The following is a 57,233-nucleotide window of genomic DNA, read 5'->3' on the forward strand; positions in this document are numbered from 1 at the left end:
TACATCGATCATTGTTTCTCCGCCTTTTATTACGGACTCCAGCGTTTGCAAACATAATGCCGTCGTAGGATGAGTGCCTGTACCGAAGGCCATTCCAGGATCGAGTTCAATAATCCTCTCTCCTTCGCCGGCTTCATAAGCCTCCCATGTCGGCTTGATGGTCAACTTTTCCGATATGCGCAGAGGCTTGAAGTATTGCTTCCATGCCGTCGCCCAGTCTTCGTCATCCACTTCCATAATCGAATATTCGACCATGCCTGGATCAATATCGAAGTCGCGCAGCTCCTCGACGCGAGGCTTTACAGCTGCGAGAAGCTCTTCCATATCGGTTCCTTCCGAGAAATAGCCTTTAATGACGGCTTGTCCTTCCGGAATATCGTTCAAGGGCAGCTCATACCATTGTCCTAGCGAGGTGTCGCGAGGTTTATTCAGCGTGCCCGATTCTTCGATCGAAACGCCTCCGGCGCCATGCTCATGGAGGAAATTCGAGATCATTTCCGTTGCTTCCTCCGTTGTTGCGATCGTTAATTCATTCCATTTCATTCGAATTGCCTCCCAAGTCATAAAAACCTACCCTTCATTGTACACCAGACGCAGTCTGTAGCCAAGTTTTTGCATAAGGTATGTCTGCCGTTATTGAGCTTAATACGACACGCGTAGAACAATACTGATTCAACTTATTGCAAAATGGGAATTGCTGCAATAATACAGGAATGAACTTTCGAATTAGCCGCTCAAGCACAAAAAAACGAAAAGCCGCAAGAACTATTCGTTCATGGCTTCTCGTCTCTCTGGTAAAACCCTTGCCTTATATATTCGCACCCATACACCCTGTCAAAGCTGCTAGAATAAAGCTTCTACGCTAGCCTGTCCGCCAATCTGTTCTATTAATCGAACAGCACGCTCTGAGAGGGCTTTATCGACAGTGGCGTTAAGTCTGCCATGCTCAAGCAGCCCACCGACCTCGATCACGCGCAGCGATTGCAGCTTATGCAGCGCTTCCTGCGCAGCGTATTCAGATGGGAAGGCAGCTTGAATTTCAATGGTGCTCATCCTCTAATCCTGCTGCTTTTCTACACGTTTATCAGCTTCCGCAGCCCTCTGCTGAGCTTTGTGGTCGGCCTCGTCGGCAAGCTCCTCGGAGAACTCGACATCCTCTTCCTTGCCGATTGGAAGCTCGGCGAAATTCACTTTGTCGAGATCTTTGTTTTCTTGATCAGTCATTGCAATATCCTCCTTCGATGTTGTCATGCTGCGCATGCTTCACCGGAATAGATTGTCTCAACGACCATCAATTTATACGCAAAAAAGCGCTCCGCAGCTTCTCACGCGAAACGCTTTATGCAAATGGCGGATGGGATCCTTGAGCTCGGATTATTCCCCTCGAAACGCCTTTTTCATGCGATCGAAGATCGACTCATGATGCTCGCCTTGTACGGAGGACACTTCGCCCGTCAATCCGCCGAATTGACGAAGCAGCTCTTTCTGCTCCTCGGACAATTTCGTAGGCGTTACAATCGTAACCTTCACATGCTGATCGCCGGTTCCGTAGCCGCGCAGCTTCGGCACCCCTTTTCCTTTCAAACGGAAATAGGTACCCGTCTGCGTGCCGGCAGGAATTTTCAGCTTTACCTTCTCCGTCAAGGTTGGAATTTCCACCTCGTCGCCAAGCGTCGCTTGAACGAAGGTGAGCGGTACCTCGCAATAGATGTCATCGCCTTCGCGTTCGAAAAATTCATGCGATTTGACGCGGATAACAATATATAAATCGCCGGACGGGCCGCCGCGCGTTCCGCCCTCGCCCTCTCCGGACATGCGGATTTGCGCGCCTTCGTCGACGCCGGCAGGGATATTGATTTTGATTTTACGCTGTTTTTTCACTTTGCCCGCGCCATGACAGGTGCTGCACTTCTCTTTGATCACCTGGCCGGTGCCGCTGCAATTCGTACAGGCTCTGCGATTGACCATTCTGCCGAATGGCGTATTCTGGACAATCTCTTGCTGACCGCTGCCTTTACATACTGAGCAAGTTTCCGGACGCGTTCCGGGCTTTGCGCCCGACCCGTGACAGGTATCGCAGGATTCCGTTCTCGGAATGGTAATTTCCGTCTCTTTGCCGAACACCGCTTCTTTGAATTCGACGGTCATCGTATACTGAAGATCATTGCCGCGCTGCGGCGCATTCGGGTCGCGTCTTCCGCCCCCCCCACCGAAGAACATATCGAAGATATCGCCGAAGCCGCCGAAATCGGCTCCTCCTGCTCCGCCCATGCCCTGGTTCGGATCGACATGTCCGTACCGGTCATAGGTGCTCCTCTTGCCGTCATCGCTTAGAACATCGTAAGCTTCCTTCACTTCTTTAAACTTGCTTTCCGCATCCGCCGCCTTGTTCACATCGGGATGATATTGGCGGGCAAGCTTGCGGTAGGATTTTTTGATATCCTCGGTCGAGGCATCCTTACCCACGCCAAGCACTTCATAGTAATCACGTTTATTGGCCAACCGTTCTCGCCTCCAAGTCCATGAAAGGAGGTCAAGGACAGGAAACGCCCGTCCTTGACCTCTCGATTAATACCTTTATTTTTTGTCGTCGACAACCTCGTAATCCGCGTCTACAACATTATCCTTGCCTTTGGATGACGGCTCTTCTCCGCCTTGCTCCGCTGCGCCTGCGTCTTGAGCAGCCTGCTCATACAGCTTAACGGAAAGCTGCTGCACAATTTCAGTCAACTCGGCAACAGCCGCGTTGATTTGCTCCAAATCATCAGTAGCGATCGCCGCGGTGACCTTCTCTTTGGCCGCGTTCGCTTTCTCAACCTCGGCAGCGTCAACCTTGTCGCCAAGATCCTTGATCGTTTTTTCAGTTTGATACACGAGTTGGTCGGCAGAGTTCTTCGCATCAACCAATTCGCGACGTTTGCGGTCTTCATCGGCATGAAGCTCGGCATCCTTCATCATTTGCTCGACTTCCGCGTCGCTCAGACCGCTCGAGGAAGTGATCGTGATTTTCTGGCTTTTGCCCGTTCCTTTGTCCAGAGCGGATACGTTAACGATACCGTTCGCGTCAATGTCGAAGGTAACCTCGATTTGAGGCACGCCGCGAGGAGCAGGCGGGATGTCGCTGAGCGTGAAGCGTCCAAGCGTTTTGTTGCCATTGGCCATCGAACGCTCGCCTTGCAGGACATGAATTTCAACGCCCGGCTGATTGTCGGCATAGGTCGAGAATACTTGAGATTTGCTAGTCGGAATCGTGGTATTGCGGTCGATCATCTTCGTGAATACGCCGCCTGCAGTTTCGATGCCGAGGGACAACGGCGTAACGTCCAGCAATACAACATCCTTAACGTCTCCTGTCAATACGCCGGCCTGAACCGCTGCGCCAAGCGCGACAACCTCATCCGGGTTAACGCCTTTATGCGGATCCTTGCCGATCAGCTTCTTCACCGCGTCCTGAACGGCAGGAATACGAGTCGAACCGCCGACGAGTACAACCTTGTCGATATCGCTTGCGGACATGCCCGCATCGCTAAGCGCTTGACGTGTAGGTCCAAGCGTGCGCTCGACAAGAGCCGATGAAAGATCATCGAATTTCGCGCGCGTCAACGACATCTCCAAATGCTGTGGAACGCCGTCAACCATCGTGATGAACGGAAGGGAGATCGAAGAGGATGTTACGCCGGAAAGCTCCTTCTTCGCCTTCTCGGCCGCATCCTTCAGACGTTGAACAGCCGCTTTGTCCTTGGACAGGTCAATGCCTTGCTCTTTCTTGAATTCGGATACGAGATAGTCGATAATCACTTGGTCGAAGTCGTCGCCGCCAAGCTTGTTGTCGCCGCTGGTCGCTTTCACTTCGAAGAAGCCGTCGCCCAGCTCGAGAATCGATACGTCGAATGTGCCGCCGCCAAGGTCATAGACCAAAATCGTTTGATCCTCGGATTTCTCGAGACCGTACGCAAGAGCGGCCGCAGTCGGCTCGTTGACGATACGAAGCACTTCAAGACCTGCGATCTTGCCCGCATCCTTCGTTGCTTGACGCTGACTGTCGTTGAAATAAGCCGGAACCGTAATAACGGCTTGCGTGACAGGCTGCCCCAGATAAGCCTCTGCGTCAGATTTCAGCTTCTGCAGAATAATAGCCGAGATTTCTTGAGGCGTAAATTCCTTGTCGTCGATTTTTTCTTTGTAGCTCGTGCCGATATGGCGTTTGATCGAGCTGATTGTGCGGTCTGGATTCGTAATCGCTTGACGCTTTGCCGTTTCGCCGACTACGCGCTCGCCGTCTTTTTTGAAGCCCACTACCGATGGAGTCGTCCGGTTGCCCTCCGGATTAGGAATAACGACGGCTTCCCCGCCTTCCATTACCGCTACGCATGAGTTTGTTGTTCCCAAGTCAATACCAATTACCTTGCTCATCGTTAAATTCCTCCTTAATCGATCATTGATTTATATTAGCCGCTTACTTTCACCATTGCTGGACGCAATACCTTCTCCTTCAGAATATAACCCTTCTGAACTTCCTCTACGATAATGCCTTCCTCATGCTCTTCGGATTCCACTTGCATGATCGCCTGGTGGAACTCGGGGTTGAAAGGCTCGCCGACGACCTCCATCGCTTTCAGCCCTTCTTGCTCGAGCGTTTGAACGACTTGCCGGAAAATCATGTCAACGCCCTTCGCCAGAGAGTCATAATCCTTATTAGCTGCCGACGCCGTAATGGCGCGTTCAAAGTTATCGACAACCGGAAGCAGTTGAGAGATGAGCTTCATGGAAGCGTACTGTCCAAGCTCTTCCTTCTCCTTCACCGTACGGCGGCGGAAATTATCGAAATCGGCCTGCGCTCTTAAGTATCTTTGCTGACTTTCCTCGGCTTGCTTCATCAGGTCGTTGTATTTGGCGTCTTCAGCGGGAATATCTTCCTCCGCCGCATAAGCTTCCGCCTCAGCAGCCTGCGCTTCTTGCTCTTCGTTTGTTTCTTCCACTACTATATCCTCTGTATCATTATGTTGTTCCTTGGTACTCACCGTTTCACCTCCTTCGCTACCTATACCATCTGCTGAGCAGGATGCTCATATCTTTGGATATCAAATCCAGCAGACTCATTACCTTGCCGTAATCCATGCGGGTTGGACCAAGAATGCCGATCGTCCCGAGCGATTCTCCCTCAATCGTGTACGTTGCCGTAATAAGACTGCAATCGTTAATGGCCTTATGATCATTCTCTGTTCCGATGCGCACTCCTATTCCAATAGGCAGCGATGAGAACAGCTTCATAACGGCGGGAGTTTCATCCAGCAAATCCAGAATCGTCTTCACCTTGTCGACATTTTGAAATTCAGGCTGCGTAAGCATATTGGTCGCTCCGCTCATGAATACCCGATGCTCTTCGTCATTCCGAAGCGCCGTGTCGAGCACTTCAAGAAGCTTCTCGTAATGATCCACATGGCGTTCAAGCTCTTGGCCGATCTCGCTGTATAGCTTCGCTCTCAGCCTGACGAGCGGCACCCCGACAAGTCGTGTGTTCAGAATATTGACAACCTTCTGCATGTCATCCATATTCAATTCCGGCGGAATCGAGATTGTTCGATTCTCAACATGTCCGGTATTCGTTACTATGATCGCCACTGCCGTGGTTGGATTAAGCGGCACAAGCCCAAAATGCTTCAAGGAAGTATTCAGTAGCTCGGGCCCCATCACAATGGAGGTGTAGTTCGTCAGATTGGATAGAATCGTCGCCGTCTGCTGAATAACCTGCTCCATCTGATTCATCTTATCCGTCACGAAGGATCTTACCATGCCCAAATCTTGTTCGTTCACTTCATTGAATTTCAACAAATGATCCACATAATATCGATATCCCTTCGTGGACGGCACGCGCCCGGCCGAGGTATGCGGCTGCTCCAGGAAGCCGAGCTCCTCCAGATCAGCCATCTCGTTCCGAATGGTCGCAGGACTGAAGCCGACATCTCCGCGCTTTGAAATACTGCGTGATCCCACCGGTTCAGCAGAACGAATATAATCATCTACTATGGCATGCAAAATCATACGTTGTCGATCCGTCAGCATTCCAATCCCTCCACTACGAAATATTATCGATTACGCTTCTTCGTTAGCACTCGACCGGAATGAGTGCTAATCGTTAATACAAAAATACCAAACCAGCTTGATCATTGTCAAGTCGGTTCGGCATATTTGCTCCTTCATTTTCATAAATAGGCGCTTTACGAACGAATCTCCCTCAGCACGGCAATCTCGTCGCAGGCGAGCTGCTTGGGGCAGTTGACGCAATCCCTCCATACCTTCTCGGGAAAGATTTCCTTATCGACTACCTGAAAGCCGTTTTTCTCGAAGAAGGAATCCGCGTATGTTAAGGCCATCACCTTCGTGATGCCTTGCTCCTTCGCTTTCTCCATCAGACATTCCACCAGCTTGCTTCCGATGCCGAGACCCTTGTAGCCGTCATTCATACCGAGCGATCTGATCTCGACAAGATTATCTCCCAGACGTGTGAGCGAGCCGCAGCCGACTACCTGTCCGTCAAGCTCCGCTACAACAAACGCGTCTATCGTATGGGCAATCGCTTCTCGTGTGCGAGGCAGCATAATACCTTTCTCGGCATAATCTTTAATAAGATCGAATAAGTTGTCCACATCGCTCATTGTCGCTTCCCTGCATATGACTTGCATCGTTTGCATCGCCGCCTTCACCTCCACGAGATCTCGTCAAATTCAATATGAATAAATATACATCAAAACGCATTAATTCTCAATAGGTATTTCATTCTTCATCGGAGTCAAGACGGCTGCGCCCTCCTCGTTCCTACACGTCAATGAAGGCTCCGAACACTTCATTGCCGAGCAAAACGCCTTGATCCGTCAAACGATAGACGCAATCCTCGCCATGCTCTTTGCGTTCAAGCAACCCTTTCTCTATCAGCTCCCGAATGATATTGCCGAAGCTTTCTTCTATTGATTGTCCGTCAAATTGCTCTGCAAAGGAGGAGGTCCTCACGCCTTCGAGCAAGCGCAGCCCGACCATCATGAAATCCTCCATCGCTTCCTCCTCGGAAACCTGATGCTCCTCAAGCCGCGGCAATCTAGTCGCGCTTGCATCGATATAGGGTTGTATGCCCTTCAAATTCACATGCCGCTTGGCCTTCGCATAACCGTGCGCTCCGGCTCCAAGACCATAGTAGGGCTGATTGCGCCAGTAGACCGTGTTATGCTTGCTCTCATAGCCCGGCTTGGCGAAATTACTGATCTCATAATGCTTGTAGCCGCTCTTCTTCAGCTTGTCCATCAACAGAATGAACATATCGAATTCTTCTTCCTCCGTTGGAAGAGGAAGCTGATTGCGTTCGTAGAGCTTATGGAATAACGTGTTCTCCTCCACCTTCAAACTGTAGATGGAGTAATGAGTTAGATCAAGCTCCAGCGCGCGATCCACGCTGTCGGACAGCTGCTGAAGCGACTGTCCCGGCAAGCCGAACATGAGATCGATCGAGAGATTGTCGAAGCCGGCCTTCCTTGCGTTGTCCAGACTACGATACACATCCTCCACATTATGAATGCGCCCGATGCGCTCGAGCAGCCCCGAGTCGAAGGATTGCACGCCGAAGCTGATTCGATTGACGCCGCCTTCGCGCATGGCAGCCAACTTGTCCGCATCTGTCGTTCCCGGATTCGCTTCCATGGTGAATTCGACCTGGGGCAGAATGGGAAAATGCTTGTGAACAGAACGCAGGAATCTCTCCATCTGCGGCGGTGTCAACACCGTCGGCGTCCCTCCTCCCACGAACACCGTTCTAATGCCCCCGGACGGCAATTCAGCAGCCGTTTTCCGCATCTCTTCTTCCAGCGCGTCCAGATAGAGATCGACAGGCTGACCCTTCAATACATAGGAGGTGAAATCGCAATAATGGCATTTGTTCGTACAGAACGGAATATGGATATAGAGCGCCTCGGGCGCTTGCATTCGACTCATGGTCTTCCTTCCTTTCCTTTTCCTCTCCGAAAAACAAAGAAGGAGAGCGCAGCTCTCCCTCAGCATTTTCAGGCATTAATCCTCGTCAATTTTGAGCACCGCCATAAACGCTTCCTGCGGCACCTCGACATTGCCGACCTGCTTCATGCGCTTCTTGCCTTCCTTCTGCTTCTCTAGCAGCTTCCGCTTCCGGCTAATGTCGCCGCCGTAGCATTTCGCAAGCACGTTTTTGCGCATTGCTTTGACCGTCTCGCGGGCGATAACCTTCGTGCCAATCGAGGCCTGCACCGGCACCTCGAACATCTGCCTCGGAATTAGCTCCTTCATCTTTTCGCAGATGAGACGTCCGCGATGATAGGCGCGATCGCGATGCACGATAACCGATAAGGCGTCAACTTGCTCGCCGTTCAGCATAATGTCCATTTTGACCAAATTCGATTTGCGGTACCCCGACAGCTCGTAGTCGAATGACGCATAGCCCTTCGTATTCGATTTCAATTGATCGAAGAAATCGTACACGATTTCGGAGAGCGGCAAATGATACGTAATGGTCACGCGATTCGTGTCCAAATATTCCATATTGACGAATTCACCGCGTTTGTTCTGGCAAAGCTCCATAATCGCTCCCACGAAATCATTAGGCACGATAACGGCCGCCTTCACATAAGGCTCCTCGACATAATCCAGCTTGCCCGATTCCGGATAATTCGACGGATTATCGATGTCGAGCGTCTCGCCGTTCGTCAGCGTAACCTTGTAAATAACGCTGGGAGCGGTCGTAATAAGCGGGATATTGAATTCGCGCTCGATGCGCTCTTGAATGATTTCCATATGAAGCAGACCCAGAAAGCCGCAGCGGAAGCCGAAGCCAAGAGCGGTCGAGGACTCCGCCTCGTATCGCAGCGACGCGTCGTTAAGCTCCAGCTTGCCGAGCGCTTCGCGCAAATCATTGTAATCCTGCGTCTCGATCGGATACAACCCGCAATAGACCATCGGATTGATGCGTCGGTAGCCGGGAAGCGCGGCAGAAGCCGGCTTCTTCGCATCCGTTACCGTATCGCCCACCCGGGTGTCCTTGACATTCTTGATGCCCGCCACGATAAAGCCGACATCGCCAACGGACAATTCATCGACAATGGTCATTCTCGGCATGAAGGAACCGACCTCAATCACTTCGAATTCTGCGCCGGTGGCCATGAAGCGAATTTTCTTGCCGGCCTTGATGCTGCCGTCGATAATTCGGACATAGACGATGACGCCCTTGTACGCATCATAATGCGAATCGAAAATAAGCGCCTTCAGCGGCTCATCCGGATCGCCGGTCGGAGCCGGCACCTTCTGCACCACCTGCTCGAGAATTTCCTTGATCCCGATGCCCGCTTTCGCCGACGCATGAACCGCTTCGCTGGCGTCGAGCCCGATTACGTCTTCGATCTCCTGCTTCACCCGATCCGGGTCGGCGCTTGGAAGATCGATCTTGTTAATAACCGGAAGAACCTCCAGATTATTGTCCAAAGCGAGATAGACATTCGCCAGCGTCTGCGCTTCGATGCCTTGGGCGGCATCGACGACGAGCAACGCGCCTTCGCAGGCCGCCATGCTTCTGGACACCTCGTATGTAAAATCCACATGTCCCGGCGTATCTATCAAATTCAGCAAATATTCCTCTCCGTCATCAGCTTTGTATGTCAGCCGGACGGCTTGCAGCTTAATCGTAATGCCCCTCTCGCGCTCGAGATCCATTTGATCCAGCACCTGAGCTTGCATCTCGCGCGAGCTTAACGCTCCCGTATATTCAAGAATGCGATCCGCAAGCGTCGATTTCCCATGGTCGATATGCGCGATAATGGAAAAATTTCTAATCTTCTTCTGTCGTTCACGAACATCTGTCATGCCAGAGCCCCCACACATTCCAATAATGCTAATCATTCTGTCTATTATATCAGCTTGCGGGATGCTCAGCAATGCGGATTAGTTGATTAAGCCGTCGAACAAATGGGCTACGAGCTTAATCCCGTTCGTGGAGGCCGACTGCAAAAGCCCTGATGTCGAATCGGCAATCTTGTCCACTGCCGGCTGTCCATCCTGGGGCGGAACCTCCTCAAGCTCCTTCTGCAGCTCGTCTCTGAGCCAATCCCGGTCCGCGCCTTTCCCTGCCAGCTTGCGAATGCGCTCCAGCTCCCGCTCCAGCTCGTCAATCCGTCTTTCAGTCTCTGAAGCTTTATCGGATTGATCCGCTGCGGTCTCCGTAATAGCAGCATTTGTCTCGCTTCCAGCCTGTGTTCCGTCTATCGGTCCGTAGATCCGTTCAATGCCCGTCGTGGACATCTCGATGCCGAACAATACAATTATCGTTAACGCAACGCCCATCATAATCCATTTCCAAGCGCCATGCTTCATCTTTATTCTTCTCCTTCGCCGGATACCTTCTCGGCATCCCAATAAATACCGGAAATCACCTCTGCCAGCGCATCCGCCGTCCGGTATGATTCCTCCAGCGTATTGTCCACGCCGCCGATCTCGATCAGCACGCTGTCCGCTGCAAGCGATTGGTTATATTCGCCATTGCCTGTAGCAGCAGTTTTCCCCCAAATTCCCCTTGAAATACCTGGATACCTTTCTTCGAGCGCATCGTGTATTTGAGTGGCGAAGGCTTCGTTTTCCTTCCAATCCGGGTTTTTGTGACCGATGATGAAATAGACCTGGGCATAGCTTTTGCCTCCAATGTCGACCGTCGTATATTTTCGCTTTTGCGAATCGCGGTGAATATCAAAGAAAAATTTCAGTTTCTTGTTGCTCGCCATCGCTTCCTGCACAGACTTCAAGGAATATTTGTAGCTAAGCTCCCATCGATAGCCCTTAATGACGGAAGGATAATCCGTATCCGAATGCATCGCCCCGACGCCCTCCTCCTCCAGCTTGTCCGCCAATCTCTTGCCTACCAGCGTAATATTCGTCGTGGCGGAGCTGGGATCATTCGACGTGCTCTTGATTTCCGGAAACCAGGATTCGCGGCTATGGGAGTGATAGATGAAGACGACCTTATCATCGCCCGTCGTCGGCTTTGAAGCTTCTCCCTGATCCGGTTTCTTCGTCGGCGTTGGAACAGCGGCAATCTCGTTCCCGCTCGCTCCCCCATCCCCGTTTTGCGCTCCGCCCGCCCCTTGATGCGAATCTTGGGGATTGCTTCCTTGGCCAGGAGCATCGCCGCCATCCCCGTTCTCGCCCTGTACCTGGGGTTCCTGTACCGGAGAATGATCCTGCGGTCCTTCATCGGCGTCAGTGCCGATTCCCTTGCGTATAAGAATCGAATCTCCGGAGCTCATGCCCGGAAGCTCGCCCGCCAGCAAACTCTTGGGATTATTCGGGTTCATATCCGTTAACGTTCGCATGAGGAACACGGAAACTTCCTTGCTTGTCAGCGCTTCGGACGGCAGTCCGCTTTGAAACATTGGCATTTCCATCTCCAGCATATCGCCGAAGAAGCCGCTGGACATCGATGATGCCAATCCGCTCATAGAGTAGATTGGCGATCGTTGGGATTGCGAGTGGATCATAACGGCTGCTCCCAATACAAGGAAGAACAGCATCGAACTCAGCGACAGGACCGAAAATGCCCGTCCTGTAACCAGCACCTGCCTGATTCTGGTCTCAAAGCCCAGTACCGCGGTTTGCCTCAAATTGTGATTCATCATTGAATAACCCTCCTGTCATGCAGTCGAAAGATAAGCCCTCCAGCTACTACTAGACTATGGAAGATTAAGAGATAATAGAACCGCAGAGTTGGATTTGCTAGAGGCTGAACGATAGCAGAGGAGAGAGTTGATCCTTCTTAAGTTTCATTGGAGGTGTATAGAAGCGCTCCATGCGAATAAGCAGAAACAGACCTGCACATAACTTGAAAATGCGCAGGTCTGCCTCTTCAATGCGTATATGCAGCCACGTTGTCGGTATCGACAGCCTCATGAAGAGAGGCGTTCAAGCCGCTTGCGATAATATTCGCGATATCTTCAATGAATTGATCCACTTCCTTTGGCGTAACAAGCAAATCATGTCCCAGCGGGCTGAGCACTTCCTTCACAAGCTGCAGTCGTTCAGCCTCGGGAATGTCGTTCATTAGACCGAATATTTGATTCGTATCGCCGTTCTGCGCCTCAAGATGGTTCTTCATCATCTCGAACGTGTGATTGACAATCGTTGATGCGTACACGACCGTCGGCACACCGATTGCGATAACCGGAACGCCAAGAATATCCTGCGTCAGGCCCTTGCGTTTATTGCCTATGCCGGAGCCCGGATGAATGCCGATGTCGGCGATTTGAATCGTAGTGTTCACCCTGTCCAGCGCCTTCGACGCAAGCGCATCGATCGCAATAACAAGATCGGGCTTGGAGCGATCCACGATGCCTTGCACGATTTCACTGGATTCAATGCCCGTAATGCCAAGCACGCCCGGCGCCACCGCGCTGACCGATCGATAGCCTTGAGCGACCTGATCCGGCATCAATTCGAAGAAATGGCGTGTAACCATTACATTTTCCACTACAAGAGGCCCCAGCGCATCCGGTGTCACGTTCCAATTGCCAAGACCTACAATCAGCACTCTTGCCATCTTCGGGATGGACAGCTTCTCCAGAAAGCTTTCGAAATATTTGGCGAAATGAGTGGCTACCCGGTCCTGCAGCCCCGTATCGCCCCCTCGCAGACCCGGCACCTCAATCGTCACGTATCTGCCCATCATCTTGCCGATGGCCTGCGCGCCTTGCTCATCCTGTACATGAAGCTCCGTTATCGTCACGCCGTCGTCTTCCGTTACCTGCGAAGCAATGCCGGGAATGCCGCCGCCTGCCGATTTCTCCGCAAGCTCCTTGGCCTCCAAGGCGAGATCTGTGCGAACATTGAATTGCTGCAAATCGAGATCCTTCATACATCCTTCTCCCTTCGTGTTCCAGCTTTCCCTTATTGTTCGCTTATGCATCAGTTTCATACCTTGAACAGCGCCTGGATACTATTGCTTTTTGGGCGGGTACGTGATAGTATATTTTAAGTTGTGTTGTTACTTATGCTTCACAGAGCTTTTAGGAGGTGAAATCCATGCCAAACATCAAATCCGCAATTAAACGCGTGAAGACAAGCGAGAAACGCCGCGCTTTGAACGCGTCCCAAAAATCCGCACTTCGTTCGGCCGTTAAATCTGCTGACCAAGCTATTGTAAGCACTGATGCCGCTGCAGCGAAAGCAGCGTTGATCGTTGCTACGAAAAAATTGGACAAAGCAGTAACAAAAGGCCTGATTCATAAAAATGCGGCTGCCCGCAAAAAATCGCGTCTTGCCAAAAAAGTAAACGCATTGTCCGCTGAGGCTTAAGCTATGGCGTTATGCAGTTCGCTTTGAACAAAAACGGATCGTCCTTGTCAAGGACGATTCTTTTTTTGCCTGTACAAAAAGCCTCATGCTTCACTATCGAAGCACGAGGCTTTTGTTGCGGAAATGATGAGATACGCAGAGAGAGAAGTCTTAAGAAACGCCGGGTTTCATCCCTAACGACAATATAAACAGCTCAAGCCCCAGCGATTTGTCAATGAGACCGCTCTTCATCTTAAAGTCGAGCTCAGCCAATTGGGAAAGCCATCTGCCGAGCGTGCCAATCTCGAATGCTCTGCCCTTCTCCGCGGAAAGCTTCACGGCATAAGGATGGAGACCAAGCTGTCCGGCCATCTGCTGCGGCGAATAATGCTGCTGCTCCAATTCCTTGATCTGCAGCATAATCCGGAATTGTCTTGCGATGAGCGCAACAATCTTAATCGGCTCTTCTCTTCTGACGAGCAATTGTTGATATTGCTTCAGCGCTTTATCGATCCGCAGCTCCGACAAAGCCTCTACCATAGCGAACACATCCTCTTCAACCGTCGAGGCCGTAAGCAAATCAATCTGCTCCACATCGATAACGCCTCCTTCGCCGGCATGAAGGCACAGCTTGTCCAGCTCCTGCGACAGCTGCCCCATGTTCGTCCCTGACCGAACCATGAGCAGATCGGCTCCATCCTCGCTCAAGCGGCGATTCTGTCTCGCAGCCCGTTGCAGCATCCATTGCTTTAGCTCCGCGGCGGAAAGCTCTGCGAAAGCGATGACGGACTTCCTTTCCTTGATCGCTTTCACAATTTTCCGGCGTTCGTCAAGCTTCTCCGCTCCTACAACAAAAACGATAACAGAGGACTCCAGAGGCTGCTCCAAATAAGCGAGCAGCTTCTCGACGCGATGCTCCAGCTTGGCGTTGTCCTTGCCTCCAGTCGCCATTACTGCCGCATCCTTGACCAGAATGAGCTTGCGCTCGACAAAGAAAGGCGGGGACTCCGCTTCGATCACGATTTGTTCAACAGCGGTTTCCGCGGTATCGAATTTGATAACGCCCAGCTCCTTCTCTTCCTCGGTGAACAACTGTTCGGTCAATGTATCAATGAACGCATTCAAGCGATAGCGGTCTTTGCCGTACAACACGTAGAGGGGGCGGAATTTGCGATTCTTGACTTCCTTGAGAGCGTCCTTGACATCCATTATGTATCACTCCTAAATCATATCCTGGGCAAGCAACAGAGGGATGAGCTGGTGCCAGCCGCATCCCTCTGTCTTTATATTAACATCCACCGGCAGCTCCATGGTACTGCCATGTGAATGGTCATACGACGTCAGCACACGTCGTAGACTCATCTCTCGCTATACTATACGCCAATAGCTATAAATCCGTGCAAACTTCTTCATGAATTCCCAATCAATGCCCTGCCTTTTGCTCCTCCCAGTCTGGAGCCTTAATGACATACTTCTCCGCCGCACCTTGCTCCAATTGCACCTCGTATGTCAACTGCGAGCTGTCATCAGACCAAAGAAGCTTCCCGAGCTGCCCGTTCTTCCTTGAAGCTTCCATCAGCTGCTCACCGCTTTCCGAAGAGAAAATAACAATGGAATGATCGACGATGCGAGCGACGTAGGCACCGTTCGGCGACTCCGCTCGAGTGGCGAGCTCTTCCGGAGCGACCAAGGCCATATCCGGCGCGACGCTTCCTCCGTTCATGTCATCCGCTTCTTGCCCGGAAACGGCTTTGCCCCCGAGCTCTACTTCATCGCCGCTTGTCGTGTCGGTAATCGTCGGAGCTCCGCTCTGGTCCGCAACCTCGCCTGAGCCGCCGGGATTTCTCTCGGTGTTGAATTGGTAATAATCCAACGGACTGCCATCATCAGTTGCGCCGCTTTCCGTATTCAATTCATGTATGCCGTCGCCGCCGGCAGATGCCGTTGAATGGCTGAATCCTTGTGTAGAAGAGTCTGCATAAGGATCCTCGCCGGCTGAATCGTATTTGCCATCCTGCGCGCCGCTGCTTATCTTCGCGTCCATCGAGCTCATCTGCCTCTCGGCAGAATTGGCAATGTCCGCGGCAATCATATTGGAGCTGTTCGCTGCAGCATCATCATTATTCATCGACGGAGGATAGGTCACCAGGAAGATTCCCGCGACAACCCCTGCCGCCACCGCCGCTCCTATCGCGCTCCATGAAGCCCATCTTCGCTGACGCTTCCGCCGTCGAAGCGGAGCCGCAGCCGATAATCGCACGGTATCGTCGTCAGCTTGTCTCCCGTTGCTCGCGGCTTGTTCGCTCCCAGCCATTCTGTCGATTCTCTCCAGCTCGGGCATAATCGCATCCACCAAACTGTAACTTGGCGTAACCTTGGGCAAGCTGGTCAGCTCTGTGGACAGCAATTTCAATCTTTCGAACATCGCAGCGCATGCGGGACATTGTCTGGTATGGGTCATCAAGATTTCGATCTCGCTCGCGCTAAGATCGTTATCCAGTTGTCTCTGCATCAGTTCAATCACCTCTTGACAATTCATCCCCGGACACCGCCTTTCTGATAATCGTGGAGTAAAATTTGCAGCTGCTGTCTAGCTCTGAACAAATAAGACTTGACGGTATTGAGCGGCAAATCCAGTGAATCCGCGATTTCGTTATAAGAAAAATCCTGCAGATAACGCAATACCACAACCGTGCGATGATGCTCGGGCAGCTGATCAATCGCATGACGTATGTCCTGCATCGCATAGGAGGCTAGCACTTCAGCCTCGACATTCTGCTTCTCATGAAATACCAGATCATGCTCATCAATAGATACGGCGGGTTTGGTTCTGCGAAATTTATCTATACAAATATTAGTAACAATTCGTTGAACCCATGTCTTGAATTGAGCCTTCTCCTCGTAAGAATCAATCTTCGTATATATTCTTATGAGAGCCTCCTGGGCCGCGTCCATGGCGTCCTGCTCATTGTTCAATATATAATAGGCTGTCCGATAGACATGGGATTCAATCTCTCGCAACAGAGTAACGAGCGCTTCACGATCTCCCGATTGGGCCGCTTTTATCATTCCGGGCTCCACCACGAAGGATCCTCCTCCCTTGCAACCTAATTGACGAGCGCATCTATTTAAAAGTTGCAATAATTTGATGGTCATTTTATTTTTTTACCGTTATAAAAATTTTTCGCCGTTATAAAACAATTCCATCTTGAAGCATATCAAATTATTGCAGCTTCGTATAGATTCATTTCCGAAACGCGACCGCTCCTGACGCGTCAATCCGAAAGTCGATCTCGCCGTTCTGATCCGTCCGCCATATCTTGATTCCATCCGCTTGAAGTCGGTTCAGCACATCCGGATTCGGATGTCCGTAGCTATTCGACGCGCCGACCGAAATTGCCGCGGCCAGCGGCCTCCAATAGTCGAGCCAAGCCTCCCCGGTCGAGAAGCGGCTGCCATGATGCGCAACCTTCATAACGGATACCGGCTCTTGATTCGCGTCCTCTACAAGCGGATGCTCCTCGAGGTAGGCCAGAATACTCTCTTCTGTCTTCGCGTTGATGTCGCCGGTGAACAAGAAACGCTGATGATACATGCTTAATTGCAGGACAACGCTCTGCTCGTTCTGCTCCTCCTCCACAGGGATTTCCTGATAGGGGGAGGGAGTCGGCCACAGCACATCAAGTCTTGTGAAAGCATCCGCCTGCCAGCTCATGCCCGACGATGCGGCATAGAGCGGAATGCCTCGATCGATAATAAGGCGAAGAAGCTCCTCCGCATCCTCTTCCTCCTTCATCGTGCCGTTCCACCAAACCCGTTTTACGGGTATCTGCTTGATTACCGCCATCAATCCCCGAATATGATCGCTGTCCAAATGCGAAATGACCACCAAATCAATTGCATGCACGCCCCGGCTCTTGAGCAAGGGCGCAAGCACTTTCTTGCCAACTTCGAACGGATCCTTTCGCCGCCTCCACTCTTCGCCGAATTTGCGGAAGGACAACGTTCCCCCTCCGTCTATGAGAATGTAGCCGCCCTCGGGCATGCGAATAAGCGCCGAATCCCCTTGCCCCACATCGATGAAGCTTACGAGAGCGTTTCGATTGAAGCGATCAGGCTCATAAGCCCAGCCGAGCAAAAGCAAGAGTGCCAGCAGCGCAGCGCCCAAGCGATAGAGCAGACTTTTTCGTTGATGCGCGAGAGCACGCAAGAAATCGTCAGTCGCCGACAGCTCGCTCTCGCTGGTCCCGTTAAGCGGCGCCGTAGCTTCCAGCAAGGTCTGCTGCTGAAGCCGGGTCGATTCACTGACAGTCGTCCATTGCCGAATCCAATGGAAGCCAAGTCCAAGGAGCAGCAGCCACGCGCCGATCCACCATGGCGGCGGCGAGCGCCAGATCGTCTGCAGCTCGCAAAGCTGCGACATCGCTTCGACGGCGGAGAAGCACCAACTATTCAGTTGTCTGGAGAGGTACGCCAGCGGCACGGCTCCCTTGAGCCATACAACGGACACGACAAGCACGGCAGAGCCGAGCGGAATAACGATGGAGCTGACAATGGGAACCATGACCATGTTGGCGATTAAGGAGAAGAGATGGAATTGATTGAAATAATAAATAGAAAGCGGGAAGGAAACGAGCTGCGCTGTAACGCTGACAGCGACCAGATCCAGCAACCATTTGGCCTTTCTCCCCGTCGGCAAAAGCGATCTGACGGCAGGCACGCCTTTGATTAGGCCGAGCGTGACGATGAAGGAAAGCTGAAAGCTGACATTTTCGAGATAGAAAGGATCGAACAGAAGAATGACGACCGCGGAAACCGCAAGCAGATGCAGCCCGTCCTTCAGCTTTCCCATTCGGGCGGCGGCGAGCCCGAGCATCGCCATCATGCCGGCGCGCAGCACGGATGGCGATGCGCCAGTCATCAGCACATAGACGGGCACTGCGGCAATGAGCATGACGAGCAGGCGCTCTTTTGGAACGCGAAGCAGGCGGAGCAGGCTGCCGAGAATGAAGAGGAAAACGCCGACATGCAGGCCGGAGATGGCGAGCAAATGCGTAAGTCCCAGCTGCGAATACAACTGGAACAGCTCGGGATCCAGATCCTCGCGGATACCGAGGATCAGCCCCATCATATACCCGGCTTGCTCCGCCGGGTACAGCAGCTCGAATCGCGCGCCGAGCCACGCGCGCGCAGTATCGACGCGGCCGAGCCAGGCGGCGGCCGCGTTGCCCGGGACCGCCGCCGCAGGCTGCACGGCGGCGGCGCCCGAGCCCTGCAGCAGCCAGTGGATTCTCTGGCTGCTGAGATAGCGGCGATAGTCGAAGCCGCCGCTGTTGGTTGCGCGCGCCGGCGGCGACAGCTCGCCGGTCACTTTCACGCGGTCGCCGCGATGCCAGGCGGCGGCGACGTCTTGCTCCGGCTGCGACTCGAGCCGGAGCTGCACCAGCAGGCGCTCGCTCGCATGCTCGAGCGGCGCATAGCCCTCGGCATGGACAGCGGCCGCCTCCATGCTGAATTGCACGCGGTCGCCGTCGATCTCGACCGCGGAGACGATTACGCCTTCCGCCGCGGCCGCATAGGCGGCGTCCGGCCCCGCCTGCGCGGCGGCGGCTTGCAGCTCGAGCATCTCCGTGCGGTTATGGGCATCCGCCCACAGCCGCTCTCCCGCCGCTGCGCAGAAGGCGAACAGACAAGCGACGGCCAGCCCTCTCGTCGCTTGCCCTCCAACCGCCGCCGCAACCGCGAGCAGCAGCATCGCTCCGCCGACAAGCGCAGCGCCAGTCGCTCCAAGCGCCGCAGCAGCCGCACTTCCGCCAACCCAGCATACACAAAACCATACGAGCGGCCTCTCATTCCACATCTATATCTCTCCATTCTCTCCTAAACTCCACCCTCAAACCTGATTTCCACTCTCCAATGCTAATTTCCAGCGCTGCAACCCCTCCTCAGCCACACTTCCGCTCTCCAGCGCTGATTTCCAGCGCTGCTGCCCCTCCTCAGCCACGTTCCAGCTCTCCAATGCTAATTTCCGGCGTTGCTGCCCCTTCTCAGCTCCACTTCCGCTCTCCAACGCTGATTTCCGGCGCTGCTGCCCCTCCTCAGCCACCTTCCCGCTCTACAGCGCTTATTTCCCGCTCTACAGCCCCACCTCGACCACACTCCCGCCCTCCAGCGCTGATTTCCAACGCTGTTGTACAAAACACGATGCAACACAAAGAACCTCTGAATCGTCAGAATCGATTCAGAGGTTCTTCCTCTTTCAACGGTGACTACCGCCAACTATTCAACATGCAGCGCTTACGGCATAATCTCCATCTCCGTCTGAGGAGGAGGCGAATAGGGATCCAGTCTGCGGAAGCGAATGCCCTTCTGCTCCATAAGATCATGCACCTTGTCGCTGTCCTTGAGATAGACGCGATCATACACGATTTCGGTCACGCCGCTGTTCGCCAGCATATTCGCGCAGGTCCAGCAGGGCTGATCCGTTACATAAACGATAGAGCCTTCGCGGTCGGCGCGATCGGTGAACAGCAACAGATTTTGCTCCGCGTGAATCGTTCGGATGCATCGCTGCTTCTTGATCATTTGCTCCTGACCGTCCACGTTGCGCCATTCCGCTTCTTCCGTAATCATGCAGCCCGCCTCCAGACAGTCCGGAGCGCCCATCGGCGCGCCGTTGTAGGCCGTTCCGAGCAGCTTCTTGCCTTGCACCAGCACCGCGCCGACATGTCGGCGCGGACAGCGCGAGCGCGTGGAGACCATATAGGCGATATCCATGAAGTACGTATCCCAATCTTTGCGTATCGCATCCGTACGAGCTGCTTTCATGTGTTTCTTCCTTTCGACTGCTTATTAACCTTGACTTGCCGCGATCGCTTGCTCCAAATCCGCCAGAATATCCTTCAGCCCCTCCGTCCCGATCGAGAGACGAATCATACCCGGTTCAACGCCCGCCGCCTTCTGCTCTTGCTCCGTCAGCTGCAAATGCGTCGTGCTCGCCGGATGGATGATCAAGGATTTCGAATCGCCGACATTCGCCAGATGGGAGAAGAGCTGCACGGCATTAATGACCTTCTTGCCGGCTTCCACGCCTCCCTTGATACCGAAGGTCATGATTGCTCCACAGCCGTCCGGCATATACTTCTGAGCAAGATCATAGGACGGATGGCTAGGCAGTCCCGCATAGCTTACCCAATCCACAGCCTCGTGGCCTTCCAAATATTCCGCAACCGCCTGCGCGTTTGAGCTGTGCCGTTCCATGCGGAGATGGAGCGTTTCCAAACCTTGCAGCAGCAAGAAGGAATTGAACGGCGACAAGGCCGCTCCCATATCGCGGAGCAATTGAACGCGCGCTTTAATAATATATGCGATCGGGCCGACGGCATCCGTGTACACAACGCCGTTATAGCTTGGGTCCGGCTCCGTGAGACCGCTGAATTTGCCGCTTGCCTTCCAGTCGAACTTGCCTCCGTCCACGATAATGCCGCCGATGGACGTGCCGTGGCCGCCAATGAACTTGGTCGCGGAATGAACGACGATATCGGCGCCATGCTCGATTGGACGGCACAGGTATGGACTCGGGAACGTATTGTCGACGATAAGCGGAATGGCGTTCTCGTGCGCAATTGAAGCGACAGCCTCCAAATCAATAACATTCCCCATCGGATTGCCGATCGTCTCCACGAACACGGCTTTGGTCTTCTCGTTGATTAATGCGCCGAAATGTCCCGGATCAGACGGATCCGCAAAGCGGACAGTAATACCGAGCTTGGCGAAGGTCGTAGAGAATAGATTATACGTTCCGCCGTATAAACTTGCTGCTGCGACAATCTCGTCTCCCGCCCCCGCTATGTTAAGAATGGAATAAGTGATCGCAGCCTGTCCCGATGCTACCGCAAGCGCTGCCATGCCGCCTTCCAGCTCCGCCACTCGCTTCTCGAACACATCGGAGGTCGGATTCATAATGCGGGTGTAAATGTTGCCGAATTCCTGCAAGGAGAACAAATTAGCCGCATGATCGGTATCTTTGAAGCCGTATGAGGTGGTTTGATAGATTGGCACTGCTCGGGACTGCGTTGTTGGATCGATGGTTTGGCCGCCGTGTACGGACAAGGTTTCAAGCGATAGTTTTTTTTCATTGGACATGTCAGGACTTCCTCCTAGAATTTATTGGAATGAATTTGTTCAGGTCTATTCTCTCATAATCATGGACGAGCGACAACGCTATCCTTTATTTTCGCTACCAGCTTCTCTCCGATGCCCTTCACCCGCTGAAGATCATCCACGCTGGCGAAGAAGCCTCCGCGCTCCCGTTCTTCGACGATTGCCTGCGCTTTGGAAGGTCCGATTCCTTTCAGCTCGTCAAGCTGCTCGGCCGTCGCCCGGTTCACATCCAGCTTGCCCTCCGCCTCCGGCATCGAAGCATCCTCATGGATATTGATATTCGCCTCCTTGCTATTCCCTTCTCCGAGCGAATTTGCATTTGCTTGAGAGGCGTCAGTATCAGGGACGGCTCTCTCCCCATTATCACCGGGCGCGGCAATACCAAAGTCAACATCCCCTTCAATATGACCAGACACGGCAATGTCGGAAGCGGCCTTGTCCTCATCTCCCAGAGCCGCCGCCACCTCGGCATTAAGCGGTATCCATTGCTCTTCCGCCGCTTGATTGCCGCTCAAGAGCGCTGCAGCCGCGAGTAAAGCAGCGCCCATCAGACACAGGACGACAAGCGGCTGACCGATCCCCCTTGCACTCTTTCCCTTTGCATGCACCGATGAATCCCCCTCTCAAGTATTTTTGGAAATGGATGACATATGGAACAAGTTCTTGTGAATAAGATAAGAAAGCATCAAATTATGCTCACATTGGTATAGGAGGGCTTACTATGAATGTTGGATTTATCGGAACGGGCTCAATGGGAAGCTTGCTTATCGAAGCATTTGTCGCATCAGGTGCCATGTCGCCTTCAGAGATTACGATCAGCAATCGCACCTTCTCCAAAGCGCAAGCGCTGGCCTCCCGGTATCCCGGCATGAGGGCCGAATATACGAATGCGGAAGCTGCCAGGAATAACGATATCATCTTCTTGTGCGTGAAGCCGCACGAGTTCTTTCAAGTCACTGCCGATATTAAGTCCGTTCTTCGGGCCGATCAAATCATTGTGTCCATAACAAGCCCCGTGCTCCTCTCGCATCTCGAAGGCGAGCTTCCATGCAAAGTCGCCAAGGTAATCCCCAGCATCACCAATCTGGTATGGAGCGGAGCGGCCTTGTGCATGTATGGAGAGCGGATGCAGGAGAAAGATAAAAAGAAGCTTGAAGCTCTCTTCACCCATATTAGCGAACCGCTGCGCATCGACGAGAGCTATACGCGCATCGTGTCCGATTTGTCGAGCTGCGGCCCGGCTTTCATCGCTTTCCTGCTGCAGCAATTCATCGAAGCAGCCGTGGAGGAAACGGGCATCCCGTTCGAAACCGCGCAGCAAGTGGCGGGCAATATGCTGCTCGGTACGGGCCTCTTGCTTACGGAAGGCGGCATGACCGCCGAGGAGGTTCAAGCTCGGGTAGCTGTGCCTGGCGGCATCACGGCCAAAGCGCTTCAATTGCTGAGCCGCGAAACCGACGGCATCTTCAATCAGCTTATCCGCACGACCCATGCCAAATATCGCGAGGATCTCATCAAGGTTACGACCGCTTTTTGCGGCGAAGAGGTGAACGGACAATAGCTGTTCTTCAGCTAAAGCCCGTTCACCTCTTCGTTCCCACCTTTAATTGGCCACGATGTTGACCAGCTTGCCTTTCACGGCGATGACCTTGCGGACGGTCTTGCCCGCGATCAGCTCCTGAACCTTCTCCAGCTCCTTCGCCATCGCTTCCATCGCTTCCTGGCTCATATCGGCCGCGATGGATACGCGTTCGACGATTTTGCCATTCACCTGCACGACGATCTCCACCTCTTGATCGACCGTCCACGCCTCTTCGAAGGTCGGCCAAGCCGCATAGCTGATTTCCTCCGAGCTTCCAACTCTCTCCCAAAGCTCTTCCGCGATATGCGGCGCGATTGGCGAGAGCAGCTGCAGAAACTCCGTCATCGCCTTCTTCGGAAGAACCTCGGTTTTGTAAGCTTCGTTTACGAAAATCATCAACTGGCTAATGACGGTGTTGAACCGCAAATTCTCGTAATCATCCGTCATCTTCTTAATGGAACGATGCCAAACGCGCTTGAAGGCGTCGCTTGTACCTTCCTCGCTGTCGCTTATTCTGGCATTCAGGCTTCCATCCTCCCCAATGAACAACCGCCAGACGCGGGCCAGGAAGCGGTAGCTGCCTTCCACGCCGTTCTCGTTCCAAGGCTTCGTCGCTTCCAGCGGGCCCATGAACATCTCGTACATCCGAAGCGTATCGGCGCCGAATTCGTTCACGATCTCATCCGGATTGATGACGTTGCCGCGAGATTTGGACATCTTCTCGTTGTTCGTGCCGAGGATCATGCCTTGATTGACCAGCTTGTGGAACGGCTCCTTCGTGTTCACGACGCCCATGTCGTACAGCACCTTATGCCAGAAGCGAGCGTACAGCAAATGCAGTACGGCATGCTCGGCGCCGCCGATATAGAGATCGACCGGCAGCCATTCCTTCTGCTTCTTCGGCGAGCAAATTTCCTTGTCGTTCTTCGGATCGATGAAACGAAGATAATACCAGCAGCTGCCTGCCCATTGCGGCATTGTATTCGTTTCCCGCCGCGCCTTCATCCCCGTCTCAGGATCAACCGTATTCACCCAATCCGTCACGTTCGCAAGCGGAGATTCCCCCGTTCCGGACGGCTTGATGGCGTCCACATCCGGGAGGAGAAGCGGAAGCTGGTCCTCCCCCACCGTCTTCATCGAGCCGTCTTCCAGATGCAGGATCGGAATCGGCTCGCCCCAGTAGCGCTGGCGGCTGAACAGCCAGTCGCGCAAACGATAGGTGACCTTTCCTTTTCCTTTGCCGGAAGCGGTCAAGGAATCGATCATAGTCTTAATCGCCTCTTCGTTGTTCAAGCCGTTGAGCAGCTCGGAATTCACATGAGGACCGTCGCCCGCATAGGCTTCCTTCGAAATATCGCCGCCTTCAACGACCTCGATAATTGGAAGCTCGAATTGCTTCGCGAATTCCCAGTCCCTGGCGTCATGGCCTGGAACGGCCATAATCGCCCCCGTACCGTAACCTGCAAGCACATAATCGGCAATCCAGATCGGCGTCTTCGCGCCGTTCACCGGATTAATCGCGTACGCGCCGGTGAATACGCCGCTCTTCTCCTTGGCCAAATCCGTCCGCTCGAGATCGCTCTTGCGCGCGGCCGCTTCCTGATAAGCCTCGACCGCATGGCGCTGCTCCGCTGTCGCTATTTTTGCCACCAGCTCATGCTCGGGAGCAAGCACGCAATACGTTGCGCCGAACAACGTGTCCGGACGCGTTGTGAACACGACCAGCGACTCGTCATGCCCGTCGATCTCGAACGTGACTTCCGCTCCCGTCGACTTGCCGATCCAGTTGCGCTGCATATCCTTAATGCTTTCCGACCAATCCAGCTCCTCCAGGTCCTCTAGCAAACGCTCCGCGTATTCCGTAATGCGAAGAATCCATTGACGCATCGGCTTGCGGATGACCGGATGACCGCCGCGCTCGCTCTTGCCGTCGATGACCTCTTCGTTAGCCAGCACCGTGCCAAGCGCCGGACACCAGTTCACCGGAACCTCGGCCACATAAGCGAGGCCGCGCTTGTAGAGCTGGATGAAAATCCATTGCGTCCATTTATAATAGTCAGGATCCGTCGTGCTGAACTCGCGGTCCCAGTCGTACGAGAAGCCGAGCGATTTGATTTGACGGCGGAAATTATCGATATTTTTGAACGTAATATCACGCGGATGCTGTCCCGTGTCCAGCGCATGCTGCTCCGCCGGAAGGCCGAAGGCGTCCCAGCCCATCGGATGCAGAACGTTGTAGCCTCTCATCCGCTTGTAACGGGACATAATATCGGTCGCGGTATAACCCTCCGGATGTCCGACATGGAGACCCGCTCCCGACGGATACGGGAACATATCCAGCGCGTAAAATTTCGGTTTCCCGCTCTCTTCCTTCGTGCAGAATGTCTTACTCTCATCCCATTTTTGCTGCCATTTCGGCTCGATTACTCTCGGCTCGTAGCCATGTCTCTGCTGCTCCTGACTCATTTCAACATCCTCCTAATCGGCTTTCCAATCTCCACATTGGCTCCAGAATACAACAAAACCTCCCGCCCCCAGCGATTAACGCTAGGGACGAGAGGTCATTCTCCCGTGGTACCACCCTAGTTAGCGAAGAGCATGCTTTGTCTTCACTCACTTGACGCCTATATCGCAGGCTATGCGGTGCGTTTGACCCATCCATTATTGCCAAGCATGGTTTCGCGCACTGCTCGGAGGCGAGATTTCTTGTACGCAAGGTCCGGCTTGCACCAACCGCCGGCTCTCTAATCCTTGTCTAGCAAGAAAATTCCTCTTCATCGCATTGGATTAAAATAAATAATTACCTGTGATTATATAAGTTTTCCATCGTAGATGTCAAGCCGCAGAATTCGACTGCCATGCCGCGCCTGCCACTTGTCAGCCCGGCGTCTGAAGCTCCTCCGTCGTCTTCACCCGATACCAGTTGTCGTACAGCTCCCGAAAGCCGAATTTGTCATAGAGTCGATTGGCAGCCGCATTCGATTTGACAACCAGCAAGTAGCTTTGCCGGGCTCCCTCCCGCCTTGCCCAATCGAGCAGAAGCCTCATTATCTGCTCTCCGAAACCTCTCCCGCGGCAATCCCGGTCCGTCACAATATCGTACAAACCCGCCCAGCCCGCTTCCATAACGGCAACGCCGCAGGCGACGGGCTTGCCCCCTTCGCGCAGCATAATGAAGGCTTTCTTAAGCGGAATTCCCGCCAATATCCGGCGCTTCGTCTCAAGCTGGCCGGACTGCAAATGCTGCATGCCGCTGCCGCCGATCGCCTTCAGCCATTCCTCCGTCGGCTCCGGCGTCAGCGAATAATCGAAGCCCTGCAACAAGACAGGCTCCGCGAGCCTGGACAAATCCGCCGATTTGACGAGCGTGTGATCCAGCTTGCGGTACGCGCGCCTCTCCAACTGCTCATCGAGCCTCAATCCGTCCGCGAAGGAGGTGATTTTGAATACCGGTGTTTGACCTCGGCTTTCATAGAACTGCTCGCAATAAGCGATTTTATCCTCCAGTCTGATCGCCCCTTGATGAAGAACGCTCACCGAATTCGAGCGTTTCGTATAGCCTTCGGCAAGCCGCAGGAGCCAGCCGTCATAGTGAACGGTCTGCAGCGCGGGCCAGCCGTTCAAGCTCATTTCTTCAATTCTTCTGTGTGTATTCATCTCTTCCTCCGTCATCCAATTGCCTCCGCTACTACTCCTGCCGTTCTTCCTGGGACATGTTGGCATACACGCCCTGGCCGCCTAAGCCGAAACGCTCCAAATGCTCCATTAACCCTTCCTTCTCAAGCACCTCGATTTGCTTGGCGCCGAACAGGTCATAATGAGGAAATTCCGCGCGGGAATGAATGAACCGCGGATCCAGCCCATACCGTTCTCCCCAGCGGACAAGCCTGTCGCGATCCGCGCAGCCAGCCTTCGTAACCGTGCGCATGAAGGGAAATCTCTCGTCAAGCCAATAATGGGTCAGGAAGGCGATCTCTCCCCGTCTGACCGTTTCCTTCCATCGCCCGAGCTCGCCTCGGTCAATGCCGAAGGCCATCAGGACAAAATCTCTTTCACGCGGCCGACGGCGCCATCTGCGAGTCTGACCTTAATGCCATGCGGATGCTGGGGAGAATTGGTCAAAATATCCTTAACAACGCCTTGGGTCAGCTTGCCGGTACGCTGATCCTGCTTCAGCACGATTTTGACCTCCTGGCCCGGTTTTATCGCTGATCGTAATGTTCCGTTCATCGGTTCTACCTTCCTTTATCCCTTTGATGTTGGCAATAGCATAGCATATGCAAATCGAAGATGCACATCCCCATCACAACTGTTATACTTAGCTTCAAACGATATCGACGAAATGAGGAAAATTCACGCATGTCAACCGCATTTTCCGCTCTCGGCATCTCCCGGGAGCTTCTCCACTTATTGCAACAGAACGGAATCCAGGAGCCGACCCCCGTTCAGCGCCAGACTATACCTCTGCTTCTGAAGGGTCAGGATGTCATTGCCCAGGCGCAGACCGGCACAGGCAAGACGCTTGCCTTCGCGTTGCCGATTCTTGAGAAGATCGATGTAAACAAGGATCAGGTTCAGGCGCTGATTCTGACGCCGACCCGCGAGCTTGCGATCCAGATTACAACCGAAATGAAGAAGCTCGCTCCCGCGGTCGGAGCGAATATCCTGGCTGCTTACGGCGGGCAGGATGTGGACGCCCAAATTCGCAAGCTGAAGAACGCGCCGCATGTAGTCGTCGCGACGCCGGGCAGATTGATCGATCATATGAATCGTCAGACCATTAATCTTGGCAAGCTCTCCATGCTGGTGCTCGATGAGGCGGATCAGATGCTGCATATGGGCTTCCTGCCGGAGGTCGAGAGCATTATTGCAAGCACGCCGCGCTCCCGCCAAACGCTGCTGTTCTCAGCTACGATTCCCGATCCTATTCGGCGGCTCGGCAGCGAATATATGAACGCGCCGGCGGATGTGCAAATACGCAGCAACAACGTGACGCTGGACAGCATCGAGCAGTTCGTCGTCGAGACGACGGATCGCGGCAAGCAGCGCGCCCTTATTGCTTTGCTCGGCAGACAGCGTCCCTATCTTGCCGTTATCTTCTGCCGTACCAAGGTACGCGCGAAGAAGCTGAACGAAGCGCTTCAGGATTTCGGCTTCCAATCGGACGAGCTGCACGGCGATCTGACTCAGGCAAAGCGCGAGCAGGTGATGAAGCGATTCCGCGACGCGAAGCTTCAAATGCTGGTCGCTACGGATGTCGCCGCGCGCGGACTCGATGTGGAAGGCGTTACACATGTATATAATTACGACACGCCGCAGGATGCCGAGCTGTATATACATCGCATTGGCCGGACAGGCCGTGCAGGACAGCAAGGAATGGCGATTACGCTTGCCACTCCCTATGACAAATCCAAGCTGGAGGCTGTGGAGCAAGGCATCAACGCCAGGCTCGCAAGACGAAGCATCGATGAGGACGGCAATCTAAGCGCCTCGGCATCGAGCGTGACCAGAAGCAAGTCCTCCGGACGGGACGTTTCGCCTCGCAGCGGCGGCAGAAGCTCAGGCAATGAGGGGCAGGGACGCGGCAAAACCCGCGAAGGCGGCAGACGCGGCGAGGGCGGTCGCGGCAGAAGCGGAGCTCGGGAGAAGGACGGCTCGCGAGGCGGCCAAGGACGAGGACGAGGCGGCGAGGCGCCGGCAGGCCGCCGAGGTCGAGAGCAAGCTGGCGGAAGAAGCTCGGGACGCAGCGAAGAGCGCGCATACGCAAGCGGCACAGGAGCGCAGGAGTCATCGGAGCGGAAGCCGTCCCGCGCTGCCGGCAAGGCGGCCGGCGCGCCAAGCAATCCTTGGGAAGCGGCAGCGGAAGCCAATGCTCGCAGAAGCGCGAGCGGGAACGGGGGACGCGGTCAAGGCGGCGGACGCAAGAATGCCGGCAACGGACGCGGAGGAGATTCCGGCAGAGGAAGAGCTCGAGGCGACGGCGGGAGCGGAAGACGCGGCCAAGCACCAGGTCGCGGCAAAGGCAGGAGCAGATAAATCGCTTATCCTTCACCTGCCGTGATCTGCACAGCCCAAATCCTCCGAACCAAGACAGATGTCCAAACCAAATTGGACAGATCACATACAATACTGTATACCGATTGCGGGAACCCGAGCATTCATCCCAACCTCTCCAATCGGCAAATATCTGTCTGGGGGGAAATTAGCATGTCATATGCACATGGAGGCTACACGACGACAGGTGTTATCTTGGTTCTGTTTATACTTCTGGTAATTGTAACAAGAACTTTTCTGTAATAGACAAGATTTGCACCTATATGAGAGAGAAAACCGCCTGAAGCATCCGCTTCGGCGGTTTTTCCTATTTATTACGGAATTAAAGATTCCCGCCGTCCATTCATGTGAATGGTAACAGCTTATTAGGGTCTATTGCCTCGATGCGATCGAAGAAGCTCCACCTCGGCCTCGTCAAGCTCCCGATACTCGCCTTCGGCAAGCTGCGAATCAAGCTGCAATGGTCCCATGGCGATCCGCTTCAGATGGACAACCTGCTTGCCGACTGCTTCGAACATTCGCTTCACCTGATGAAACTTGCCTTCCCGAATTGTCAGTCGAATCGAAGAATACGCTTCTCCGTCCTCCAATGTATTCTCCAGCACATCCAGCTCCGCAGGCAGAGTGACGTAACCGTCATCGAGCGTTACGCCCGCTTGGAATGCGTCCCGATCCGCTTGGCCTACTTCGCCGTGAACCCGCGCCTCATAGAGCTTGTCGACATGCTTGCGCGGCGACAGAAGCTCATGTGCGAGCTGCCCGTCATTGGTGAGCAGCAGCAGGCCGACCGTATCCTTATCGAGTCTTCCCACGGGGAAGGGGCTAAGAACACGGTCGTTCGAAGCCAACAAATCAATCACGGTCCTGTCGCGCTCGTCTTCCGTTGCCGACAAGACTCCGGGAGGCTTGTTCATCATGAGATAGATCCAGGCCTGATAACGCACCTCCTCCCCTTCATAGCTAATGATCTGTTCCTCCGGATGAACAATCAACCCGCTATCCTTGATCATCTTGCCGTCAACAGACACTTTGCCCTGCTTGACCGCCCTCTTAATCTCGCTTCTTGTGCCAATGCCCATATTCGCCAGCAGCTTGTCTACGCGCAATCTCTCCATAGACTATAATCGCCTCCAGCCTGTCGATAATTCATTCTTAAGCATATCACCCGCAAGCTTCCCCCATCCAAGCGGGAATCCGTCCACGCATACAAGGACGTAGCCATTTGGCTTCCCCTCCCCGTTCGTGCGCAGCTCGGATTCTTTCACGAACAAGGTCTCCCCTCTCAAATAACGGTCAATCTCCTCCGTTCCGGACCGCCAATTCACCGTTCTTGACGCCTCATCCAGCTTAAGTCCCATTGCCAGCGCTTGCGACGGAACGAATCTGCCGTTTCGCGCTTCTCCCGCATACCAGCCCGCTCGGTTGACGCGCAGTCCATCCAGGGGAGGCAAGCCCGGCGGCTGCAGGAACAGTTTGCTGCCATACCATATGGGAACGGAAGCCTTCGCCATGTCAACGGAAAGCTTCAAATTTTCTTCCGCGAACGCTTTCCAGATCAGATCAGGATTGCTGGCAACAGCTTGCTTCACAACCTCTCTAACGCGTTTGTTGCCCTTCTTCTTTCTTGAATCAACCTGTCGCTGCTCCATCTTCAGCATCGCATCTTCACTTGATGCGTTCCAGCTTTCATTCTTAAGGGCAGAGACCGCCGCTCCCGCTTCCTTCCTGAGCACCGCGACATAATGGCCTTCGCCTTCAACCCGATGCGGCCATACTCGAACCGTGCCTCGCAGGCTGTTCCTTATACGCTTTTCAAACTTTTCCCCGGCCTCCGTCAACCATTCCGGATGACCGCTATCCAGTCCATGTCGCTGCTGCATCGGCTCTATGTGAAATTCGGGATGCTCGGATAGAAAGACTGCAATCTGATCCTCATTCTCCTCCGGCGAGAAGGTGCAGGTCGAATAGACGAGCAAGCCCCCTGGAGCGAGCATAACCGCCGCATCTTCCAGAATGGTGCGTTGCATAGTTGAACAAACCTCTACCGAATGCTTCTCCCAAGAGGCCGCCATGCTCTCTTCCTTCCTGAACATGCCTTCTCCGGAGCATGGAGCGTCTACGAGAATCCGATCGAAATATTGAGAAAAGACAGATTTAAGAGCCGACGGCTCTTCATTCGTTATGACAGCATTTCTGACGCCGGCAAGCTCAATGTTTTTGGCAAGCGCCTTCGTTCGTTCAGCCGCATTGTCATTCGCAACCAGAACGCCGTCTCCGAGCAGCTTCCCTGCAATCTGCGTAGATTTCCCGCCAGGAGCCGCACAGAGATCCAGAACGCGATGACCCGGCCTGACATCCAGCAATTCGACAGGCAGCATAGCGCTCGGCTCCTGAATATAGTACAAGCCGGCGTGGTAATGGGGATGCTTGCCCGGCCGATCTCCCTCCTCGTAGTAGAAGCCGCTGTCTGTCCATGGAATCTCGCGAAGCTTATTCATCGGCGTCAGCGCCCTCCACTCAGCCGGACTAAGCTTTAGCGGATTTACTCGGATTCCAAATACGCGCGGCGCTTCATACGAAGCGAGGAACGCCTCATATTCGTTTCGAAGCAGAGCTTTCATTTTTTCCAGAAACTTGGAGGGTAATTTCATTTCATTCTCCTTGATTAGCAACAATTATACTAGATTCATTCCATATCACTCGCTAGCTCTGGCTGCCCTTCTTCGCTTTGCCGAGCGAAGCGACAATATCGACAGACAAGCTGTTAAGACCTGGATAATCAGCTTGCTCGAACAACTCGTTAAATTTCATCTGGAACTGCGCCGCTTCCCGAACCCGATGGTAGAAGTAGAGATCCTGAATGCCGCCGAGCACTCTCGATACCACATTCGACTGCTCCTCGAATTCGGTCTGCGCGTCCAGAATTTCCTTCCGAATGCTCGTCATCTCCGTATCCAGCTGGAAAGCGGCTTCCGCCGCCTTCTTCAGACGATTTCGAACATCCTCGGGCAAGCTTTCCTTGAATTTATAATTAAGCGAATGCTCAATGGTCGCCCAGAAATTCATGGCCAGGGTGCGAATCTGGATTTCGGCAAGCACGTCTTTATAGCCAAGCGCGGTTTGAACGCCGTATTTCACAATAATATGGTAGCTTCGATAGCCGCTTTCCTTGTAATGGGTTATGTAATCCTTCTCGTAGACAAGCTGCAGATCTCGCCGATTGCGAATCAATTCGGCCACCCGGTGAATATCGTCGACGAACTGGCACATAATGCGAATGCCGGCGATATCCTCAATGCCCGTGTCGATTTGATCGGTAGCGACGCCAAGCCGCTTCGCCTTCTCCAATATGCTTGAAATCCGTTTGACTCTTCCCGTCACGAATTCAATAGGCGCATACGCCTCTCTTATTTTCAGCTCCAGACGCATGGTCTTGAACTTTACCTTTAATTCTTCAACCGCTTGCTCGTAAGGCTGTAGAAAAAGACTCCAGTCTCTGCCGTCCATGGGGTCGCCTCCTGTTCTAACGATGATCTGCGCCTACTGCTTCTGCGATGCTGCTAAAGCCGTCCTTGCGCAAGCATTGCTTCAGTCCGCTTGTCAGCTCGCGAAGCAAGCCTGGCCCCTTATAGATTAATGCGGTATACACTTCAACCATGGAGGCACCCGCGCGAATTTTATCGTATGCATCCTGTGCGTTAAAAATTCCACCAGATCCGATTATTGGAAGCTGACCACGAGTTAAGCGATAAACGTTCGAGATAACCTCCGTCGATCGTTCCGTAAGCGGCTTGCCGCTAAGGCCCCCGGCTTCTCCGGCATGCGAATGCGTCAACCCGTCGCGAGACAGCGTTGTGTTGGTAGCAATGATACCCGATACTCCGCTCTCTGTAATCGTGGAAACGGTGTGCGCCAGCTCGTCGTCTGACATATCCGGAGCGATCTTCACCAGTATCGGCTTCGTCGCTTTCTTGCTTGCCGCTCCTTGCCGGTCCATCTCGTCCATAACGCTGCCTAGAAGCTTGCGAAGCTCGTCGCCATGCTGCAAATCCCTTAATCCTTGGGTGTTCGGCGAAGAGATATTGACTACGAAGAAATCACCATAGGGGTACAGCGTTCGAATGCATGCCATATAATCTTCATGCGCGAGCTCATTAGGGGTAAGCTTGTTCTTGCCAATATTCACGGCAATCGGTATGCGATGAATCTTTCGTTTCGAGAGAGATTCCGCCATCGCCTCCACGCCGTTGTTGTTGAAGCCCATCCGGTTGATGAGCGCTTCTTCAGGCGGCAACCGGAACAGCCGCGGAAGCTCGTTGCCGGACTGGGGCTTCGGGGTCACCGTGCCGACTTCGGCAAATCCGAAGCCAATGCTGGAGAAGCCGTCCGAAGCTATTCCGTTCTTATCGAGACCGGCAGCGAGTCCAATTGGATGATGAAACTTCAGGCCGAACAGCTCCGTTGACAGCTCGGGCGACGGCGATACGCCGTACATGGCATGCATGATGGAGGTCATGCCCGGCACGCGCGCTCCCGAAGATAGGCCGTCAATAACAAGATGATGCGCTTTTTCCGGGTCCATTTTGAAAAAAAGCGGTTTTAAGACTGAGGTGTAAAACAAGCGGTTCACTCCGTTCTTTCGTTAAATGCTCTACCGAACAGTTTATCCTTTTTGCATGAAAAAGAAAAGAGGAGAGCATCGACTCTGACGCGTAAAGTCAGCTTATCACCGTCAACCAGACGCGCCAGAGCGGAATGCGTTATTGCAGGAAGCCCAGAAAACGATTACAATACAAACATAGCAAGCTTGTCAATTCGAAATAGAGAGGTTGAATGTCAATGAGCGCTCCCAAAAGAAAACCCGCCACACTGAAAACAAAACCAAAGGAAGAAGTGAACAAGAAAGCTCTAATCTGGCTTTCCTCCATTGCAGGCGCGATCGTTATCGCCGTCGCTCTGTTGCTCATATTCTCTTGATGGCTAACAATAAGTCACGATAACCATTCATATTTCTTATCGGGATTGGTTTCATTCTGCTGCGGCTCGAGCCGAAATCGGCTGGGAGCCGGCTTCGCCGGGAATGGAATCATTCCTTTTTTTATGATTACCTTCGTTCCGAGAGGCACCATATCGAACAGTTCTTCCACATCCCCCCGCTTCATTCGGATGCAGCCCAGCGACTCATCCTTGAGGATGCTGTCCTCCTTGTCCGTTCCATGAATCGCATAGAGCGTATTCGACAGCGTCATGCCGCGCGAGCCGAACACCCCTTGATCGGAACCGTTAGGATTACGCACCTTCTCGCTGATCGAGAACGTACCTGTAGGCGTTCGATCTCCTCCAAGCCCGACTTTATAGCTTCGAATAACAAGGAGATTGTGCACAACGGACAGAGTATGGGCCTCGGTGTCGACGACAATCTGAATCGGATCCGGCCAACCCTCTTCAATCAAGCCGTTTGTTCCCATGCTTTTTGCATTGAAATCGCTGCCGCCGGCAGTTCCCACTTCTTCCTTTCCCGCATTATCGCTAGTCGCTTTTCCCCCCTTCACCGCTGTCTGCTCGCTTTTCTCGATGTTTTGTTCATATTCCTTCAAGGCTTGAAGCAGGCGAGGGAACATCTCACGCATCCCTTTTCCTTCTCCCGCCAAAACATTATTCGGATAAGGCTGTATCAAATCCTTAAGCCGCACTGGCCATTTTTGGAATAATTCGCGATAATGATAGATGGCGCTCGATAGAGTCCAGTGCATTTCCTGTTGTTTCTTCCAAGTCTGAAACGTCTCGTTCATGGCCGGCAATGATGACGGCTCGCACAGACAAAGCTCCGGCGACAGCAATTCAACCTGGAGAGGCGATCGACTTCCGTTAGATGCGATGGAGGCCAGAAGCCGCTCGTCGCTGTTCCAATCGAGCCAATTGTCCGATCGCTTCAGTTCCGCGGCAATCAGCACCCGCGGCTTTAGCTTCGAGAATATCTGCAAAGCTTGCTCGATCGGCGCGTTCTCTTCCTTTGACAGCAGCAGAACGCCAAGCGGCGCTTGCTTCTCCGAGATGCCGCTCGCTCCTCCCACCGTCGCTGCTTCTTTCGTTTCAGCAGCATCCTCTACCCGCTTTGCCGCCTGCAGCGGCAAGAGAAACGCGAGCAGGAGCATCGGCAATAAGATGAAGAGCGTTTTGCGCAGAAGCTTTCGCTTCTTTTGCTCCAGATCCCACTTCATCAGCAGCTCCAAGCCCTGTTTTTCCGCCAGCGGATGACTTTCTTGCTCGTACGCTTCGTACACATCTCCGGATTGAATGAAGCAATAGTTGGCTTTAGCTTCCTTTCCTTCCTTCAAATAATAACGACCTAACAGATACCAGCCCATCTTATTGTCCGGATGCTGGTTAACGAATCGTTTCAGATACAGCTCTTCCTCCAGCTTCTCCACAATGCATCCCCCATCGCCGTTCGAATCTTCTTTTCTTCTATATCGGCTGGAGAGACTATTTCGTCAAGACAGGCGAAGAAATATTCAAAACAAAAAACCCTTCCGTATTTCACGGAAAGGGCTTCGAGTTGCCGTTATACTGTACAGGATTAGCCGGCCGCGTTAAACGGGTCGTCGGCAATTTTGATGGAATCCGTCGGACATCCGTCGCAAGCATCCTGCAAATCGTCATACATATCTTCAGGAATTTCCGTGTTACCTTTGTTGCCGTCGCCGTCAAAGATAACTTCAGCCAATCCCTCATCGTCATAATCGTAAATATCCGGTGCGGTTGCGCCGCATGCGCCGCATGCAATGCAAGTATCTTTCTCTACCCATGTGAACTTTGCCATGGTATTCCCTCCTTATAAATACGGAATAATCCCGTTATTTCTATACTATGAAATCAGATGCAGCTTGGTTTCTTCACTCATCAATATATAACAAACCATCGTCCTTTTGCAAGGATGTGCCTCGAATTCGTTTGTTCCTGATTAAAGTGGAAGGATCATCGCCCAGCATGCCTGCCGTAAGCACCGCGTCTTCTCCGAATTTATCGCGAAGCGCGTCCATAGCTTTAATCAGCGCTTCCTTCTTCGGCTGCTCCTCATAGTCGAACAAATCCAATTGCATCGGCGTTTCGTCCAGCGGCGTCAAGTTCTGCAGCGTTACGCCCAGCAGGCGGATCGGAGCGCCCTCAGGCCAATGCTTGCTGAACAGCTTGCGAGCTTCCCTGTTAATGTCCTCGGCGGACTGCGTAGGAGCGGGCAATGTATGCGACCGGGTAATCGTGGTCATGTCCGGCCTGCGAATCGTAATCTGCACGGTCGAAGCGACAAGCTTCTGTCTGCGCAGCCTCCGCCCCGTTTGATCGGATAAATTAAGCAATATGCGGAATACTTCCTCGCGCTCCGTCACATCCTGCGGCAGCGTCGTCGTATGGCCGATCGATTTGTTTGCTTCGCGGTTCGGATTTACTTCCCCATGGTCAATGCCGTGCGCTGCCGCTCTCATCCACGCGCCGACCGTGCCAAAATGCTTGATCAGCATTCTTTCGTCCGCCATTGCCAACTGGCCGATCGTTTCGATTCGCAGCTTCAGCAGCTTTTCCGCCGTCTTCCTTCCGATGCCAAACAGCATACCGCAGGGCTTATCCCACAACAAGCCAGGCACATCTCTCAGTCTGAGCACGGTAAGACCGTTTGGCTTTTTCATATCCGAAGCCATCTTGGCCAGCAGCTTGTTCGGAGCGAGTCCGATTGAGCAAGGCAGCTGCCATTCTGTTCGAATTCTTTGCTGAAGCGTCCGGGATATTTCCAATGGAGTGCCAAGTAATTTGGAGCCCGTTATATCCATGTAGCATTCATCGATTGAAACCGTCTCCACCATGTCCGTGAATTGTCTGGCAATCGAGAGAAAGCCTCTTGAATATTTTCTGTACAGTTCGAAATCAGGCTTGATCAGCATCAGCTCCGGGCATAGCTTGAGCGCTTGACGAACCTGCATGCCGGTCTTGATTCCGCGCGCTCTGGCCGTATAAGAGCAAGTGACGATGATGCCTTTGCGCAGCTCGACGCTGCCCGACACGGCGGTTGGTTTTCCACTATATGTTTCAGGTTGCTCCGCCTCGTGAACCGAGCAATAGAAGGCGTTCATATCGAGGTGAATAATAACCCTCCCCTTCGCCGGATAATGCTCCTGCACATTGCCGCTCATCCTTATTCACCGCCTTGCTTCTATTGATAAATATTCACGATTGGTTGTACGATCTCTTTTCATCAGCATATAATTAGGCATAGAGCAAGTCAACCTTTGCTATTCGACAAGCTTTCGATAGATTTTTCATCTTTTCCTATCTACTTTAAAGAGATAAAATGTTATAATGATTCATTATGATTTGTTAATGGTCATCAAGTGAAGGAGGCGCTATTCAAAAATGTCCGCAAATATCTCCATTTTCGATACAACGTTGCGTGACGGCACACAAGGCGAAGGAATCAGCCTGTCGGCAGACGATAAGCTAAAGATCGCTCAGAAGCTGGATGCTCTGGGGGTTGCATATATTGAAGGCGGAAATCCCGGCAGCAACAATAAAGATATCGAGTTTTTCAAACGGGTGAAGTCGCTGAAGCTCCGAGCCAAAATTACCGCTTTCGGCAGCACGCGCCGCAAGAACAGCCAGGCAGACCAGGATGCCAGCCTGCTTCGCATTATTGAATCCGGCGTGCCCGCCGCTACTTTAGTCGGCAAAGCATGGGATTTTCATGTGCACACGGCGCTTCAGACAACGCTGGAGGAAAATCTGGCGATGATTTTCGATTCCTTCGCTCTGCTCAAAAGTCGCGGTATGGAAGCGATGTACGATGCCGAGCATTTCTTTGACGGCTACAAGAATAATCCAGAGTATGCGCTTGCGGCTTTGCGCAAGGCGCAGGAAGGCGGAGCGGATTGGCTTGTGCTTTGCGATACGAATGGCGGCACTCTTCCAGGCGAAATTCACGAAATCGTGACGAGAGTGCGCGAGGAATTAACGACCCCGATTGGCATTCATACTCATAATGATTGCGAGCTTGCGGTCGCCAATTCCCTTGCGGCGGTTCAAGCGGGAGCGAGACAGGTGCAGGGTACGATCAACGGCTACGGCGAACGTTGCGGCAACGCGAATCTCTGCTCAATTATTCCCAACCTGCAGCTCAAGCTGAACTATCAATGCCTCGACGAGGAGCAGCTTCGCAATCTGACCGGAACGGCCCGTTATATTAGCGAAATCGCCAATGTGCATATGCCTGTCGGTCAAGCTTATGTCGGCAATGCCGCATTCGCGCATAAGGGCGGTATTCACGTATCCGCCATTATGAAGGACGCCAAAACGTACGAGCATATCGCGCCGGAGCTCGTCGGCAACAAGCAGCGCATTCTGGTCTCCGAGTTGGCAGGCCAAAGCAACATTATATCGAAGGCCGCTCAGCTTGGCCTCGACGTGAACACGAACAACGAGAAGACCAAGATGATTATGGAGCAGATCAAGGATCTGGAGCATCAAGGCTATCAATTCGAAGGCGCCGACGCCTCGCTCGAGCTTCTCCTTCGCGCCGCCTTCACCGAAAGCAAGGAATTGTTCAAAGTGGAATCGTTCAAAATGCATGTAGAGAAGTCAAGCAGCGAGATGATCTCCGAGGCGATCGTGAAAATTAATGTGGATGGTCAGCAGGTTTATACTGCCGCCGAGGGGAACGGACCTGTCAACGCGCTTGACAATGCGTTGCGGAAAGCTCTTATCAGCTTCTACCCGCAAATCGAAGACATCCATTTGTCCGATTACAAGGTTCGCGTCATCGACGAGAAGGATGCGACTGCCGCCAAGGTACGCGTTCTTATCGAATCGACCGGCCTCGACAATACGTGGAGCACGGTCGGCGTTTCCAGCAATGTTATTGAAGCCAGCTGGGAGGCTCTGCTTGACAGCTTCAGGTACGCGCTGCTTCATATGGATAAGGTGGAAGGCTCGACGCAAGAAGCCTCGGAACGTCTCGGGCTGTTGAACCACTGATTTGTTCCGCAACAGAGGGTGCTGCCCGCAGCGAAAGCCGCGGACAGCACCCTCTCTTTCATGGCTCGAATTTCGAATTCATGCCCATTTCTCGATCATTCTCTGCCATTCCTCGTACGTTATGACGCCGTTCACCCGTTCTCTGATGATTCCTTCTGAATCAATGACGAAGGTGGTCGGGAAGGCGTTCACCTTATACGCTTTCGTAATATTTCCATCCCGATCCATTAGAATCGGAAAGGTAAAGCCCTGCTCTTCTACAAATTCTCTGGCGGAACGTTCCTTGTCAAAATTAGTCGCGTTGACGCCATATAACGCAATTCGATCTCCATATTGAGTATAGAGCTTCTGCAGGTCGGGCGCTTCGAGCTCGCAGGGTCCGCACCAGGATGCCCAGAAATTGACGAGCGTCAGCTTCTCGCCCTCGCCCCCGACGGCATAGGTCTCATCGCCAAGCCCCGGCAACTCAAAGCTCAGAGACTTCGAGCCTGCCTTCGGCTTGAATTCCACGCTAGAGTCCGCAGCAGCTTCTGTGACGGAATCCGAACCATTCTGCGTATATTGATAAATGGCAAGGCCGGCAAAAACAAATGCAAGAACAAATAAAATCATCGTTTTCTTCATGCTGTCCCTTCCTTCTCCGGGAAATTCATCTTCTCCCCATCGTATCATGCGTAGTATGGAAGCTCAAGCAGCGGGGCAGATTAGCCATAAAACCGTCACGAAATTGATGACGTCGAAGGAGGCCGAACGGCTTGGCTCAGTCACAATCAAAATGGCTTCAGTACGCCGCATTCGCTACCGTTCCTCTGGTGCTCGTGCTTGGCAATTCCATGCTTGTTCCCATCCTGCCCGATATGCAAAAGGCGATGAATCTCTCCAAGCTGCAGTCGAGTATGGTCATTACTTTATTCTCGGTTACGGCGGCGGTGTTCATACCTTTGATCGGTTATCTCTCCGATCGGATGAAGCGCAAGGCCGTCATCTTGCCAGCGCTCGCCATTTACGGCGCAGCAGGCATTATGTCGGCAATGGGAGCGATCTGGGACTCCTACACCGTTCTTATTATCTCCAGAGCGGTGCAGGGCCTTGCAGCGGCCGGAACGGCTCCAATTGCCATGGCGCTTGTCGGAGATTTGTACAAGGACGGCGAAGAAAGCGAGGCACTGGGTTTGATCGAAGCCGCGAATGGCTCAGGAAAGGTTATTAGTCCTATTCTAGGCTCGCTCCTTGGTCTTTGGACATGGTATGCTCCTTTTTTCGCCTTTCCTTTATTTTGCGCAGGAGCCTTCGTTGCTGTCCTGTTCCTGATCAAGGAGCCGCCTCACAAGGCGAAGCCGTTGCCGCTGAAGGAATATCTGTCCGGAATGAAGGACATTTACAGCAAAAATGGGAAATGGCTCATTACCGCCTATTGCGCCGGTTCTCTGGGATTATTCATATTATTCGGTCTTCTTGTCTATCTGTCCGACATGGCCGAGAAGCCTCCGCTCGGCATTAAAGGCGTTGCCAAAGGCGGCTTGCTCGCTATCCCTTTACTAGGACTTGTCATTACCGCCTTTCTAACCGGCAGGGGCATCAAGAAGAACGGTCATTTAATGAAGAAGCTGATGGTTATCGGATTATGCATGATTACGCTCTTCCTGATAGCCGCTTCGATCTGGCACAGCAGCTTTGCTCTGCTTATCAGCTTTATTACGGTCAGCAGCATAGGAACCGGTCTTGTGCTTCCTTGCTTGAACACGCTCATTACGGGCTCGGTTGATCGTACCCATCGGGGCATGGTCACCTCTTTGTACAACAGCTTGCGCTTTCTCGGCGTCGCCGCGGGACCGCCGCTCTTCGGCTGGCTGGCCGACCTTTCCGTTACGTGGCTGTTCATCTTTCTCAGCGCGCTAAGCGCAGCGGTGCTGATCACCGTCGCCGCGTTTATCCATCCGCCTAAGAAACAGGCAAAGACTTGAGCTTGCTTCTATCCTGAGTATAATAAGGAGTATCCGCTAATCCCTAAAGCTTAGGAGGCAAGATTCATGCAGCAATCCATTCGTCAAGAGCTCATTCGAAGAAGCGTCTATGAGGAGCTTATCGCAATTTGCACGGCAGGATTGCCTAGCGAAGTATGCGGCATTCTTATTCGCAACCGCGATTCGGAAATGATCGACGAAGTGCTGCCTATTCAGAATGTGCATCACACGCCTTTGGATTCCTTCGCTTTCGATCCTGTAGAATGGACCCAAGCTTACTTCAACATGCAGAAAAACCGACAATCTCTTGTCGGTTTTTTCCACTCCCATCCACGGTCCGAAGCGGTTCCCTCTATGCGCGATGGAGCCGGATTCCTGCCCTTGTCCACTCTATCCTACTGGATTATCTCTCTACAGGATCGCAAACATCCGGTTGCACAGCCTTACCGATATGCGAACGATACATTCCAACCAACCTCGCTAGTGCTTGCTTAGATAGGCGTACAGATCGCCCAAGGTCGTAATATTCCGGTCCAGAATGCGAGCCAGATACCGCTGCCAGAGCTTTGCCGTCATTAACGAATCCTGCAACGCATGATGCCTGCCGATAATCGGAATGCCGCAGCTCTCCAGCAATTCATCCAGGCCATAGCCATTTCTCTGCGGCTCGAGCCACTTCGCAATCATCATGGTGTCTAGGATACGATGATTCAGACTTACCTTGGAGGTTCGCCACAAAGCAACGTTAAGAAATTGCTTATCATGGCCGGAAGCATGCGCGATAAGCAATCTTCGGCCGATAAACGCCATGAAATCATGAAGCACGGACATAAGATCCGGCGCATCTTGAACCATCTCGTTCGTAATGCCGGTTAACTCAACTATCGCTCTCGGAATCAGTCTTTTCGGATTAACCAGGCTATAGAAGGTCTCATCCTCCATAATCCTGCCATCCTTCATGACGACAGCACCGAACGATATTATCTCGTCTCCGTTATTCGGATTAAAGCCGGTTGTCTCCAGATCGAATACAACGATTTCAAGCTCTCTCAGCGGAGTCTCAAGCAGGGATTGCTTACGTTGCTCGCGATTGGCATTGCGAATGAATGCCATTTGCTGCGCGTTTTGCGAGCCAAGAATTGAAGCGATGGCAGGCGTAACTCCTCCCATTTTGTATAAGCTCCACATACGACCGACGCCTTTTTGTTCTTTCATTCACTTTCCACCGCCTCACCTTACATAAGCTTTCCCATGACTTGTTTGTAGACCGCTCTTTGAAGCTTCTTGCCGGCTTTCAAGCTGCTTTTCAGTTCGTCGGTCATTTCCTTCGACAACTTGCTGCTGTGCAGCTTTCCATTGTTGGCATATATGCCATCCTCATATTGCTCCGTGGTCATTAGACGCAATCGCAGCAGGAAGCGGAAAGCTTGCTCATAGCTCTCTTTGTCCTCCATCTGCAGCAAACCGAGCTCCTCCAGCTTTCTCATTCTGTCTAGCGTGGAGGTTTCACGAATATTGGCCTGAATGGCCATCATCCGAATGGAATTGACCATCGGGATATAGGCGCCGTATTTAATATCCAGACTTCCTGCATCCTCGCCGTACCGTTCCTTGAGCAATTGTCCGAACACGCCGACAAGCACTTTATGTCTCATCGTATTCTCAATCATCCGTTTGAGAATAACAGGATGATTCAGCGTATCAATGTAGAACATGTCCTTCAGATGGCGGAATAATGCCTCATCTCCGTACACGCAGCGAGCATCCGCAATGATGAGCAAGTAGCGAACGGCTTCCCAGGCCGGCTCCCGAAACCATCCATCAAGCTTTGCTTCCCATTCCGTTACGGACTGGCACCAATCCGGATTATCGCTGAGCACTTTGCCTTCGCATGGCGGGTACCCGATCTTAATCAAATTTTGTACAATTTGCTTACATAGCTCGAGGAAATAAGCTTTAACGTTTTCCTCTCTGCCTACCGCATCCATATAGATGATGCCGCTGTCTTGATCACTGGACAAAGTCTGCTCTTTCCTGCCACCGCTGCCGAACAATAAATAAGCATATGGCACGGGGGGAGAACCTCTCCCTTGCCGTGCCATTTCGTTTTCCGAGAGTTCAATCGCTCGTCGTATGACAGCATCATGAGTCTCATTCAGTTCATTATTCAATTGTTCGACCGGACGAATGTGGAGAAGAGCTTCCATCTGCTTGTGGATGAGATCTCGCAAGCTTCGCAGTTCATCAATTTCATCAGCCGAGCTGATCCTGTTGATTAGCTGCGAACGCATCCCGTCATTCACGCTTCGCCCTCTCCCTTCGGTCAGCCGTACCTTTATCGATTCAGCATTAGCCTTGAATACTTTGTCCTTTTTTCATTTGCTCAGGATAGCCGTAAGCGCCGTGTTCGCTAAGATCAAGACCAACGATCTCTTGTTCTTCAGTAACGCGGAAGCCCATGATCATCTTCATAAGTCCAAGCACGATGAAGGATGCAATAAGCACGAAAGCCCCGCAAATGACTACAGATTCAATTTGAACCCAGAGCTGCTTGAAGCTGCCTGTGTCGATTAGTCCGCCTTCGCCTACGCCTACCTTTTCAGCTAGAACTTGAGTAGCGAAGATGCCGTTGGCCAGCGTGCCCCAGATACCAGCAGTGCCATGAACGGAAAGCGCGTAGATTGGATCGTCCACTTTGATTTTCTCGAAAAATTTGGCGCTGTAGAATACCAATACGCCCGCTACCAGACCAATCACTACCGCAGCCCACGGATCTACGAATGCGCAAGAAGCCGTAATGGCGACAAGACCGGCAAGCGTACCGTTCAGCATAGTCGTAATATCGGCTTTGCCTGTTACCGCCCATGAAATGAGAAGTGCGGCCACACCGCCTGCACCGGCGCCAAGCATTGTCGTAAAGCCTACATAAGCGAAGAATCCGTCGCCTACCGCAACTGTCGAACCCGCATTAAAGCCGAACCAGCCAACCCAAAGAATAAGTACGGATAGTGCTGTAAACACCTGATTGTGACCGGAAATTTCATTAGCGGAACCATCTTTGTTAAATTTACCGATACGAGGCTTAAGCAGCACTGTTGCCGCGAACGCTGCAAGAGCGCCGGATAAGTGAACAACTGTCGAACCCGCAAAATCCTGCGCGCCGTCCTCGGCCAGGAAGCCGCCGCCCCAAATCATGTGAGCCACTACCGGATAAATAATACCGATAAAGAAGATCGTGAAAAGAATATAGGATGAAAGCTTGGCGCGTTCTGCGAAGCCGCCCCATGCAATGGACAGCGAAACCGCCGCAAATGCAAGTTGGAACAAGAAGAATACGGAAACCGGGAACGAATCGCCATCAACTGCAGAAGTAGCAGGATTATAGAAAAAGTCTCCCCAGCCAAGAACATTGCTTAATGCGCTGTCTGCATTTTCGCCGCCGAATGCAACTCCATAGCCTACCGCCCAGTAAATTAAAGCCGCAAGCGCAACTGTAAAGATTGTTTTGCCTGCTACATGACCAGCATTTTTCATTCGAGTAGAACCTGTTTCAAGAAGAATAAAACCGCCTTGCATAAGAAGAACCAAGATAAAAGCAAGCATGATCCAAATCGAGTTCAACCCCATGTCCAGCGTCGCTCCGGATGGATCCTCTGCGAAAGCCACCACCGGAAACAAGATTGTCATTAACCCTAGTGCCAGAAACGTCTTCTTAATCAATACGACCACTCCTTTAATGTAATGTTTCTTAACATATGACGAAAGACTTAATGTCATTATAGTCAGTATAGTCGAATTTGACAATAACCTTTTTCAATTTTTATAAAAAAAATCTAACGTTCGGCATCAAAGCTGACACGAACGTTAAGAATTAAGTCCATTTTAGCAAAAATCATCTCCAAAGCTCACCCGATTCTTCGCATTTCAGGCACTTCTCTCCTCTTCTGCCCTCGACGCACACGTCTAGTTCTATTGTCGCGCAGCAATCGATCGAAGGAATAAGCATAACGTTTGACTGTATGGTTGCTTTGCTATTATCATTACTATATAGAAGTAAATGAAAAGGACGGTGAAGAAGATGGTTGCTTCTCAATTATTCCGGATCGGCGAATTATCCAAGTTAGCAAACATCAGCTCACGCACAATCGACTATTACACCTCGATTGGACTTATCGAACCCGTGAAGCGCTCGGAGAAAAATTATCGACTGTACGGACTTGAAACCTTAGAGCGCCTGATGCGTATTGAAGAATTGAAAAAAGACAAATATACATTAGAAGAGATCAAGGAAAACTTGGACAGCTGGAGCAAGATTACTTCCGAGGAGAAAATCACCCTGAAGCTGACTGAAATTCAGCAGCATCTTTCTCAGCTGGAACGGGAGGTTAAAGAGCTGGAGCCTGTTATTGAGCAGTTGAAGCCGCGACAGGCCAATCGATTGTACACGAGAATAATGCCGCAAACGGCAGCATGCGTCGAAGCATTAATGCTGCTTATGAACAAGAGCAACCTCTTGTAATGGCGAGAATACAAAATACGCTGGAGGAATGACACATGTATTTCATACTCATTATTGCCGCATTCGGCTTGACCATCTGGGCGCAATTCCGAGTGAAGGGCACGTTCAAGAAATGGGCGCAGGTACCTGCATACAGCGGCATGACCGGACAACAAGCCGCAAGACGAATGCTCGACAACAATGGCTTGCATCATATCCCGATCGAGCCGGTCGCCGGTACATTGACAGATCATTACGATCCGATTCACAAGGTGGTCAGACTGTCGGAGCCCGTCTATTACGAAAGATCCATCTCGGCCATATCGGTCGCCTGTCATGAATGCGGACATGCGATCCAGCATTCAGTTCATTATCCGTTTTTGGTCGCAAGATCCAGGATGTTTCCGTTAGTGAACTTCGTTTCCGGTATCGCCCCATTCTTGTTAATTGCTGGAATACTAATGAGTCAATTCAATCTAATTGGTCTTGGCATTATCTTCTTCTCCGTCGTTGTCGCCTTCCAATTGATTACGCTGCCTGTTGAATTCAACGCCAGCAATCGCGCGCGCGACATCATGGTAGCGGAAGGCTTTATTACGAATGACGAGGAGCGCGGCGTGGCAAAGGTTCTTAACGCAGCTGCCCTCACCTATGTCGCTGCAGCATTGCTTTCGCTAATGGAGCTGCTTCGTTACATCTCCATCTTCAATTCAAGGGATTAATATCGAACAACAATAGCCCGGCTTTGGTTGCAAAGACCAAAGCCGGGCTATTGTTTCGCGCGGAAATGAAGGGAGAAGGCTAAACCCCATTTATTTTATCCTGGAAATAACGAAGAAGAAAGGCATGGAATACTTTCGCAACTAACGGCAGCTTCTCGTTGCTGCGGTGAATAAGCCCGATCGTCCGCGTCACGGCAGGCTCGCTGATGCGGACCTTAACCGGCTGCAGCGGCCCCATATCATATAACGCGAGCTCAGGAAGGAGGCTGACGCCCATGCCGGCGGCCACTAAGCCCCGTATCGTCTCCGTCTCCTCTCCCTCGAAGCCAATGCGCGGAGAGAAGCCGGCCGTTTGACACGCGTCCCATACGATAGGCCGCAATGAATAACCTTCACTGAACAGTACGAAGGTTTCATCCTGCAGCTGACTGAGCGCAATGGACGCTTCCTTCGACAGCGGATGTCCCGGCGGAACAATGGCATAGAGCTCTTCCGTCAGAAGAATTTCTCCGCATACCTGTTCATTTTCGTTGGGAAATGGAGATATGAAAGCGAGATCAATTTCGCCCTTCGTCAAATCGCGAATTAGCGACGGATACATACCTTGCTTGAATCGAAACTTCACATTCGGATGTATTTTGCGGAAGGATGCCACCACTTGCGGAATCAGGGATATGCCCAAGCTGTGAGGAAAGCCGAGCCGAATCTCCCCTTTCTCCGGATCAAGAAATTCATGAATCTCCGTTACCGTACGCTCCAGATCCCCCAGAATCACCTCTGCCCGCTTCAGAAATAATTGGCCGACAGGCGTTAACTGAAGGTTTCTTCCCTTCTGAACGAACAGCTTGACGCCAAGTTCCTCCTCGAGCTGGTGAATCTGTCTGCTGACGGCGGATTGCGCGACATGCAGCTCCTCCGCCGCTTGCGTGACATGCTCTTTCCTTGCTACTTTCACAAAATAATAAAGCTGACGAAGTTCCATTCTATGCGCTCTCTCCTGTACTTTACCTTATTCTATCGCTAATGCCCCGATCTCCAAGCCTTCTTGCGTTCCACAACGACATACAGCAGAAACCCGGTCAACGCACCGCCGACATGTCCCCAGACATCTACCTGTGGAGTCAGGAATGAATATACAACACCAAATGCCAATATAATATAAACCGTCTTGCGCGAGCTTGCATCCAGCAAGGACTTCCGCAACAGCGCGATGAACAGATACGCGCCATAAACGCCGTAGATCGCTCCGGAAGCGCCAACAGACAGATGATACTCATCGCCCTTCAATACCGCAACCGCAGCGGCGAGCAGATTCCCGCCAACGCCGCAAAGCATATATAGGATAAGATATCTTGTTGTTCTTAGCAAATATTCAAGCGGCGGCGCGAATACGAGCAAAGCAAACATGTTGAAGAACAGGTGATTCAAGCTCGCATGCATGAATAATGAACTGATGTATCTCCACGGCTCCTCCATGCCGAAAGGATCAATCCCCGGCACTGTCAGAAATCCGCCCATGCGAACCGCCGTTTCGCCGTCGTTCGGATCGCCATTAAGCGCAATAATGATGAAATAGATGACATTAAGCGCAATCAAGACAACCGTTCCCGGATAAGCGCGCAAATAGCCGCGAAAGCTTTCGTAACGCAAAAACAGCATCATTCGAACCCCCTTGCAAGTTCATTCGCCAATTATTGGACAACGCCAATTCAATATGATTATAATTATAGTCGTATTGAACAAAACCATACTCGAGGAGGAATTATCATTATGGCACAAGAACGCACAGGCGTTGCTACGCTGAAAGGCAACCCCATCACACTCGTAGGTCCTGAACTTAAAGCAGGCGACAAAGCACCATCCTTCTCCATCAACAAATCATTGACAGAAACGGCAACGCTTTCGGATTATTCCGGCAAGATCAAACTCATCAGCGTTGTTCCATCCATCGATACCGGCGTATGCGACGCGCAAACCCGCCGTTTCAACGAAGCTGCCGCCGGTCTTGGCGACAATGTTGTCATCTTGACCGTTAGCGTGGACACGCCATTCGCGCAATCCCGCTGGTGCGGAGCAGCAGGCGTAGACAAGGTCGTTATGTTGTCTGATTACAAAGCAAACAGCTTCGGCGAAGCCTACGGCGTTCTTATTAAGGAGCTGGCGCTGGACATGAGAGCGATCTTCGTAATCGACGCGAATGACACCATCCAGTATGTCGAGTATCTGTCCGAGATGACGGAGCATCCGAATTACGAGAAAGCCATTGAAGCGGCCAAATCGCTCGTCTAAAACAAAATCAGGCATGACCGCAAACAAAGCGAGTGAAGGATATCCTTCCTCGCTTTGTTATGTATAAGCTATTTAACTTTATACGCCGTAAGCTTCTTGTCCAAGGTGCGATACAAGTCGATAATCACTCTATAATTAGAGCCGAGGTCGCCGAACGACCCGCGAGATGCGGAATAAATATCAACCGCTGACAAAACCGGGTTGACGTTGATGACAGAAACCGTAATGTCCATCGTTCTTCCAAATGCTGTTCGCTTCTCGAGCACAATCTCTCCAACCGATTGCACTTCATGCAACACCTTATAGCCTTGCATTTTCTTCAGAGTCGATACCACTTCTTCCCATGCCTTCTCTTTCGAAAGCTTGTAGAAATGTGATTTCAGCACTGGATCCTTAGCTCTGTCGCCCGTCAATTCATGACTGCGTATCAGGCCAATTAAGGTCCGCTTCAACAACAACGATCTCCCCCTCATTCGTCTGTATACATTACCTACAATGATAACATGTTTTCGAATATGAAAAAAGAGCTTTCGCCGGATTTCACCGAACAATCGCTCTTTGCGCTTAAGAGGAACCCGCCTATGCCGTCCGACTCACATGTTCCGAACCCGCTCTCGCAGGTGGGTGTCCGCAACAATGCTTTTGAGGTCCCCTTTCGAGGGCATGTCAGCCGCATTGCGATTTAGGTCTCCCGGGAAACAGTCATTGGTTCAAAACAACGAAGAGCCGAGGCGAGCATCGCAGGATGTAGTGTTATTATAGACCGAAAGCGCATAAAAGTAAACGTTAAAGCCTTATGTTATTTATTGTCTTCTTTATAATCTTCCTTCAGAAGATCCTCGCGGTCCATCTCGGCCGCTTCCTCCGCCTCTTGCTCTTCCTTTTCCTTCATCTTCTCCGCTTGCTCCTGAAGCTTGACATAGATAATGTTGAAGTTCCAGAAAGCCAGGAAAGCGATGATGCTCCCCATAAAAAACGGAATAAGAAAAGTAAACTTAAACAAGCTGATATAGACGACGGCGCCGCACATAATCGCCGTCGAAAGCGATCGAATCGGCTTTCCGATCGTGATCAGCACCGCGTTCTTGATTAACTGAAACGTCTTCATGTGATAATGAACCAGCATGGAGAAGAAATTGAAAACGGATACGGCAAGCAACGCGAGAAATGCGATAAAAATATAGGACAAGATGTTCAGCTGATCCCGGTATACGATAAAATCGACAATCATAATGACAAACAAGAGCGTGTATGCAATACCGCCCAGCATGCTTTGCAAATAATTCTCTTTATAACCGCGGAAGAAGGTTTTGAACAGCGCGACATCGCTTTCGCCCGTTACCCATTTCCTTGCAACCGTAAACATAGCCGCCGTCGCGGGAAAGAGCGTGAACGGCGCAAGCACCGCCATAATAATGAGCGTGGAATAAACGGCGCTCATCATCTCTTCTTCCGTTCCCGATCCGTTGGACAGCAGCAGGGTAAAGCCAAAAAAAACAAAAGGAATGGAGCAGATGATCCATAATAAATTGATTACCGCCAATCGCATAATCCATTCGGAGATTTTGTAAAATCCCCCCATAATCCCTCTCGGTTCCATCAGCTCTGCCTCCAAATATATAGTAGCGATTTTATTCTTTGATGATGTTATGTTGCAGATAAACGGGACAATTGACCGCCCAATTTCACAGGAATAGGCCCGCGTCTAATCCCATTCGCCCTCCCGGCATAGGATATATAGTGTTCACCCATATAAGGATTAAAAGGAGGCCTACAATATGAGCAATGCAGGACATGGTTTGTATACGTCCACCGGTGCGATTCTAGTCCTATTCATCCTTCTGGTCATCATCTCGAAAACCATTCTTTATTAATTCAACCGAATGAATGAAGAAGAAAAAAGATTGGGGAGGTCCGAATGCCCGTCAGGCATTACGGACTTCCCCGTTTTCTCACTTATTCACATAATCATCCGATGAACTCTTCGGTCGACGGTTGTCGCCGCGTCCTTCGTTGTTGCGAGGCCTGTCGCTATTATAGCCGCCGCTGCTGCTGCGATTGCCGCCATAGCCGCCGCGATTGCTGCCGTAGCCGGAGCGCCGGTTCTCATCGCGTCCGCGATACCCGCCGCCGCTGCGATTGCCGCCATAGGACGAGCCGCCGCTGCGATTGAAAGGACGTCCGTTCGAGCGAATGTCCGGTCTGCGCTTCTTCGCGCGAAGCGGCTCTTCCGGCGTCAATTCGATGTCGACATTCTTCTTCTCGCCTGTAATCAGCTTGATCGCCGATGCCAGAAGCTCCACCGAATCATACTGCTCGAGCAATTGAATGGCAATTGGCTTATACTCGGAGAAATCCTCGTTCTGAACGATTTCGAGCACGCGCTCCGCCGTGATGCGCTGCTTGCCTTCAATGGCTTCCGCAATGCTGGGAAGCGGTTTTCTGCTCATGCGCTGACGCGTAATGCGTTCGATGAAGTGAAGATGATCAAGCTCGCGCGGCGTTACGAACGACCAAGCCGTTCCTTCCTTGCCCGCCCGTCCGGTACGGCCGATGCGATGTACATAGCTCTCCGGATCCTGCGGAAGGTCGAAATTGATAACATGCGTTACGCCCGATACATCGAGTCCGCGTGCCGCAACATCCGTCGCCACCAGCACATCGATGCTTCCGTCGCGGAATTTGCGCATCACATTGTCGCGCTGGTTCTGCGAGAGATCGCCATGCAGGCCATCAGCGGAATAGCCGCGCTTCTGAAGCGCTTCGCTCAGCTCGTCGACGCGACGCTTCGTGCGTCCGAAGATGATCGCAAGTTCTGGAGACTCCATATCAAGAAGCCTGCTTAACGCCTCGAACTTCTGACGTTCGTGAACCTCAATGTAAGATTGCTCGATCGACGGCGCCGTAACCTGCTTCGGAATAACCGAAACATGCTCGGGCTCCTTCAGGAATTGCTGGGCAAGCCGCTGAATGTTCACCGGCATGGTCGCCGAGAACAACATCGTTTGACGTTCTTCCGGAACCAGCTTCAGAATATTCTGGATATCCTCCATGAAGCCCATATCCAGCATTTCGTCCGCTTCGTCGAGAACAACGGTCTGCACATCCTCAAGACGGATCGTCTTGCGATTAATGTGGTCGAGCAGGCGTCCCGGCGTACCGATAATAATCTGCGGTCTCTTCTTCAGCGCGCGGATTTGGCGTCCGATTTCCTGGCCGCCGTAGATTGGCAATGAACGAAGTCCTTTGTACCTTGTCAGCTTCCCGATCTCATCCGCGACTTGAATCGCAAGCTCGCGGGTTGGCGTCATTATGAGGGCAACGATACGATCCTCGCTCGTCGGAATTTTGTTAATGAGCGGAATTCCGAATGCCGCTGTCTTTCCAGTTCCTGTCTGTGCTTGGCCGATCAGGTCCTTGCCTGTCAATGCCACCGGTATTGATTTGTCTTGAATGGGTGTCGACTCCTCGAACCCAAGCTCCGTAATTGCTTGCAACACTTTCGGTTCCAAGCCAAATTCAGCAAATGTTTTCAAACTTTTCTCAAACTCCTTCTATCTACAGCCTACTTAAGAATATCCAAACCATTATAGCACAAGTATCTATGTGAATACCAGTTAAGCTTGGAAAGCCATACTATTTCATGAACCTGCAGAGCAATCATACATAGGAGTGAATGCCATTTGAACGCAAAAGAAAAACGTTATTTCCTTACCTTGCCGATGATGACGCTTGGCTCGCTGCTTGTCGCAACGGGCTTCAACACGCTGCTGATTCCGCATCAGCTCTTAAGCGGAGGCTTGTCCGGCGTGTCCATGATGCTCGGCTATATTACCGGCGGCAACATCGCCGTTTTGTATTTGCTGCTCAATATGCCCGTTCTCATCTGGGGTTGGTTCTCGATCGGACGGCACTTCATTGTCTGGAGCATCTATTCCGTGCTCTGCGCGACCTTGTTTCTGAAGCTCGTTCCCGTCACCCATGTAGCAAACGATATTTTGCTCGGCGCCGTGTTTGGCGGCATTCTCATTGGCTTCGGCAGCGGGCTCGCGCTTCGGTTCGGAGGCTCCTCCGGAGGCTTCGACATCATCGCCTCCATCATTACCCGAAGACGGGACCTGCCGATCGGCATGATCATCTTCCTTATGAACGGCATGGTCATCGGCATCCTTATATTAGCCACAAAAAATTGGGATTTGGCGCTGTATTCCCTCGTTGCGATTTTTACCGCCGGAAAAGTAGTAGATCTTGTGCATGTGAAGCATATTAAGGTAACCGCCTTTATTATTACGACCAAGACGGAGGAACTGCTGACAAGGCTGCTGACCCATCCCCGGGGCATTACGATTCTGAAGACAAGAGGAGCGTACTCTTCGGGCGAGAAGGACATGCTGATGACGGTCAGAACCAAATACGAGCTCGCCGAGCTCAACAAATCCATAAGAGCCATCGATCCGCACGCATTCATCAACATCGTGGAAACCGTCGGAGTCGTCGGCGATTTCAGAAAGCAGAGCCCAACCTGATTTTCGTCTATGCGCATATGCGGATTTTGCCATTCCTCCCTATGTTTTTGAAGCGGTTCCTGTTATAATGTGTATATCCCGCTTCTTTACTTTTTTCACGCCATAAAGATTTCCCTTCTAAACATTTTTCGGCTTGATAATGATTAGAACGAAAGGGTGATGCTTAGGTGGATATGGAAACGGTCAAATTGTCTCACATTGTAGAAAGACTTGCCCCGGAGCTTAGTCCTTTTCTCACTTCTCGCGAATTGGAGCTATGCATCGTGCTCAGAGACGGCATTGAGCTGCTCGAGCCGGCCGATGTTATGGAAATTGTTCAGCACAGCATATGCAACGGTCAGAAGCAAATTCTTATACAATGACAGTTCGGGAATGACAGTATGCGCTAGCGCCAGTCGATAAAATCGGCTGGCTTTTTGTTTCAAGAGCTTCAAAAAAAGGATGACCCCGCCTCAATTGTGCTTTATAATTTGTTGGGAGAACAGCTGACAGGGAGAGAACATAATGGACATTATTATTTCGGCGCTAATGCTTCTGTACAGCCTACTAACCGGAGACAGCTCAAGCAGCGCGGACGCGAAGCAGCTTGCGATCGCCTATCTGAACGCTTCCGCGGGAGAGACGATCATTCAACCGGAAGACGCCTCGATTGCGGGCGAGCCGGGAAGAGAGTCCGACCCGAACGGATCAATCGCCAAGCATGATCCGGAGCCCGACACGCCTCCGATCAAGGGCATCTACGTCACATCGCATATTGCCGGCATTCAAAGCCGCATGGATCCGCTCATCAAGCTCGTCGACGACAGCGGGCTCAACGCCATGGTTATTGACGTCAAGGATGATAATGGCTACATAACCTATCCAACAACAACGCCAGAGCTTCTGGATTTCGGCACGCCCAAGAAATTCATTCCAAGCATTGATGATCTGATGACGAAGCTGAAGGATCATAACGTCTATCCGATTGCCCGAATCGTCGTATTCAAGGATACGGTGCTTGCGGTGAAGCATCCGGAGCTGTCGTATCTTCAAGCGGACGGAACCATCTGGAAGAACGGCAAGGGAGAGAGCTTTGTCAACCCTTATCGGCAGGAAGTGTGGGATTATAATATCGCCATCGCCAAGGAAGCGGCAAGACTCGGCTTCAAAGAAATTCAATTCGATTATGTGCGTTTTCCGGAAGGCTTCGAGACGAGAGCGGACTCGCTTACGTTCAGCAAGACGGAGCAAAGCAGGGTCGACGTGGTCGCCGATTTCGTGAAATACGCCAGAGAACAGCTCGAACCGCTCGGCGTACGCGTATCCGTCGATATATTCGGCTATGCCGCTTCGGTTCCCGCAGCCGAAGGCATTGGTCAGGACTTCCTGAAAATCTCCAACAATGTGCATGTCATCTCGCCTATGATCTACCCAAGCCATTACAGTACGGGATGGTTCAATCTGAAGGCTCCTGATTTAAAGCCATATGAGACGATCAAAGGCGCCTTGGAGGACACGCATGAGAAGCTGAAGGACGACGGCGAGCTGACGCCGATCATCAGGCCCTGGATTCAGGACTTCACGGCAAGCTGGCTCGGCAAGGGCAATTACCAGACATACGGCAAGGAGCAGGTCGAGCAGCAAATCAAGGCGCTTCATGATAGCGGCATCGATGAATATCTGCTCTGGAATGCGAGCAACAAATATTCACAGGGCGTCAACTACGATTAAAAGACGGACCAACAAAAAGCTTCGCCTTCAGATGTTCATCTGAAGGCGAAGCTTTTATCAAATTGCAAGGATTGATAAGCTATTGCGATAAACGAAGAGCCAGCTCGTACATTTCCATATCAAACGGCTTCTTCGTATTAACGACGAGATCGATATCCGTCGTCGTCAATTGACCGTTCACAACGCCGCAAGCCTTGCCCGATTCGCCTGCCATCAGTTGGCGGACAGCGAAGTCGCCGAGACGGCTTGCGAGAATACGATCCGCCGCAGTCGGAGTCCCGCCTCGCTGAATATGTCCTAGTACGGTAACCCGCGAATCCATGCCGCTAATCTCCGAAATTTGCTCCGAAACGTCTCCGCCCTTCGCGGCTCCCTCGGCTACCACAATAATACTATGACGCTTGCCCTTGGCAAAATTGGCTTTCATCCGGTCGGCGACCTCTACGAGATCAAACGGCACCTCCGGCACCAGAATCGTCTCCGCCCCGCTGGCAAGTCCGGCATACAAAGCAATATCTCCGCAATGGCGTCCCATGACTTCAACGATGGAAGTGCGCTCATGCGAGGACATGGTATCGCGAATTTTGTTAATCGCGTCCACGACGATATTGACCGAAGTGTCGAACCCGATTGTCACATCCGTGAACGGAATATCATTGTCGATTGTGCCTGGAAGCCCCATTGTCTTGATACCAAGCTTACTGAGCTTGTTCGCGCCTTGGTAGGAGCCGTCGCCGCCGATGACGACGAGTCCGTCAATGCCTCTGGTCCTCAGCACTTCCGCTCCCTTCTGCTGTCCTTCCGGCGTGGTGAATTCCTTGCACCGAGCCGTCTGAAGTATCGTGCCGCCGCGTTGAATAATATCGCCAACGCTTCGAAGATCCATCTCCCTTAGATCATCGTTCAGCAAGCCTTGGTAACCGCGCTGAATTCCGAACACCTTCAACCCATGGAACAAGGCGCTTCGCACCACCGCGCGAACAGCCGCGTTCATTCCTTGCGAATCGCCTCCGCTTGTCATTACTGCGATTGATTGGACTGCAGTCATCATTCATTCCTCCATCATCATGATCAACTTATACTTGAAATCTTCTAATCCAATTGCTGTTGAAGAGAAAGAACAGGCGCGTAAGCGGACTCTTCCTCATAAGCTGCCGAGAAACCTCCCGCACATCGGCCTGATTCCTTACCTTCGGATCGGACAGATAAAGCGCGAGAAGACCTTCAATAATGAGCCTGTGAAACCGCGAGCCCGGCAGCTTCAATACATCGGCCTTGGCCCTCTCCACAATCATGTCCATGCGATCGACCAGAAGGCTTCTGCTCTCGTAATAATTGCAGAAATTCAAATCGCCGCCCTGCTTATCCTCCTCCTGATCGATCAGGTAATCCAGCAGAATATGCAGACCGCATACATGGGGGAAATAAATATGGCGAATCGATTCCCCATCCCGCTTCGATAACCCTCTCTCGCTGGCAGCGAGAAAAAGCATGAACATCCCAAGCGTCGACCCGGTCGCAGCCGCGAATTCGTTCCATTTCAACTGGGGATAATGCTCTTGATGCTGCCTCCACCAACCGAGAAGCTTCGATTCCCGCTCATCCTTGCGAATATGCTTGTATACTTGCAAGTCGCCGTACAGCGAGACGAGCTCCGTTACATGAGCCTGCACGCTGTCGTACGAAGGAAGCTGCGCCGTCATTCTCTGGCAGGTCATCACCAGTTCATGCAGATAACCTCCGTCATCCCTCTCGCTTCTTAACGCGTAATAATCCGTAAGCTCAGCTCCCGGAGTGACCGCATCCAGCATCGACCGATGCAGGAGCCGGAAATCGTCAGGATCGAGCGAGGTGCTGCGATCGCATAAATTATCTAAATAGTCGCTTATCGTTTGCAGAGCAACAATTAGCGGTATGAGGATATGTCGATAATCGAGATTGGCCGCCGCGTACACGGCTCCGCCCTGGCAATGAAATCGCTTGTCATGCATACTGCTCAGAGCCTGTGTTTTCAATTCCTCATCCGGTATTTGCTCCGCCAATGCCTTCCACTTGTTTAGTTCCGCCGAAACTTCAGGCAGTACATACCGATAAACCCGATGCATGAGCTTAATCGGTCCTCTTGGCACATTCCCAGCCGTTAAAGTCGTCAGCCTCACGACGCACCCCCTATGTAAAATCGAAAATCATGAATGCCGGCGCGATCCAACCCCTGCATATGCACAAAAACCCTAATCATAAATGTACCATTATAAGAGTCAATAATCCAGCGACAATTGGAGCTTCAGGCATGCTATACTAGTAACCATATTATTTTTTACTAGCAAAGAGATGGAGTGAAAGAGAAAGTATGAATGAATCCAGCAGCATAGAAGCTAA

General features: G+C 52.1%; 59 protein-coding genes, 1 other RNA gene and 1 other annotated feature (2 of these 61 cut by a window edge). Of the genes, 17 read left to right on the forward strand and 43 right to left on the reverse strand.

Annotation, left to right across the window (positions count from 1 at the left end; all coding sequences use genetic code 11):
• The 13 genes from prmA to gpr all read right to left on the reverse strand — a co-directional run.
• Positions 1-543, reverse strand: partial view of a 50S ribosomal protein L11 methyltransferase gene (gene prmA, locus HFP08_RS04590; protein ID WP_168119314.1) — the 5' portion only. 465 nt of this gene lie to the left of the window's left edge; 543 of the gene's 1,008 nt are visible here — the first part of the coding sequence; it begins with the start codon at positions 541-543; its stop codon lies off the left edge, out of view.
• 300 nt (positions 544-843) lie between these two features.
• Positions 844-1,053 (reverse strand): hypothetical protein, encoded by a 210-nt coding sequence (locus tag HFP08_RS04595; protein ID WP_168119315.1) that lies wholly within the window; start codon positions 1,051-1,053, stop codon positions 844-846.
• Between the two features lie 3 nt (positions 1,054-1,056).
• Positions 1,057-1,224, reverse strand: a complete 168-nt coding sequence (locus HFP08_RS04600; protein WP_168119316.1) for a YfhD family protein — start codon at positions 1,222-1,224, stop codon at positions 1,057-1,059.
• A gap of 150 nt (positions 1,225-1,374) precedes the next feature.
• Complete coding sequence (dnaJ, locus tag HFP08_RS04605) at positions 1,375-2,502, reverse strand: molecular chaperone DnaJ (RefSeq protein ID WP_168119317.1); 1,128 nt, start codon at positions 2,500-2,502, stop codon at positions 1,375-1,377.
• A 75-nt stretch (positions 2,503-2,577) separates the two neighbouring features.
• Entirely contained in the window at positions 2,578-4,413 is a 1,836-nt protein-coding gene (dnaK, locus tag HFP08_RS04610) for a molecular chaperone DnaK (RefSeq protein ID WP_168119318.1), read from the reverse strand.
• Positions 4,414-4,448: 35 nt separating this feature from the next.
• Positions 4,449-5,021, reverse strand: coding sequence for a nucleotide exchange factor GrpE (grpE, locus tag HFP08_RS04615; protein WP_168119319.1), 573 nt, complete (start codon positions 5,019-5,021; stop codon positions 4,449-4,451).
• Between the two features lie 16 nt (positions 5,022-5,037).
• A complete protein-coding gene (gene hrcA, locus HFP08_RS04620; protein WP_168119320.1) occupies positions 5,038-6,063 on the reverse strand; it encodes a heat-inducible transcriptional repressor HrcA in 1,026 nt (341 codons plus the stop codon).
• Positions 6,064-6,218: 155 nt separating this feature from the next.
• Positions 6,219-6,692 (reverse strand): N-acetyltransferase, encoded by a 474-nt coding sequence (locus tag HFP08_RS04625; RefSeq protein ID WP_481856535.1) that lies wholly within the window; start codon positions 6,690-6,692, stop codon positions 6,219-6,221.
• A gap of 124 nt (positions 6,693-6,816) precedes the next feature.
• Entirely contained in the window at positions 6,817-7,980 is a 1,164-nt protein-coding gene (hemW, locus tag HFP08_RS04630; protein WP_168119321.1) for a radical SAM family heme chaperone HemW, read from the reverse strand.
• A 75-nt stretch (positions 7,981-8,055) separates the two neighbouring features.
• The gene (gene lepA / locus HFP08_RS04635; RefSeq protein WP_168119322.1) at positions 8,056-9,873 is read right to left on the reverse strand and encodes a translation elongation factor 4; all 1,818 of its coding nucleotides are present in this window, start codon (positions 9,871-9,873) and stop codon (positions 8,056-8,058) included.
• 78 nt (positions 9,874-9,951) lie between these two features.
• Positions 9,952-10,380 (reverse strand): SPX domain-containing protein, encoded by a 429-nt coding sequence (locus HFP08_RS04640; protein ID WP_168119323.1) that lies wholly within the window; start codon positions 10,378-10,380, stop codon positions 9,952-9,954.
• 2 nt (positions 10,381-10,382) lie between these two features.
• Positions 10,383-11,675: a stage II sporulation protein P gene (spoIIP, locus tag HFP08_RS04645; protein ID WP_240941077.1), complete on the reverse strand. Its 1,293-nt coding sequence runs from the start codon at positions 11,673-11,675 to the stop codon at positions 10,383-10,385.
• Between the two features lie 227 nt (positions 11,676-11,902).
• Positions 11,903-12,907, reverse strand: a complete 1,005-nt coding sequence (gene gpr, locus HFP08_RS04650) for a GPR endopeptidase (RefSeq protein ID WP_168119324.1) — start codon at positions 12,905-12,907, stop codon at positions 11,903-11,905.
• A 167-nt stretch (positions 12,908-13,074) separates the two neighbouring features.
• On the opposite strand from gpr, the gene rpsT reads away from it, so the two are divergent.
• Entirely contained in the window at positions 13,075-13,347 is a 273-nt protein-coding gene (gene rpsT, locus HFP08_RS04655) for a 30S ribosomal protein S20 (RefSeq protein WP_168119325.1), read from the forward strand.
• 150 nt (positions 13,348-13,497) lie between these two features.
• On the opposite strand, the gene holA is transcribed toward rpsT, so the two are convergent.
• The 7 genes from holA to HFP08_RS04690 form a co-directional block, all read right to left on the reverse strand.
• Entirely contained in the window at positions 13,498-14,535 is a 1,038-nt protein-coding gene (gene holA, locus HFP08_RS04660) for a DNA polymerase III subunit delta (RefSeq protein WP_168119326.1), read from the reverse strand.
• A 214-nt stretch (positions 14,536-14,749) separates the two neighbouring features.
• A complete protein-coding gene (locus HFP08_RS04665; protein ID WP_168119327.1) occupies positions 14,750-15,865 on the reverse strand; it encodes an anti-sigma factor family protein in 1,116 nt (371 codons plus the stop codon).
• Complete coding sequence (locus HFP08_RS04670; protein WP_168119328.1) at positions 15,862-16,410, reverse strand: RNA polymerase sigma factor; 549 nt, start codon at positions 16,408-16,410, stop codon at positions 15,862-15,864. Before HFP08_RS04670 ends, HFP08_RS04665 begins: the two co-directional genes overlap by 4 nt.
• A 160-nt stretch (positions 16,411-16,570) precedes the next feature.
• Positions 16,571-19,186 (reverse strand): DNA internalization-related competence protein ComEC/Rec2, encoded by a 2,616-nt coding sequence (locus HFP08_RS04675; RefSeq protein ID WP_168119329.1) that lies wholly within the window; start codon positions 19,184-19,186, stop codon positions 16,571-16,573.
• Between the two features lie 437 nt (positions 19,187-19,623).
• Positions 19,624-20,154 (reverse strand): deoxycytidylate deaminase, encoded by a 531-nt coding sequence (locus HFP08_RS04680; RefSeq protein WP_168119330.1) that lies wholly within the window; start codon positions 20,152-20,154, stop codon positions 19,624-19,626.
• A gap of 24 nt (positions 20,155-20,178) precedes the next feature.
• On the reverse strand, positions 20,179-21,471 hold the full coding sequence (locus HFP08_RS04685; protein WP_168119331.1) for a homocysteine synthase: 1,293 nt from the start codon (positions 21,469-21,471) through the stop codon (positions 20,179-20,181).
• 59 nt (positions 21,472-21,530) lie between these two features.
• The gene (locus HFP08_RS04690) at positions 21,531-22,097 is read right to left on the reverse strand and encodes a ComEA family DNA-binding protein (RefSeq protein ID WP_168119332.1); all 567 of its coding nucleotides are present in this window, start codon (positions 22,095-22,097) and stop codon (positions 21,531-21,533) included.
• A gap of 113 nt (positions 22,098-22,210) precedes the next feature.
• Here HFP08_RS04690 and comER point away from each other — a divergent pair, with 113 nt between their 5' ends.
• On the forward strand, positions 22,211-23,050 hold the full coding sequence (gene comER / locus HFP08_RS04695; protein ID WP_168119333.1) for a late competence protein ComER: 840 nt from the start codon (positions 22,211-22,213) through the stop codon (positions 23,048-23,050).
• A gap of 42 nt (positions 23,051-23,092) precedes the next feature.
• Here the strand turns inward: comER and leuS are convergent, their stop codons facing one another.
• The 4 genes from leuS to HFP08_RS04715 all read right to left on the reverse strand — a co-directional run bounded on the left by leuS (position 23,093) and on the right by HFP08_RS04715 (position 27,301).
• Positions 23,093-25,537: a leucine--tRNA ligase gene (leuS, locus tag HFP08_RS04700; protein ID WP_168119334.1), complete on the reverse strand. Its 2,445-nt coding sequence runs from the start codon at positions 25,535-25,537 to the stop codon at positions 23,093-23,095.
• An 80-nt stretch (positions 25,538-25,617) separates the two neighbouring features.
• Positions 25,618-25,858, reverse strand: a binding site (T-box leader).
• A gap of 90 nt (positions 25,859-25,948) precedes the next feature.
• Positions 25,949-26,743, reverse strand: a complete 795-nt coding sequence (locus HFP08_RS04705; protein ID WP_168119335.1) for a GNAT family N-acetyltransferase — start codon at positions 26,741-26,743, stop codon at positions 25,949-25,951.
• 16 nt (positions 26,744-26,759) lie between these two features.
• Positions 26,760-27,107, reverse strand: coding sequence for a ligand-gated ion channel (locus HFP08_RS04710; RefSeq protein ID WP_168119336.1), 348 nt, complete (start codon positions 27,105-27,107; stop codon positions 26,760-26,762).
• Positions 27,107-27,301, reverse strand: a complete 195-nt coding sequence (locus HFP08_RS04715) for a YwbE family protein (protein WP_168119337.1) — start codon at positions 27,299-27,301, stop codon at positions 27,107-27,109. The genes HFP08_RS04710 and HFP08_RS04715 overlap by 1 nt, the downstream gene beginning before the upstream one ends.
• 129 nt (positions 27,302-27,430) lie before the next feature.
• Here HFP08_RS04715 and HFP08_RS04720 point away from each other — a divergent pair, with 129 nt between their 5' ends.
• Both HFP08_RS04720 and yjcZ read left to right on the forward strand, forming a co-directional pair.
• Entirely contained in the window at positions 27,431-29,107 is a 1,677-nt protein-coding gene (locus HFP08_RS04720; protein ID WP_168119338.1) for a DEAD/DEAH box helicase, read from the forward strand.
• Positions 29,108-29,278: 171 nt separating this feature from the next.
• Positions 29,279-29,368 (forward strand): sporulation protein YjcZ, encoded by a 90-nt coding sequence (gene yjcZ / locus HFP08_RS29160; protein ID WP_168119339.1) that lies wholly within the window; start codon positions 29,279-29,281, stop codon positions 29,366-29,368.
• Between the two features lie 122 nt (positions 29,369-29,490).
• Here the strand turns inward: yjcZ and HFP08_RS04730 are convergent, their stop codons facing one another.
• The 4 genes from HFP08_RS04730 to HFP08_RS04745 are packed head-to-tail and all read right to left on the reverse strand — an operon-like array spanning position 29,491 to position 33,746.
• Entirely contained in the window at positions 29,491-30,240 is a 750-nt protein-coding gene (locus tag HFP08_RS04730) for a pseudouridine synthase (protein ID WP_168119340.1), read from the reverse strand.
• Positions 30,241-30,243: 3 nt separating this feature from the next.
• Positions 30,244-31,776 carry an RsmB/NOP family class I SAM-dependent RNA methyltransferase gene (locus tag HFP08_RS04735; RefSeq protein ID WP_168119341.1) on the reverse strand — a complete coding sequence of 511 codons (1,533 nt, stop codon included), beginning with the start codon at positions 31,774-31,776 and terminating at the stop codon, positions 30,244-30,246.
• Positions 31,777-31,828: 52 nt separating this feature from the next.
• A complete protein-coding gene (gene yjbM, locus HFP08_RS04740; protein ID WP_168119342.1) occupies positions 31,829-32,632 on the reverse strand; it encodes a GTP diphosphokinase in 804 nt (267 codons plus the stop codon).
• 16 nt (positions 32,633-32,648) lie between these two features.
• Positions 32,649-33,746 carry a quinone-dependent dihydroorotate dehydrogenase gene (locus HFP08_RS04745; RefSeq protein ID WP_168119343.1) on the reverse strand — a complete coding sequence of 366 codons (1,098 nt, stop codon included), beginning with the start codon at positions 33,744-33,746 and terminating at the stop codon, positions 32,649-32,651.
• Positions 33,747-33,964: 218 nt separating this feature from the next.
• Here HFP08_RS04745 and HFP08_RS28965 point away from each other — a divergent pair, with 218 nt between their 5' ends.
• A complete protein-coding gene (locus HFP08_RS28965) occupies positions 33,965-34,102 on the forward strand; it encodes a hypothetical protein (protein ID WP_206109175.1) in 138 nt (45 codons plus the stop codon).
• A gap of 14 nt (positions 34,103-34,116) precedes the next feature.
• Here the strand turns inward: HFP08_RS28965 and HFP08_RS04750 are convergent, their stop codons facing one another.
• The 3 genes from HFP08_RS04750 to HFP08_RS04760 all read right to left on the reverse strand — a co-directional run bounded on the left by HFP08_RS04750 (position 34,117) and on the right by HFP08_RS04760 (position 37,311).
• The gene (locus tag HFP08_RS04750) at positions 34,117-35,556 is read right to left on the reverse strand and encodes a L,D-transpeptidase (RefSeq protein WP_168119344.1); all 1,440 of its coding nucleotides are present in this window, start codon (positions 35,554-35,556) and stop codon (positions 34,117-34,119) included.
• A 149-nt stretch (positions 35,557-35,705) separates the two neighbouring features.
• A complete protein-coding gene (locus HFP08_RS04755; protein WP_168119345.1) occupies positions 35,706-35,948 on the reverse strand; it encodes a ferredoxin in 243 nt (80 codons plus the stop codon).
• A 73-nt stretch (positions 35,949-36,021) separates the two neighbouring features.
• Positions 36,022-37,311 carry a DNA polymerase IV gene (locus HFP08_RS04760; protein ID WP_168119346.1) on the reverse strand — a complete coding sequence of 430 codons (1,290 nt, stop codon included), beginning with the start codon at positions 37,309-37,311 and terminating at the stop codon, positions 36,022-36,024.
• Positions 37,312-37,531: 220 nt separating this feature from the next.
• Here HFP08_RS04760 and cimA point away from each other — a divergent pair, with 220 nt between their 5' ends.
• Positions 37,532-39,145: a citramalate synthase gene (cimA, locus tag HFP08_RS04765; RefSeq protein WP_168119347.1), complete on the forward strand. Its 1,614-nt coding sequence runs from the start codon at positions 37,532-37,534 to the stop codon at positions 39,143-39,145.
• A gap of 78 nt (positions 39,146-39,223) precedes the next feature.
• Here cimA and HFP08_RS04770 read toward each other — a convergent pair whose 3' ends face one another.
• Positions 39,224-39,769 carry a TlpA family protein disulfide reductase gene (locus HFP08_RS04770; protein WP_168119348.1) on the reverse strand — a complete coding sequence of 182 codons (546 nt, stop codon included), beginning with the start codon at positions 39,767-39,769 and terminating at the stop codon, positions 39,224-39,226.
• Positions 39,770-39,900: 131 nt separating this feature from the next.
• On the opposite strand from HFP08_RS04770, the gene HFP08_RS04775 reads away from it, so the two are divergent.
• The gene (locus tag HFP08_RS04775) at positions 39,901-41,109 is read left to right on the forward strand and encodes an MFS transporter (protein ID WP_240941078.1); all 1,209 of its coding nucleotides are present in this window, start codon (positions 39,901-39,903) and stop codon (positions 41,107-41,109) included.
• Positions 41,110-41,175: 66 nt separating this feature from the next.
• Complete coding sequence (locus tag HFP08_RS04780; protein WP_168119349.1) at positions 41,176-41,604, forward strand: M67 family metallopeptidase; 429 nt, start codon at positions 41,176-41,178, stop codon at positions 41,602-41,604.
• Here the strand turns inward: HFP08_RS04780 and HFP08_RS04785 are convergent.
• Together HFP08_RS04785 and HFP08_RS04790 are read right to left on the reverse strand one after the other, a co-directional pair.
• Positions 41,590-42,324 carry a 3'-5' exonuclease gene (locus HFP08_RS04785; protein WP_168119350.1) on the reverse strand — a complete coding sequence of 245 codons (735 nt, stop codon included), beginning with the start codon at positions 42,322-42,324 and terminating at the stop codon, positions 41,590-41,592. The genes HFP08_RS04780 and HFP08_RS04785 overlap by 15 nt on opposite strands.
• A 20-nt stretch (positions 42,325-42,344) precedes the next feature.
• A complete protein-coding gene (locus tag HFP08_RS04790) occupies positions 42,345-43,280 on the reverse strand; it encodes a DUF294 nucleotidyltransferase-like domain-containing protein (protein ID WP_240941097.1) in 936 nt (311 codons plus the stop codon).
• On the opposite strand from HFP08_RS04790, the gene HFP08_RS29165 reads away from it, so the two are divergent.
• The gene (locus tag HFP08_RS29165; RefSeq protein ID WP_240941103.1) at positions 43,200-43,388 is read left to right on the forward strand and encodes a hypothetical protein; all 189 of its coding nucleotides are present in this window, start codon (positions 43,200-43,202) and stop codon (positions 43,386-43,388) included. The two genes, HFP08_RS04790 and HFP08_RS29165, sit on opposite strands and share 81 nt — an antisense overlap.
• 70 nt (positions 43,389-43,458) lie before the next feature.
• Here the strand turns inward: HFP08_RS29165 and HFP08_RS04795 are convergent, their stop codons facing one another.
• On the reverse strand, positions 43,459-44,829 hold the full coding sequence (locus HFP08_RS04795; RefSeq protein ID WP_168119351.1) for an ammonium transporter: 1,371 nt from the start codon (positions 44,827-44,829) through the stop codon (positions 43,459-43,461).
• 337 nt (positions 44,830-45,166) lie between these two features.
• Here HFP08_RS04795 and HFP08_RS04800 point away from each other — a divergent pair, with 337 nt between their 5' ends.
• Positions 45,167-45,628, forward strand: coding sequence for a MerR family transcriptional regulator (locus tag HFP08_RS04800; protein WP_240941079.1), 462 nt, complete (start codon positions 45,167-45,169; stop codon positions 45,626-45,628).
• 35 nt (positions 45,629-45,663) lie between these two features.
• On the forward strand, positions 45,664-46,329 hold the full coding sequence (locus HFP08_RS04805; RefSeq protein WP_168119352.1) for a zinc metallopeptidase: 666 nt from the start codon (positions 45,664-45,666) through the stop codon (positions 46,327-46,329).
• A 79-nt stretch (positions 46,330-46,408) separates the two neighbouring features.
• On the opposite strand, the gene gltC is transcribed toward HFP08_RS04805, so the two are convergent.
• Both gltC and HFP08_RS04815 read right to left on the reverse strand, forming a co-directional pair.
• Positions 46,409-47,311: a glutamate biosynthesis transcriptional regulator GltC gene (gltC, locus tag HFP08_RS04810; RefSeq protein ID WP_168119353.1), complete on the reverse strand. Its 903-nt coding sequence runs from the start codon at positions 47,309-47,311 to the stop codon at positions 46,409-46,411.
• Between the two features lie 38 nt (positions 47,312-47,349).
• Positions 47,350-47,991: a rhomboid family intramembrane serine protease gene (locus HFP08_RS04815; RefSeq protein ID WP_240941081.1), complete on the reverse strand. Its 642-nt coding sequence runs from the start codon at positions 47,989-47,991 to the stop codon at positions 47,350-47,352.
• Positions 47,992-48,099: 108 nt separating this feature from the next.
• Here HFP08_RS04815 and tpx point away from each other — a divergent pair, with 108 nt between their 5' ends.
• Entirely contained in the window at positions 48,100-48,618 is a 519-nt protein-coding gene (tpx, locus tag HFP08_RS04820) for a thiol peroxidase (protein WP_168119354.1), read from the forward strand.
• 68 nt (positions 48,619-48,686) lie between these two features.
• Here tpx and HFP08_RS04825 read toward each other — a convergent pair whose 3' ends face one another.
• The 3 genes from HFP08_RS04825 to HFP08_RS04835 form a co-directional block, all read right to left on the reverse strand.
• The gene (locus tag HFP08_RS04825; RefSeq protein ID WP_240941084.1) at positions 48,687-49,073 is read right to left on the reverse strand and encodes a DUF1499 domain-containing protein; all 387 of its coding nucleotides are present in this window, start codon (positions 49,071-49,073) and stop codon (positions 48,687-48,689) included.
• A gap of 113 nt (positions 49,074-49,186) precedes the next feature.
• Positions 49,187-49,368: non-coding RNA, 6S RNA (gene ssrS, locus HFP08_RS04830), on the reverse strand.
• Between the two features lie 49 nt (positions 49,369-49,417).
• On the reverse strand, positions 49,418-50,218 hold the full coding sequence (locus HFP08_RS04835; protein ID WP_168119356.1) for a YesL family protein: 801 nt from the start codon (positions 50,216-50,218) through the stop codon (positions 49,418-49,420).
• A gap of 178 nt (positions 50,219-50,396) precedes the next feature.
• Here HFP08_RS04835 and HFP08_RS04840 point away from each other — a divergent pair, with 178 nt between their 5' ends.
• The gene (locus HFP08_RS04840; RefSeq protein ID WP_168119357.1) at positions 50,397-50,492 is read left to right on the forward strand and encodes a sporulation protein YjcZ; all 96 of its coding nucleotides are present in this window, start codon (positions 50,397-50,399) and stop codon (positions 50,490-50,492) included.
• A gap of 78 nt (positions 50,493-50,570) precedes the next feature.
• On the opposite strand, the gene cshA is transcribed toward HFP08_RS04840, so the two are convergent.
• Positions 50,571-52,154, reverse strand: a complete 1,584-nt coding sequence (gene cshA / locus HFP08_RS04845; RefSeq protein WP_168119358.1) for a degradosome RNA helicase CshA — start codon at positions 52,152-52,154, stop codon at positions 50,571-50,573.
• A 186-nt stretch (positions 52,155-52,340) separates the two neighbouring features.
• Between cshA and HFP08_RS04850 the strand changes: the two genes are divergently transcribed.
• The 3 genes from HFP08_RS04850 to HFP08_RS04860 all read left to right on the forward strand — a co-directional run bounded on the left by HFP08_RS04850 (position 52,341) and on the right by HFP08_RS04860 (position 54,854).
• Positions 52,341-53,144 carry a YitT family protein gene (locus tag HFP08_RS04850; RefSeq protein WP_168119482.1) on the forward strand — a complete coding sequence of 268 codons (804 nt, stop codon included), beginning with the start codon at positions 52,341-52,343 and terminating at the stop codon, positions 53,142-53,144.
• Positions 53,145-53,317: 173 nt separating this feature from the next.
• Positions 53,318-53,506 (forward strand): hypothetical protein, encoded by a 189-nt coding sequence (locus HFP08_RS04855; protein WP_168119483.1) that lies wholly within the window; start codon positions 53,318-53,320, stop codon positions 53,504-53,506.
• A gap of 142 nt (positions 53,507-53,648) precedes the next feature.
• A complete protein-coding gene (locus HFP08_RS04860) occupies positions 53,649-54,854 on the forward strand; it encodes a putative glycoside hydrolase (RefSeq protein ID WP_168119359.1) in 1,206 nt (401 codons plus the stop codon).
• A gap of 79 nt (positions 54,855-54,933) precedes the next feature.
• Here HFP08_RS04860 and pfkA read toward each other — a convergent pair whose 3' ends face one another.
• Complete coding sequence (gene pfkA, locus HFP08_RS04865; RefSeq protein ID WP_168119484.1) at positions 54,934-55,902, reverse strand: 6-phosphofructokinase; 969 nt, start codon at positions 55,900-55,902, stop codon at positions 54,934-54,936.
• A gap of 28 nt (positions 55,903-55,930) precedes the next feature.
• Positions 55,931-56,959 (reverse strand): tetraprenyl-beta-curcumene synthase family protein, encoded by a 1,029-nt coding sequence (locus tag HFP08_RS04870; protein WP_168119485.1) that lies wholly within the window; start codon positions 56,957-56,959, stop codon positions 55,931-55,933.
• Positions 56,960-57,204: 245 nt separating this feature from the next.
• Here HFP08_RS04870 and HFP08_RS04875 point away from each other — a divergent pair, with 245 nt between their 5' ends.
• Positions 57,205-57,233, forward strand: the beginning of a protein-coding gene (locus HFP08_RS04875) for an MFS transporter (RefSeq protein ID WP_168119360.1). Its footprint extends 1,162 nt past the window's final position; the window shows 29 of its 1,191 coding nt (coding positions 1-29); the start codon lies at positions 57,205-57,207; its stop codon lies beyond the right edge, outside the window.

Origin of the sequence: Paenibacillus sp. HB172176 (assembly GCF_011947265.1) — a bacterium.
Taxonomy (GTDB): Bacteria; Bacillota; Bacilli; order Paenibacillales; family Paenibacillaceae; genus Pristimantibacillus.

Coding starts and splice junctions, on each gene's coding strand:
- HFP08_RS04595 (WP_168119315.1), bottom strand. CDS start 1,053: ATGAGCACCATTGAAATTCAAGCTGCCTTCCCATCTGAATACGCTGCG.
- HFP08_RS04600 (WP_168119316.1), bottom strand. CDS start 1,224: ATGACTGATCAAGAAAACAAAGATCTCGACAAAGTGAATTTCGCCGAG.
- dnaK (WP_168119318.1), bottom strand. CDS start 4,413: ATGAGCAAGGTAATTGGTATTGACTTGGGAACAACAAACTCATGCGTA.
- hrcA (WP_168119320.1), bottom strand. CDS start 6,063: ATGCTGACGGATCGACAACGTATGATTTTGCATGCCATAGTAGATGAT.
- HFP08_RS04625 (WP_481856535.1), bottom strand. CDS start 6,692: ATGCAAACGATGCAAGTCATATGCAGGGAAGCGACAATGAGCGATGTG.
- hemW (WP_168119321.1), bottom strand. CDS start 7,980: ATGAGTCGAATGCAAGCGCCCGAGGCGCTCTATATCCATATTCCGTTC.
- lepA (WP_168119322.1), bottom strand. CDS start 9,873: ATGACAGATGTTCGTGAACGACAGAAGAAGATTAGAAATTTTTCCATT.
- HFP08_RS04640 (WP_168119323.1), bottom strand. CDS start 10,380: ATGAAGCATGGCGCTTGGAAATGGATTATGATGGGCGTTGCGTTAACG.
- spoIIP (WP_240941077.1), bottom strand. CDS start 11,675: ATGATGAATCACAATTTGAGGCAAACCGCGGTACTGGGCTTTGAGACC.
- gpr (WP_168119324.1), bottom strand. CDS start 12,907: ATGAAGGATCTCGATTTGCAGCAATTCAATGTTCGCACAGATCTCGCC.
- rpsT (WP_168119325.1), top strand. CDS start 13,075: ATGCCAAACATCAAATCCGCAATTAAACGCGTGAAGACAAGCGAGAAA.
- holA (WP_168119326.1), bottom strand. CDS start 14,535: ATGGATGTCAAGGACGCTCTCAAGGAAGTCAAGAATCGCAAATTCCGC.
- HFP08_RS04665 (WP_168119327.1), bottom strand. CDS start 15,865: ATGAATTGTCAAGAGGTGATTGAACTGATGCAGAGACAACTGGATAAC.
- HFP08_RS04675 (WP_168119329.1), bottom strand. CDS start 19,186: ATGTGGAATGAGAGGCCGCTCGTATGGTTTTGTGTATGCTGGGTTGGC.
- HFP08_RS04680 (WP_168119330.1), bottom strand. CDS start 20,154: ATGAAAGCAGCTCGTACGGATGCGATACGCAAAGATTGGGATACGTAC.
- HFP08_RS04685 (WP_168119331.1), bottom strand. CDS start 21,471: ATGTCCAATGAAAAAAAACTATCGCTTGAAACCTTGTCCGTACACGGC.
- comER (WP_168119333.1), top strand. CDS start 22,211: ATGAATGTTGGATTTATCGGAACGGGCTCAATGGGAAGCTTGCTTATC.
- leuS (WP_168119334.1), bottom strand. CDS start 25,537: ATGAGTCAGGAGCAGCAGAGACATGGCTACGAGCCGAGAGTAATCGAG.
- HFP08_RS04705 (WP_168119335.1), bottom strand. CDS start 26,743: ATGACGGAGGAAGAGATGAATACACACAGAAGAATTGAAGAAATGAGC.
- HFP08_RS04710 (WP_168119336.1), bottom strand. CDS start 27,107: ATGGCCTTCGGCATTGACCGAGGCGAGCTCGGGCGATGGAAGGAAACG.
- HFP08_RS04715 (WP_168119337.1), bottom strand. CDS start 27,301: ATGAACGGAACATTACGATCAGCGATAAAACCGGGCCAGGAGGTCAAA.
- HFP08_RS04720 (WP_168119338.1), top strand. CDS start 27,431: ATGTCAACCGCATTTTCCGCTCTCGGCATCTCCCGGGAGCTTCTCCAC.
- yjcZ (WP_168119339.1), top strand. CDS start 29,279: ATGTCATATGCACATGGAGGCTACACGACGACAGGTGTTATCTTGGTT.
- HFP08_RS04730 (WP_168119340.1), bottom strand. CDS start 30,240: ATGGAGAGATTGCGCGTAGACAAGCTGCTGGCGAATATGGGCATTGGC.
- HFP08_RS04735 (WP_168119341.1), bottom strand. CDS start 31,776: ATGAAATTACCCTCCAAGTTTCTGGAAAAAATGAAAGCTCTGCTTCGA.
- yjbM (WP_168119342.1), bottom strand. CDS start 32,632: ATGGACGGCAGAGACTGGAGTCTTTTTCTACAGCCTTACGAGCAAGCG.
- HFP08_RS28965 (WP_206109175.1), top strand. CDS start 33,965: ATGAGCGCTCCCAAAAGAAAACCCGCCACACTGAAAACAAAACCAAAG.
- HFP08_RS04755 (WP_168119345.1), bottom strand. CDS start 35,948: ATGGCAAAGTTCACATGGGTAGAGAAAGATACTTGCATTGCATGCGGC.
- HFP08_RS04760 (WP_168119346.1), bottom strand. CDS start 37,311: ATGAGCGGCAATGTGCAGGAGCATTATCCGGCGAAGGGGAGGGTTATT.
- cimA (WP_168119347.1), top strand. CDS start 37,532: ATGTCCGCAAATATCTCCATTTTCGATACAACGTTGCGTGACGGCACA.
- HFP08_RS04770 (WP_168119348.1), bottom strand. CDS start 39,769: ATGAAGAAAACGATGATTTTATTTGTTCTTGCATTTGTTTTTGCCGGC.
- HFP08_RS04780 (WP_168119349.1), top strand. CDS start 41,176: ATGCAGCAATCCATTCGTCAAGAGCTCATTCGAAGAAGCGTCTATGAG.
- HFP08_RS04785 (WP_168119350.1), bottom strand. CDS start 42,324: ATGAAAGAACAAAAAGGCGTCGGTCGTATGTGGAGCTTATACAAAATG.
- HFP08_RS04800 (WP_240941079.1), top strand. CDS start 45,167: ATGAAAAGGACGGTGAAGAAGATGGTTGCTTCTCAATTATTCCGGATC.
- HFP08_RS04805 (WP_168119352.1), top strand. CDS start 45,664: ATGTATTTCATACTCATTATTGCCGCATTCGGCTTGACCATCTGGGCG.
- gltC (WP_168119353.1), bottom strand. CDS start 47,311: ATGGAACTTCGTCAGCTTTATTATTTTGTGAAAGTAGCAAGGAAAGAG.
- HFP08_RS04815 (WP_240941081.1), bottom strand. CDS start 47,991: ATGATGCTGTTTTTGCGTTACGAAAGCTTTCGCGGCTATTTGCGCGCT.
- tpx (WP_168119354.1), top strand. CDS start 48,100: ATGGCACAAGAACGCACAGGCGTTGCTACGCTGAAAGGCAACCCCATC.
- HFP08_RS04835 (WP_168119356.1), bottom strand. CDS start 50,218: ATGGAACCGAGAGGGATTATGGGGGGATTTTACAAAATCTCCGAATGG.
- HFP08_RS04840 (WP_168119357.1), top strand. CDS start 50,397: ATGAGCAATGCAGGACATGGTTTGTATACGTCCACCGGTGCGATTCTA.
- HFP08_RS04850 (WP_168119482.1), top strand. CDS start 52,341: ATGATGACGCTTGGCTCGCTGCTTGTCGCAACGGGCTTCAACACGCTG.
- HFP08_RS04855 (WP_168119483.1), top strand. CDS start 53,318: ATGGAAACGGTCAAATTGTCTCACATTGTAGAAAGACTTGCCCCGGAG.
- HFP08_RS04860 (WP_168119359.1), top strand. CDS start 53,649: ATGGACATTATTATTTCGGCGCTAATGCTTCTGTACAGCCTACTAACC.
- pfkA (WP_168119484.1), bottom strand. CDS start 55,902: ATGACTGCAGTCCAATCAATCGCAGTAATGACAAGCGGAGGCGATTCG.
- HFP08_RS04870 (WP_168119485.1), bottom strand. CDS start 56,959: ATGCATCGGGTTTATCGGTATGTACTGCCTGAAGTTTCGGCGGAACTA.